General features: G+C 70.5%; 52 protein-coding genes and 5 tRNA genes (2 of these 57 running past the window's edge). 33 read left to right on the plus strand and 24 right to left on the minus strand.

Features of this window, described 5'->3' with window-relative positions; all coding sequences use genetic code 11:
- The 3 genes from ACFZBU_RS34100 to ACFZBU_RS34110 form a co-directional block, all read left to right on the plus strand.
- Positions 1–232 carry the end of an elongation factor G-like protein EF-G2 gene (locus ACFZBU_RS34100; RefSeq protein ID WP_391587581.1) on the plus strand. Its footprint begins 1928 nt before the window's first position, so only the last 232 of its 2160 coding nucleotides appear in the window; its start codon lies beyond the left edge, outside the window; it ends in the stop codon at positions 230–232.
- A 153-nt stretch (positions 233–385) separates the two neighbouring features.
- On the plus strand, positions 386–778 hold the full coding sequence (locus ACFZBU_RS34105) for a hypothetical protein (RefSeq protein ID WP_391587582.1): 393 nt from the start codon (positions 386–388) through the stop codon (positions 776–778).
- Positions 775–1686, plus strand: coding sequence for a hypothetical protein (locus ACFZBU_RS34110; protein WP_391587583.1), 912 nt, complete (start codon positions 775–777; stop codon positions 1684–1686). Before ACFZBU_RS34105 ends, ACFZBU_RS34110 begins: the two co-directional genes overlap by 4 nt.
- Here the strand turns inward: ACFZBU_RS34110 and ACFZBU_RS34115 are convergent.
- The 5 genes from ACFZBU_RS34115 to thrS form a co-directional block, all read right to left on the minus strand.
- Positions 1652–2920, minus strand: a complete 1269-nt coding sequence (locus tag ACFZBU_RS34115; RefSeq protein ID WP_391587584.1) for a hypothetical protein — start codon at positions 2918–2920, stop codon at positions 1652–1654. The genes ACFZBU_RS34110 and ACFZBU_RS34115 overlap by 35 nt on opposite strands.
- 175 nt (positions 2921–3095) lie before the next feature.
- Complete coding sequence (locus ACFZBU_RS34120) at positions 3096–4370, minus strand: glycosyltransferase 87 family protein (RefSeq protein ID WP_391587585.1); 1275 nt, start codon at positions 4368–4370, stop codon at positions 3096–3098.
- The gene (locus ACFZBU_RS34125) at positions 4367–4771 is read right to left on the minus strand and encodes a thiol-disulfide oxidoreductase DCC family protein (protein WP_391587586.1); all 405 of its coding nucleotides are present in this window, start codon (positions 4769–4771) and stop codon (positions 4367–4369) included. Before ACFZBU_RS34125 ends, ACFZBU_RS34120 begins: the two co-directional genes overlap by 4 nt.
- Before the next feature lie 121 nt (positions 4772–4892).
- Positions 4893–5453 (minus strand): HIT family protein, encoded by a 561-nt coding sequence (locus ACFZBU_RS34130; protein ID WP_391587587.1) that lies wholly within the window; start codon positions 5451–5453, stop codon positions 4893–4895.
- 79 nt (positions 5454–5532) lie between these two features.
- Positions 5533–7512, minus strand: a complete 1980-nt coding sequence (gene thrS / locus ACFZBU_RS34135) for a threonine--tRNA ligase (RefSeq protein ID WP_391587588.1) — start codon at positions 7510–7512, stop codon at positions 5533–5535.
- 318 nt (positions 7513–7830) lie between these two features.
- Between thrS and ACFZBU_RS34140 the strand changes: the two genes are divergently transcribed.
- The 4 genes from ACFZBU_RS34140 (at position 7831) to ACFZBU_RS34155 (ending at position 12757) form a co-directional block, all read left to right on the plus strand.
- A complete protein-coding gene (locus ACFZBU_RS34140; protein WP_391587589.1) occupies positions 7831–8241 on the plus strand; it encodes a hypothetical protein in 411 nt (136 codons plus the stop codon).
- Positions 8242–8303: 62 nt separating this feature from the next.
- The gene (locus ACFZBU_RS34145; protein ID WP_391587590.1) at positions 8304–9026 is read left to right on the plus strand and encodes a DUF3105 domain-containing protein; all 723 of its coding nucleotides are present in this window, start codon (positions 8304–8306) and stop codon (positions 9024–9026) included.
- Entirely contained in the window at positions 9023–9718 is a 696-nt protein-coding gene (locus ACFZBU_RS34150; RefSeq protein WP_391587591.1) for a DUF305 domain-containing protein, read from the plus strand. Before ACFZBU_RS34145 ends, ACFZBU_RS34150 begins: the two co-directional genes overlap by 4 nt.
- 957 nt (positions 9719–10675) lie before the next feature.
- Complete coding sequence (locus tag ACFZBU_RS34155) at positions 10676–12757, plus strand: PQQ-binding-like beta-propeller repeat protein (protein ID WP_391587592.1); 2082 nt, start codon at positions 10676–10678, stop codon at positions 12755–12757.
- A gap of 251 nt (positions 12758–13008) precedes the next feature.
- On the opposite strand, the gene ACFZBU_RS34160 is transcribed toward ACFZBU_RS34155, so the two are convergent.
- The 7 genes from ACFZBU_RS34160 to ACFZBU_RS34190 form a co-directional block, all read right to left on the minus strand.
- Positions 13009–13644: a DedA family protein gene (locus ACFZBU_RS34160; protein WP_391587593.1), complete on the minus strand. Its 636-nt coding sequence runs from the start codon at positions 13642–13644 to the stop codon at positions 13009–13011.
- Positions 13645–14659: 1015 nt separating this feature from the next.
- Positions 14660–15688 carry a LacI family DNA-binding transcriptional regulator gene (locus ACFZBU_RS34165; RefSeq protein WP_391587594.1) on the minus strand — a complete coding sequence of 343 codons (1029 nt, stop codon included), beginning with the start codon at positions 15686–15688 and terminating at the stop codon, positions 14660–14662.
- Positions 15675–17207 (minus strand): glycoside hydrolase family 1 protein, encoded by a 1533-nt coding sequence (locus ACFZBU_RS34170; RefSeq protein WP_391587595.1) that lies wholly within the window; start codon positions 17205–17207, stop codon positions 15675–15677. The genes ACFZBU_RS34165 and ACFZBU_RS34170 overlap by 14 nt, the downstream gene beginning before the upstream one ends.
- Positions 17208–17391: 184 nt before the next feature.
- Positions 17392–18366, minus strand: coding sequence for a carbohydrate ABC transporter permease (locus ACFZBU_RS34175; RefSeq protein WP_391587596.1), 975 nt, complete (start codon positions 18364–18366; stop codon positions 17392–17394).
- Between the two features lies 1 nt (position 18367).
- Positions 18368–19297 carry a carbohydrate ABC transporter permease gene (locus ACFZBU_RS34180; protein WP_391587597.1) on the minus strand — a complete coding sequence of 310 codons (930 nt, stop codon included), beginning with the start codon at positions 19295–19297 and terminating at the stop codon, positions 18368–18370.
- Positions 19298–19886: 589 nt separating this feature from the next.
- Complete coding sequence (locus ACFZBU_RS34185; protein WP_391587598.1) at positions 19887–21191, minus strand: extracellular solute-binding protein; 1305 nt, start codon at positions 21189–21191, stop codon at positions 19887–19889.
- A 1184-nt stretch (positions 21192–22375) separates the two neighbouring features.
- The gene (locus ACFZBU_RS34190) at positions 22376–23014 is read right to left on the minus strand and encodes a DUF4145 domain-containing protein (protein ID WP_391587599.1); all 639 of its coding nucleotides are present in this window, start codon (positions 23012–23014) and stop codon (positions 22376–22378) included.
- Positions 23015–23455: 441 nt separating this feature from the next.
- Between ACFZBU_RS34190 and ACFZBU_RS34195 the strand changes: the two genes are divergently transcribed.
- Together ACFZBU_RS34195 and ACFZBU_RS34200 are read left to right on the plus strand one after the other, a co-directional pair.
- Entirely contained in the window at positions 23456–23998 is a 543-nt protein-coding gene (locus ACFZBU_RS34195) for a winged helix-turn-helix domain-containing protein (RefSeq protein ID WP_391587646.1), read from the plus strand.
- Positions 23998–24552: an HD domain-containing protein gene (locus tag ACFZBU_RS34200; RefSeq protein ID WP_391587600.1), complete on the plus strand. Its 555-nt coding sequence runs from the start codon at positions 23998–24000 to the stop codon at positions 24550–24552. Before ACFZBU_RS34195 ends, ACFZBU_RS34200 begins: the two co-directional genes overlap by 1 nt.
- Before the next feature lie 2 nt (positions 24553–24554).
- Here ACFZBU_RS34200 and ACFZBU_RS34205 read toward each other — a convergent pair whose 3' ends face one another.
- Positions 24555–25025 (minus strand): NUDIX hydrolase, encoded by a 471-nt coding sequence (locus tag ACFZBU_RS34205; RefSeq protein ID WP_391587601.1) that lies wholly within the window; start codon positions 25023–25025, stop codon positions 24555–24557.
- Positions 25025–25783, minus strand: coding sequence for an XRE family transcriptional regulator (locus ACFZBU_RS34210; protein ID WP_391587602.1), 759 nt, complete (start codon positions 25781–25783; stop codon positions 25025–25027). Before ACFZBU_RS34210 ends, ACFZBU_RS34205 begins: the two co-directional genes overlap by 1 nt.
- Positions 25784–26472: 689 nt before the next feature.
- On the opposite strand from ACFZBU_RS34210, the gene ACFZBU_RS34215 reads away from it, so the two are divergent.
- The 4 genes from ACFZBU_RS34215 to ACFZBU_RS34230 are packed head-to-tail and all read left to right on the plus strand — an operon-like array spanning position 26473 to position 28323.
- A complete protein-coding gene (locus tag ACFZBU_RS34215; RefSeq protein WP_391587603.1) occupies positions 26473–26793 on the plus strand; it encodes a hypothetical protein in 321 nt (106 codons plus the stop codon).
- Entirely contained in the window at positions 26790–27185 is a 396-nt protein-coding gene (locus ACFZBU_RS34220; protein WP_391587604.1) for a hypothetical protein, read from the plus strand. The genes ACFZBU_RS34215 and ACFZBU_RS34220 overlap by 4 nt, the downstream gene beginning before the upstream one ends.
- Positions 27182–28024: a hypothetical protein gene (locus ACFZBU_RS34225; RefSeq protein WP_391587605.1), complete on the plus strand. Its 843-nt coding sequence runs from the start codon at positions 27182–27184 to the stop codon at positions 28022–28024. The genes ACFZBU_RS34220 and ACFZBU_RS34225 overlap by 4 nt, the downstream gene beginning before the upstream one ends.
- Positions 28021–28323, plus strand: a complete 303-nt coding sequence (locus ACFZBU_RS34230; RefSeq protein WP_391587606.1) for a hypothetical protein — start codon at positions 28021–28023, stop codon at positions 28321–28323. Before ACFZBU_RS34225 ends, ACFZBU_RS34230 begins: the two co-directional genes overlap by 4 nt.
- A gap of 24 nt (positions 28324–28347) precedes the next feature.
- Here the strand turns inward: ACFZBU_RS34230 and ACFZBU_RS34235 are convergent, their stop codons facing one another.
- On the minus strand, positions 28348–28719 hold the full coding sequence (locus tag ACFZBU_RS34235) for a hypothetical protein (protein WP_391587607.1): 372 nt from the start codon (positions 28717–28719) through the stop codon (positions 28348–28350).
- A 688-nt stretch (positions 28720–29407) separates the two neighbouring features.
- Between ACFZBU_RS34235 and ACFZBU_RS34240 the strand changes: the two genes are divergently transcribed.
- The 12 genes from ACFZBU_RS34240 (at position 29408) to xerC (ending at position 41540) form a co-directional block, all read left to right on the plus strand.
- Positions 29408–30418, plus strand: a complete 1011-nt coding sequence (locus ACFZBU_RS34240; RefSeq protein WP_391587608.1) for a hypothetical protein — start codon at positions 29408–29410, stop codon at positions 30416–30418.
- 100 nt (positions 30419–30518) lie between these two features.
- The gene (locus ACFZBU_RS34245; protein ID WP_391587609.1) at positions 30519–32696 is read left to right on the plus strand and encodes a hypothetical protein; all 2178 of its coding nucleotides are present in this window, start codon (positions 30519–30521) and stop codon (positions 32694–32696) included.
- A gap of 327 nt (positions 32697–33023) precedes the next feature.
- Entirely contained in the window at positions 33024–33263 is a 240-nt protein-coding gene (locus ACFZBU_RS34250) for a hypothetical protein (RefSeq protein ID WP_391587610.1), read from the plus strand.
- Positions 33264–33375: 112 nt separating this feature from the next.
- Positions 33376–33714: a hypothetical protein gene (locus ACFZBU_RS34255; protein ID WP_391587611.1), complete on the plus strand. Its 339-nt coding sequence runs from the start codon at positions 33376–33378 to the stop codon at positions 33712–33714.
- A 94-nt stretch (positions 33715–33808) separates the two neighbouring features.
- Positions 33809–34276 (plus strand): single-stranded DNA-binding protein, encoded by a 468-nt coding sequence (gene ssb / locus ACFZBU_RS34260; RefSeq protein WP_391587612.1) that lies wholly within the window; start codon positions 33809–33811, stop codon positions 34274–34276.
- A gap of 14 nt (positions 34277–34290) precedes the next feature.
- Positions 34291–35115 carry a hypothetical protein gene (locus ACFZBU_RS34265; RefSeq protein WP_391587613.1) on the plus strand — a complete coding sequence of 275 codons (825 nt, stop codon included), beginning with the start codon at positions 34291–34293 and terminating at the stop codon, positions 35113–35115.
- Between the two features lie 100 nt (positions 35116–35215).
- Positions 35216–35779 (plus strand): hypothetical protein, encoded by a 564-nt coding sequence (locus ACFZBU_RS34270; protein ID WP_391587614.1) that lies wholly within the window; start codon positions 35216–35218, stop codon positions 35777–35779.
- A complete protein-coding gene (locus tag ACFZBU_RS34275; protein WP_391587615.1) occupies positions 35776–37380 on the plus strand; it encodes a DNA cytosine methyltransferase in 1605 nt (534 codons plus the stop codon). The genes ACFZBU_RS34270 and ACFZBU_RS34275 overlap by 4 nt, the downstream gene beginning before the upstream one ends.
- Complete coding sequence (locus ACFZBU_RS34280; RefSeq protein WP_391587616.1) at positions 37377–38669, plus strand: bifunctional DNA primase/polymerase; 1293 nt, start codon at positions 37377–37379, stop codon at positions 38667–38669. Before ACFZBU_RS34275 ends, ACFZBU_RS34280 begins: the two co-directional genes overlap by 4 nt.
- On the plus strand, positions 38666–39829 hold the full coding sequence (locus ACFZBU_RS34285) for a DUF3631 domain-containing protein (protein ID WP_391587617.1): 1164 nt from the start codon (positions 38666–38668) through the stop codon (positions 39827–39829). Before ACFZBU_RS34280 ends, ACFZBU_RS34285 begins: the two co-directional genes overlap by 4 nt.
- 290 nt (positions 39830–40119) lie before the next feature.
- Positions 40120–40314 (plus strand): helix-turn-helix domain-containing protein, encoded by a 195-nt coding sequence (locus tag ACFZBU_RS34290; RefSeq protein WP_391587618.1) that lies wholly within the window; start codon positions 40120–40122, stop codon positions 40312–40314.
- Positions 40311–41540: a tyrosine recombinase XerC gene (gene xerC / locus ACFZBU_RS34295; protein ID WP_391587619.1), complete on the plus strand. Its 1230-nt coding sequence runs from the start codon at positions 40311–40313 to the stop codon at positions 41538–41540. Before ACFZBU_RS34290 ends, xerC begins: the two co-directional genes overlap by 4 nt.
- A 100-nt stretch (positions 41541–41640) precedes the next feature.
- Here xerC and ACFZBU_RS34300 read toward each other — a convergent pair.
- Positions 41641–41712: transfer RNA gene (locus ACFZBU_RS34300), tRNA-Val, on the minus strand.
- A gap of 536 nt (positions 41713–42248) precedes the next feature.
- On the minus strand, positions 42249–42704 hold the full coding sequence (locus tag ACFZBU_RS34305) for a TIGR02611 family protein (RefSeq protein WP_391587620.1): 456 nt from the start codon (positions 42702–42704) through the stop codon (positions 42249–42251).
- Positions 42705–43058: 354 nt separating this feature from the next.
- Between ACFZBU_RS34305 and ACFZBU_RS34310 the strand changes: the two genes are divergently transcribed.
- Positions 43059–43472: an SsgA family sporulation/cell division regulator gene (locus tag ACFZBU_RS34310; protein ID WP_026218464.1), complete on the plus strand. Its 414-nt coding sequence runs from the start codon at positions 43059–43061 to the stop codon at positions 43470–43472.
- Positions 43473–43838: 366 nt separating this feature from the next.
- Here ACFZBU_RS34310 and ACFZBU_RS34315 read toward each other — a convergent pair whose 3' ends face one another.
- From ACFZBU_RS34315 to ACFZBU_RS34330, 4 genes are all read right to left on the minus strand, one after another.
- On the minus strand, positions 43839–44393 hold the full coding sequence (locus ACFZBU_RS34315) for a hypothetical protein (RefSeq protein WP_391587621.1): 555 nt from the start codon (positions 44391–44393) through the stop codon (positions 43839–43841).
- Positions 44394–44769: 376 nt separating this feature from the next.
- The gene (locus ACFZBU_RS34320) at positions 44770–45498 is read right to left on the minus strand and encodes a GNAT family N-acetyltransferase (RefSeq protein WP_391587622.1); all 729 of its coding nucleotides are present in this window, start codon (positions 45496–45498) and stop codon (positions 44770–44772) included.
- Between the two features lie 400 nt (positions 45499–45898).
- On the minus strand, positions 45899–46723 hold the full coding sequence (locus ACFZBU_RS34325; protein ID WP_391587623.1) for an aminotransferase class IV: 825 nt from the start codon (positions 46721–46723) through the stop codon (positions 45899–45901).
- Positions 46720–47832 carry a chorismate-binding protein gene (locus ACFZBU_RS34330; protein ID WP_391587624.1) on the minus strand — a complete coding sequence of 371 codons (1113 nt, stop codon included), beginning with the start codon at positions 47830–47832 and terminating at the stop codon, positions 46720–46722. Before ACFZBU_RS34330 ends, ACFZBU_RS34325 begins: the two co-directional genes overlap by 4 nt.
- Positions 47833–48149: 317 nt before the next feature.
- On the opposite strand from ACFZBU_RS34330, the gene ACFZBU_RS34335 reads away from it, so the two are divergent.
- From ACFZBU_RS34335 to ACFZBU_RS34355, 5 genes are all read left to right on the plus strand, one after another.
- Positions 48150–50183: a DUF4328 domain-containing protein gene (locus tag ACFZBU_RS34335; protein WP_391587625.1), complete on the plus strand. Its 2034-nt coding sequence runs from the start codon at positions 48150–48152 to the stop codon at positions 50181–50183.
- 255 nt (positions 50184–50438) lie between these two features.
- A tRNA-Gly gene (locus ACFZBU_RS34340) sits at positions 50439–50511 on the plus strand.
- Between the two features lie 49 nt (positions 50512–50560).
- Positions 50561–50634: transfer RNA gene (locus ACFZBU_RS34345), tRNA-Cys, on the plus strand.
- A 37-nt stretch (positions 50635–50671) separates the two neighbouring features.
- Positions 50672–50743 (plus strand) — tRNA-Val (locus tag ACFZBU_RS34350).
- 62 nt (positions 50744–50805) lie between these two features.
- Positions 50806–50877 (plus strand) — tRNA-Val (locus ACFZBU_RS34355).
- 144 nt (positions 50878–51021) lie between these two features.
- Here the strand turns inward: ACFZBU_RS34355 and ACFZBU_RS34360 are convergent.
- Positions 51022–52074: a helix-turn-helix transcriptional regulator gene (locus ACFZBU_RS34360; RefSeq protein WP_391587626.1), complete on the minus strand. Its 1053-nt coding sequence runs from the start codon at positions 52072–52074 to the stop codon at positions 51022–51024.
- A gap of 104 nt (positions 52075–52178) precedes the next feature.
- Between ACFZBU_RS34360 and ACFZBU_RS34365 the strand changes: the two genes are divergently transcribed.
- Positions 52179–53723, plus strand: a complete 1545-nt coding sequence (locus ACFZBU_RS34365) for an MFS transporter (protein ID WP_391587627.1) — start codon at positions 52179–52181, stop codon at positions 53721–53723.
- A 367-nt stretch (positions 53724–54090) separates the two neighbouring features.
- On the opposite strand, the gene ACFZBU_RS34370 is transcribed toward ACFZBU_RS34365, so the two are convergent.
- Both ACFZBU_RS34370 and ACFZBU_RS34375 read right to left on the minus strand, forming a co-directional pair.
- Positions 54091–56001, minus strand: coding sequence for an MDR family MFS transporter (locus ACFZBU_RS34370; protein ID WP_391587628.1), 1911 nt, complete (start codon positions 55999–56001; stop codon positions 54091–54093).
- Complete coding sequence (locus ACFZBU_RS34375) at positions 55998–56543, minus strand: MarR family winged helix-turn-helix transcriptional regulator (RefSeq protein WP_391587629.1); 546 nt, start codon at positions 56541–56543, stop codon at positions 55998–56000. Before ACFZBU_RS34375 ends, ACFZBU_RS34370 begins: the two co-directional genes overlap by 4 nt.
- Positions 56544–56876: 333 nt before the next feature.
- Here ACFZBU_RS34375 and ACFZBU_RS34380 point away from each other — a divergent pair, with 333 nt between their 5' ends.
- Positions 56877–57428, plus strand: partial view of a CaiB/BaiF CoA transferase family protein gene (locus ACFZBU_RS34380; protein ID WP_391587630.1) — the start only. It continues 705 nt past the right edge of the window; only the first 552 of its 1257 coding nucleotides appear in the window; its start codon is at positions 56877–56879; its stop codon lies beyond the right edge, outside the window.

Raw genomic sequence — 57428 nt, forward strand, 5'->3', positions numbered from 1 at the left:
CGGCGTACTCAGCGACCTGAGTTCGCGCCGGGGCCGAGTGGTGGGCACCGAACCGACCGGCTCCGGCCGCACCCTGATCCGCGCCGAGGTCCCGGAGATCGAGATCAGCCGCTACGCGATCGACCTCCGCTCGATCAGCCACGGCACCGGCCAATTCGCCCGCGCCTACTGCCGCCACGACCCGATGCCGCCACAACTCGCGGCGAAGGTCACCTCGCAGCCCGACGACTAGCACGTCGAACGTCGATCCGCCATCCGCCGCACACCCGAGGTGCCGGGTGCCCGGCGGATGGCGTTCAATATGCGGGTGAACAATCGGGGGTCCCAAGGCTCGACACGACGTCCGCGCACATCCCGCGGTTTCCGCCTGGGCTGGCGCGCGGTGGTGACCGTACTGATTTTCGGCGCCTTGTTGCGCGGCGCGATCTGGGGCACCGACATGGCGTTCCCCTTCGGCCCGCTCACCCAGTACGCGTTCCGCACCGATCCCAACGGCGTGATCGAGTCGAACTACGTCGACGCCGACACCACGGACGGCAGGCGCATCCACATCCCGATGGCGCACTCGGGCATGAGCCGCGCCCAGTTGGAGGGCCAGCTCTGGAAGTTCCTCCAGGATCCGAGCCTGCTCCAGCAATTGGCCAAGAACCAACGCGAGCGCTACCCGCACGACCCGCACTATCTGCGGCTCTATCTGATGCGCGACACCGTCGTGCTGCGCGACGCCGCCGAGGAACGCCGCTTCACCGAGACGCTGACCCAGTGGGAGGTCAAGTGAGCACCGCAGCGCAGGGCGCCGCGGGCTGGGTCCGGGCCGCCCGACGCTGGTGGTACCCGTCGGTCCCGGTCCTGCGGATCGCCTGGATCCGGCTGTTCGTCTACCTCTTCGTGCTGTACGACATCACCGCGCTGACCAAGGGCACGATGGGCAACGCACACCTGCCCGCGTCGCTGTACCAGCCGGTCTGGCTGGCGGACACGCTGCACCTGCCGGTGCCCACCCCGGCCCTGGCCGAGACGCTGCGGATGGTGATGTTCATCGGCGCGCCGATCGCCGCGCTCGGCATCCTGCCCCGGCTGTCCGGCACCGTGATGGCGGTGGCGTTCACGTGGTGGGAATTCGTCTACATGTCCTACGGGAAGATCGACCACGACCACTTCGCCATCACCGTCACCCTGTGGTTGCTTCCCACCGCCGGGCGGGCCCGATTCCGGGATCGGCACAGCGACGAGAGAGCCGGCTGGGTGATCCGGTGCATGCAGATGTCGGTGGTGCTGAGCTACTTCTTCGCGGCCTGGGCCAAGATCCGCGAGTCCGGCTTCCGCTGGGTGACCGGCGCCACCTTCTATTGGGCGATCGAGCGACGCGGGACCGGGTTCGCCCGGCCCCTCCAGGACCATCCGGTACTGCTCCAGCTCGGCCAGTGGGTGATGATGATCGCCGAATTGCTCGCGCCGGTGATGCTGGTGCTGCGCCGCTGGTGGCTGTTCTTCGCGGTGTGTTTCTGGCTGGGCTTCCACCTGTTGACGTACCTGAGCATCGAGATCCACTTCCTGCCGACGGTGATCTGCTTCACCGCGTTCGTGCCGTGGGAGAGGGTCGACGCGAGGCTGCGGGCCGGCCTTCGGCGGGTGCGGCCCAAACGATCGCTCACACCGCCGGAGCCGGCAGTGCTCGTTCCGTAGCCACCAGAGCGAGCAGCACCGCGGCGCCGGTCCACGCCAGCGGCGCCACCGAAGCCGGCGTGCCGTCCGCGGCCACCTTCTCCGGGAGCGAGCCGTAAGCGGTGCGGTGCGCAGCGAGCCAGTCCAACCGACGAGCGGCCGCCGCCGGATGTCCCGACGCGGCGTCGTACAGCGCGAAGGACGCGGTCTCCGGCGTCCACGCGGTGGACGGGTCGCCGGCCCAGTCCAGACCGGGCAGGACACCGCCGTTGGGCAGGGTCAGCCGGTCGGCGGTGCGCCGCACGGCCGAGTCGACCTTGGCGTCGGGACCCGCGAACGGCGGCCCCAGCCAGGTCACCGCGCTGTCCTCACCCCCCGAGGAGCTCGGCGTGCGCTGATAGCCGTACGCACCGAACCAGGTGCGGATCCCGGTGTCGAGCCGGGACGCGGCGGCGGACCACCGGGTCGCCGCCGGGTCGCCCATCCGGCGGGCCAGGTCGGCGGACGCGCGCAGGCCGGCCAGCAGCGGCGCGGCCGTACCCAGGGTGATCTGATCGGTGCGCGTCTCCCAGTAGTCCGGGCCCGCCGGCGGCAGCCCGGACCGTTGCAGGCTTCCCGCGACATGATCGGCGGCGGCCCGCACCGCCGGCCACAGCTCGGCCAGGCCCGCGCGGGTCGCGGGGGCGTTCGGGTCCTGTGCCACGTACCAGAACCACACCGCCCACGGCATCCAGCCGCTGCCGTCCTGCTGCGCCCGGCGCCGGTCGGGGACGATCCCCTCAACCGTGTAGCGCGCCTCCCACGTCCCGTCCGCGCGCTGCAGGCCGGCCAGGTGCCGAAGGACGAGCAGGGCATCGTCGGGGTGTCCCGTCGCGGTGTACGCCGCGGCCACCCAACTTCCGTCCCGGGGCCAGACGTTGGACCAGAAGCTGTGCCAGGACGCGGTCACCGCGCCGTCCGGTCGGGTGAGCAGCCGCAGATCGCGCAGGGCCCGCTCGGCCATGTCCCGGCGAGCGGCGGTGTCGCCCGGCACGTGCCCGGCGTCCAGCCACGCGCGCTCCGCGGCGGTGGGCGGTCGCGCGGGGGCGTCGGTGGGCACGATCTGCAGCGCGCCGGGATCGCCGGCCACGCCACCCATCAGGAGCGGGCCGGTGGGACGCGGACCCTTGGTGGCACTGGTGAGCGTCGACACGAGCAGCGTGCACAGCAGGAGTATCGCGGTGGATATGCCGATCCGGCGGGCCCTGCCGTGCATCCGGTACCGCCTCGCCACGAAGGTCCGCGGAGCGCTCGAGGCCCCGCGGGAACATAGGACAAGTCTACGAACGCCGGTTTGGATGGCCACCGCTGGGCGGTGCGCTCGCAGTCCGGAGGGGATACGGCCGAGACGGGCGGACCGTCCAGCCGTGGGCCGCGCAGGGCGTCCGCGCCTACGGGACCAAACCCTGGGAGCCGGATCGATCCGCCGATCGGCGAGCGGCACCGAACCGGGCGAACGAGTGAAATCCGGAACCACTCCGCTCGGCGATCACACAGGAGATCAGACAACCGATCAGCACGCACACGCCCGCGATCACATAGGCGTTGCCCGCGAGCAATTGCCACCCCCGCAGGTGCAGCTCGCGATCGTTGCCGAAGGGCACCGTCCACACGAGACCGGCGGGCAACACGCCGGCCACCCGGGGCCGGTCCATCGGATACGCCGCCGCGAGGGCGCACAGGGCGGCGAGCGCCACCACCTCCGGCCACGCCCGGGTCCGCCGAACCCGATCCACCAGCAGGATCACCAGGGGCAGCGCCCACACCCAGTGGTGCGTCCAGGAGATCGGCGACACCAGCAGCGCGGTCAACGCGCACAACCCCATGCCGGTGAGCTCCGCGCCGCGCCGCGCGGCACGCACGGCGAGCGTCATCCCGAGCGCCGCCACCACCGTCGCGAGCGCTGGCCACAGCACGCCCGGCGCCGGGTCGGCGCCGAACTGTCGAGCCACCGCACCGTGCAACGACTGGTTGCCGGGGAACTGGGCCAGCCCGATCCGAGCATCGTCGAAGAACAGCCCGCCCCAGTAGTCCACGCACTCACGCGGCAACACCACGAACGCCACCGCGATCGTGCCGACGAACGTCCCCAGCGCGGTCACCGCCTCGCGCACCCGTCCGGTCAGCAGCAGGTACGGGATGAAGATCACCGGCGTCAGCTTGAGCCCGGCCGCGATCCCCACGCCGACCCCGACCAGCCGGGCCCCACGCGGGCGGGACAGGTCCCACAGGACCAGCACCAGCAGCAGCAGGTTGATCTGCCCGAAGCGCAGGTTCTCCTGCACCGGCTCGGTCCACAACAGCGCCGCGGCGGTCAGCGCGGTGGCCCGCACCCGATCGCCGCGCAGTCCGGCCACCCCCCAGGCGAGCCATGTCGCCACCGCGACCAGGACCAGGTTCGCCGCCACGCCCAGCGCCTTGACCGCCACCCACGGCAGCCATGCCAGCGGCGTGAACACCAGGCCGGCCCACGGCGTGTAGGTGAACGGGAGCCGCCCGGGCCGGACCGTGTACAACTCGCCGTGTCCGGCGAGCACGTCCGCTCCGCCCGCGCGATACACCGCCAGGTCGCCGAGCCACCACGCGTCGCCCGATCCGAACAGGCCGAGCGCGAGGTACGCGGCGACCGACGCCGCGGCCACCGCGAGGGCGAACCCGCGACTCACCCGTGCAGGGTGACGGTATCCGGCCGCAGGTGCGCCGGCATGGCACACGCCGGAGTCCCGCCGGGCATGCGGTCGCGGTTGTCCGCGACCAGGCGGTACACGCCGTGCGCGGCGATGCTGACCGGCTGCACCCGCAGGGCGGCGCCGGCCAGGGCCCACGGGCCGCCGGCGTTCATCAGCAGCTTGGCCACCGCGTGGTGGCCGCCGTACACGGTGCCGACGGGGGTCACCCACAACACCTCGTGCTCGGCGCGGTGCTGCTCGACGCCGAGTTCCTCGAGTTCGGCGAACTGCCAGGCCACCACGTCGGCATCGAACGGGATGTGCTTCCGGGCGAACTCCACCGACCGGGTACAAAAACCGCAGTCGCCGTCGTACACGAGAACCGGTCGTGCGCTCAAAGCTCTTCTCCTTGACAACAGCCGCTTGGATCCTGCCATCGGACCGCCTCCGCCCACCGGCTCCGAGCGCGCCCGCCCCGCCCGCGGCGCGCCCGCACCCTTGGGGCGCCGACCGATCCGGTCAGTCGACCGGCCACGCGGAGGCCAACATCTCGCGGGTGTCCGCGAGCAGTTGCGGGAGCACCTTGGTGTGCCCGACCACGGGCATGAAGTTGGTGTCGCCGCCCCAGCGCGGCACCAGGTGCTGGTGCAGGTGCGCGGCGATCCCCGCCCCGGCGACGTGGCCCTGGTTCATCCCGATGTTGAACCCCTGCGCACCGGACACCTTGCGCAGAGTGGCCATCGCGAGCTTGGTGAACCGGGCGAGCTCGATCGTCTCCGCGTCGTCCAGGTCGGTGTAGTCCGCGACGTGCCGATAGGGCACCACCATCAGGTGGCCGCCGTTGTACGGGTACAGATTCAGCACCGCGTAGACCTGCTCGCCCCGCGCGACGACGAGCCCGTCGACATCGCTCAGCGACGGAATCCGGCAGAACGGGCACCCGTCGTCGGGAGTCGGCCCCGACGGCTTGTTCTCACCCTTGATGTACGCCATCCGATGGGGAGTCCACAGCCGGGCAAAGGCATCCGGCCCCCCAACCCCGTCCTGCATCTCGGGCTCGCTCGTCATGCCAGGAAGCATATGCCGTGGGCCGGGACGGGCCGCGACCCGGTGACCGCACGCTGTCGCGCGATCCCGGGCCGCGGCCGATGACACCGTGTCAGATCTGGATGCGGTCCTGGACGGCCTTGACGATCTCGGCCACTGCGGCGTCGACCGGCACGCCGTTGTTCTGCTCGCCGCTGCGGTAGCGGAAGCTCACCGCGCCGGCCTGTACGTCCTCGTCGCCCGCCAGGAGCATGTACGGGATCTTGAACTTGTTGGCGTTGCGGATCTTCTTCTGCATCCGGTCCGCCGAGTCGTCGATCTCGACCCGGATGCCGTGTGCCTTGAGCTTGGCCGCGACCTCTTCGAGGTAGGGGACGTGCTCCTCGGTGATCGGGATGCCGACCACCTGGACCGGCGCGAGCCACGGCGGCATCTTGCCGGCGTAGTGCTCCAGCAGGACCGCGAAGAAGCGCTCGATCGAGCCGAACAGCGCGCGGTGGATCATCACCGGCTGCTGCCGGGTGCCGTCCGACGCGGTGTATTCGAGGTCGAAGCGCTCCGGCAGGTTGAAGTCGACCTGGATGGTCGACATCTGCCAGGTGCGCCCGATCGCGTCCTTGGCCTGGACCGAGATCTTGGGGCCGTAGAACGCGGCGCCGCCCGGGTCGTCGACGAGTTCGAGGCCCTGCTTCTGCGCGGCCTGGCGCAGTGTCTCGGTGGCCTCGGTCCAGTTCTCCTCGCTGCCGATCGACTTCTCCGGGTTCCTGGTGGACAGCTCCAGGTAGAAGTCGTCGAGCCCGTAGTCGCGCAGCAGGTTCAGCACGAAGGTCAGCAGCGAGTCCAGCTCGCCCGCCATCTGGTCGCGCGTGCAGTAGATGTGCGCGTCGTCCTGGGTGAAGCCGCGGGCGCGGGTCAGCCCGTGCACCACACCCGACTTCTCGTAGCGGTAGACCGTGCCGAACTCGAACAGGCGCAGCGGGAACTCCCGGTACGAGCGCCCCCGGGCCCGGTAGATCAGGTTGTGCATCGGGCAGTTCATCGGCTTGAGGTAGTAGCTCTGGCCCTCGTCCAGCTCCATCGGCGGGTACATGCCGTCGGCGTACCAGTCCAGGTGGCCGGACACCTCGAAGAGCTTGCCCTTGGTGGCGTGCGGTGTGTACACGAACTCGTAGCCGGCCTCCTCGTGCCGACGGCGCGAGTAGTCCTCCATCGTGCGGCGGATGATGCCGCCCTTGGGGTGGAAGACGGCCAGGCCCGAGCCGATCTCCTCGGGGATGGAGAACAGGTCCAGCTCGGCGCCGAGCTTGCGGTGGTCGCGCTTCTCGGCCTCCTCCAGGAAGGTCGTGTACGCCTTGAGCTCGTCCTTGCTCGGCCACGCAGTGCCGTAGATCCGCTGGAGCTGCTTGTTCTTCTCGCTGCCGCGCCAATACGCGGCGGCCGAGCGCATCAGCTTGAACGCGGGGATGTTGCGGGTGGTGGGCAGGTGCGGGCCTCGGCAGAGGTCCTTCCAGCACAGCTCGCCGGTCTTGGCGTTCAGGTTGTCGTAGATGGTCAGCTCGCCGGCGCCGACCTCCGCGGAAGCGCCCTCGGCGGCCTCGGCGGCGGAGCCCTTGAGCCCGATCAGCTCCAGCTTGTACGGCTCGTCGGCCAGCTCGGCGCGCGCGTCCTCGTCGGTGGTGACCCGGCGGGCGAAGCGCTGACCCTGCTTGATGATCTCCTGCATCTTCTTCTCGATGCGCTTGAGATCGTCGGGGTGGAACGGCGTCTCGACGTCGAAGTCGTAGTAGAAGCCGTCCTTGATCGGCGGGCCGATGCCGAGCTTGGCCTCGGGGAACAGCTCCTGCACCGCCTGGGCCATCACGTGCGCGGCGGAGTGGCGCAGGATGTCCAGGCCGTCCGGGGAGCCGATCCCCACCGGCTCGATCTCGTCGCCGTCGACCAGGACGTACGCCAGGTCCACGAGCCGGCCGGCCACGCGCGCGGCGACCACCGAGCGGTCGCCCTCGAAGAGCTCGGCAGCCGTAGTGCCCGTGGTCACCACCCGCTCGTCCCGGTCCGGGTCGCGGCTGATGGTCACTCGGGCTTCGGACACCGTTCGTCTCCTGACATGTGGTTGGCGGGTGCTGCGCGGCCGGACTCGGCTCGCTCGCACACCGATGCTCTCGCTCGCACACCGATGCTATCGAGCCGGGAGCGTGAACCTTGCCTCGGTTTCCCCGGCCCGGGCGGGCGCCGGCCCGCGGTGGGCACGCCCGGGCGCGGGCGCCGGTGGGATGCCTGCGCGGAAGCCGGCGAAGACACCTGCGAAGACGCCCGAACACTCGCATCCACCGTCACGTCCCCGTCACGACAACGAAAGATCGAGCCCCGACTTCCCACAGGGTCACTCGTTCGGGTGAGAATAGGGCCCGTGACGCAACGGATGGCCTCGCTGGCAGTCCCGCTGCGGCCGGTGATCCGGCTGTTGGCCGGGGCTGTACTGGCGTGCGCCGCGCTGCTCGGCAGCGCGTTCCCGATCCACGCCGAGTCGGTGCCCTCGACCGCGACGATCCCGACGGTGTGCCCCTTCCATCACACCGCGCACCAGGACCGGGACGACGGCGGGCCGGACGACAAGGGCGACGGTTCGGGGCGGTGCGGCGATCGCTCGCACGCGTGTGTGCCGGCCACCGTTCCGCCGCTGCCGCCGGTAGTCGCACCCGCGCCCAGCTCGATGCTCCCGCCATGGCTGGCCGAACCGGACGCCATCGGTATCGCGCTCGCGCCCGCGCCCGCCAAGGACGCCTCCGACCTGACGGTGCTCTGCGTCAGTCGTACGTGATCCGCGCGGCACACCCTCGCACGGTCCACAGACGAAATCCGGAATCGGAATAAGGCGGAGCCATGGGGCAACAGTCCCCCAACACCTCGAAGAAGCAGAGCAAGGCGCAGCGAACGGCCAGGATGGCGGCAACGCGTGAGCGGGTGGCCGCTCAGCGCGAGCAGGAGCGCAAGGCCGCCAAACGCCGCTCGGCGATCATCTTCGCCGCCTCGGGCATCGCGGTCCTCGCCCTGGTGGCCGGACTGACCGCCGTGGTGATGTCGTCCAACGACGACGGCGACAAGAAGAGCAGCGCGAACAACGTCATCGCCGACGTCAAGCCCGACCCCAACACCAAGAGCGACATAGCCGGGGTGGCCGCGTACACCGCGTCGCAGGGGCACATCTCCAAGCCCAAGGACGTCACCTACAAGCAGACCCCGCCGGTGGGCGGCGAGCACGACCCGGTCTGGCAGAACTGCGGGATCTACGACTCGCCGATCCCCAACCGCAACGGCGTGCACTCGCTGGAACACGGCACGGTGTGGATCACCTACCAGTCGAATCTGCCCGCGGACCAGCTGGAGATCCTGAAGTCCAAGGTCAAGGGCAAGACGTACATGATGCTGAGCCCCTACGACGGGCTGGACAAGCCGGTCGTCGCCTCGGCGTGGGGTCTGCAGCTGAAGCTGGACAACGCGAGCGACCCGCGCCTGGACCAGTTCATCAAGGTGTACAAGGAAGGCAAGCAGACCCCGGAGCCCGGTTCGCCGTGCACGGGCGGGGTCGGGAAGCCGACCTCGTGAGGCCCCGCGCACGCGTCGCGCTGATCGTGGCGACCGGGCTGCTCGCGGTACCCGCGCTGGCGGCCTGTTCGTCCGACGACTCGACGAAACCGGCCGCCGCCGCCGCGCCCACCCGTGCGCTGGGGCCGGCGCCGGCCGCGGTGCCGAACCCGCCGGCCGACGATTCCGTCGACGCCGGGTTCGCACGCGACATGCGTACGCACCACGCGCAGGCCGTACAGATGGCGATGATGGTCCGCGACCTGACCCAGGACGACGCGACCCGCAAGCTCGCGTACGACATCGCGCTGACCCAGCAGGAGCAGATCGGCCGGATGGCGTCCTGGCTCCAACTGTGGGGCCTCACCCTCGGCTCGACCCGGCCGGTCATGCAGTGGATGACGCCGGGTTCGATGCCGGGCCACTCCGGTCACGGCACGCCGGCGGCCGGGGCGGACACCCAGCTGATGCCGGGCATGGCCACGCAGGCGCAGTTGGACAAGCTGGCGACGTTGCACGGCAAGGACGCCGAGGTGATGTTCCTCCAGCTGATGATCACGCACCACGAGGCGGGTGTGGCCATGGCCCGCGAGGGCGTGGCGCGCGCCCAGGTCCAGCAGGTCCGGGATCTGGCGAACACGATGGTGGTGGGCCAGAGTTCGGAGATCGACCTGATGCGGTCGATGCTGACGGAGCGTGGGGCGGCGGCGTAGCACCTGCGCGCTGCCGGTGGTGTGGTGTTCGCGGCTCGGGACGGGTGGACGGGTCGCGGCGGGGTGCTGGCTCGTGCTCGGGCGCGGTGCTCGCAGTTGGGCGCGGTGCTCGCGGTCGGGCGCGGTGCTCGCAGCTGGGTGCGGTGCTCGCGGTCGGGGGGTGCCGGGCTCGCAGCTGTGGGTGCAGTGATCGCGGTCGGGTGCGGTGCTCGCTATTGAGAGCAGCGCTCGCGGATGGGTTCGCCGTTCGCTGTTCGGTGCACCGCTCTTTTCGCGGTGCACCGTTCGCAGCGGAACGCACGGCTTGGCACGGCTCGCTACAGTGCGCGCCGCTCGCGGCGACGGCGAAGTCCAGCGCTCTCGATGGAGGACACCGCTCGCCATGGAGAGCAGTGCTCTGAATAGAGGGCGCCGCTCGAAACGGAGAGCAATGCTCGCAATAGAGAGCAGTGCTTCCGACTGGGGGCACCGCTCGCCGTTCGAGGCATTGCTCGCTGCTCGGTGCACCGCTCCTTGTGCGGTGCACCGCTCGCAGCAGGACGCACGGCTCGCTATGTGGTGCGCCGCTCGCAGCGGAGAGCGCTGCTCTCGGTGGCGTACACCGCTCCATGCGGTGATACGCCACGCAGCGGGGAGGACGGCTCGCTGATGGGTCCTGACGAATACCGACGCCCACGCCCTCTACCTGGTCGCGACGACTCGGCAACGCCCCGGCTCGGATCGCGCGGGACGCATACGCCTCGTCGACCGGCAACCGGCAACCGGCACCACATTCGGTGGGGCTCTGAGCAGGTCAATTGTTCGGGGCGCACATGGCCGGACCGTGGCCTGGGGGGATGCGGGCGTGCCACCGGCCCGGCCGGCATCAGGCGACCTTGGTGCCCACCGGGGCCGTACCATTCCCGAGCGAAGAGTCCGGGTCGGCCTTGGGCGTGGCAACGGGGGTTGCGTGTGCGGGTGTTGGCGGGTCGGTACGAGCTGGTCCGGTTCGTCGGGCGTGGCGGCATGGGCGAGGTCTGGGAAGGGCGGGACCGGCTGATCGAGCGGCGGGTCGCGGTCAAGCTGCTCCCGCATGCGAACGCCGATGCCTCCGGTGCCGCGCTGTTCTTCCGCGAGGCGCGTACGGCGGGGGCGCTGCACCACCCGGGTGTGGTCACCGTGTACGACCTCGGCCAGGACGAGGGGGACGGTTCGCTGTTCCTGGTGATGGAGTTCGTCGAGGGCCGCGACCTGGCCGCGGTGCTCGACAAGGAGGGGCCTCCTGCGGTGCGCACCGCTGTGGGATGGGCGGCGCAGGCCGCCGCGGCGCTGGCCCGGGCGCACACCGCAGGGATCGTCCACCGGGACCTGAAGCCGGCGAACCTGATGCTCACCGTCGAGGACCGGGTCAAGATCCTGGACTTCGGGATAGCCCGGTTCGTGGAGTCCACGAACCGAACCAGCAAGGTGATGGGCACCCTCGCCTACATGCCGCCCGAGCGCTTCGACGAGCAGCCCGGGGATGCCCGCTCGGACCTGTACTCGCTCGGCTGCGTCCTGCACGAACTCCTCACCGGCAACGTGCCGTTCAACGCCACCGGCCCGGTCTCGATGATGAACGCCCACCTGCGGAAGACGCCCACGAGACCCGGCGAACACCGCCACGGCGTACCCGCCGAACTCGACGACCTTGTCCTCGCGTTGCTCGCCAAGGACCCCCGGGACCGACCCGACACCGCCGACGAGGTACACCGACGTCTGCGCGCCGCCGTCGACCTCGCCCCGGACGCCGAAACCCGGCGCATGGTCCGGGAAGCGAATCCGATCGGCGACGCGCCGACCATCGGCCTCGATCGAAAGCCCGCCGCAAGCGGCACACCGCGAAGTGGTGCCGGCGGCGGCCCATCCGAAGCCCCGACCCCCACGCGCCGCCGCCTACTGTGGCTTGTCGGCGGCGGCGCAGTCACCGCTCTGGGCATCAGCGGCGTTCTCGAACTGCTCGACTCGCCCGACGACCGGCGAGAACCGCAGCGCACCGCCGGCGACCAGGTCCCGTCGTCCCCGCCCGCAGTGGCCCGCACCGACACCACGGTGCGCTGGTCCTACTCCACCGGGGCCGAGGTCGACTCCTCGCCGGCGGTCGTGGACGGGGTGGTGTACATCGGCAGCCACGACAAGAACGTGTACGCGCTCGACGCCGCCACCGGCACCAAGAAGTGGGCCTACACCACCGGTCACGTGGTCGGCTCCTCGCCGGCGGTGGTGAACGGAGTGGTGTACGTCGGCAGCCGCGACAAGAACGTCTACGCGCTCGACGCCGCCACGGGAACCAAGAAGTGGGACTACGCCACAGGCGCCGAGGTCGACTCGTCGCCGGTGGTGGTCGACGGGGTGGTGTACGTCGGCTGCCGGAACAAGAACGTGTACGCGCTGGACGCAACCACGGGTGCCAAGAAGTGGGCCGCTGCCACCGGGGCCGAGATCAGTTCGGTTCCGGCGGTGGCGGACGGGGTGGTGTACGTCGGCAGCGTCGACAAGAACGTGTACGCGCTCGATGCCGCCACCGGCACCAGGAAGTGGGGCCACGCGACAGGCGCCGAGGTCTTCTCGTCGCCTGTGGTGGCGGGCGGGGTGGTGTACGTCGGCAGCGCCGACAAGAACGTGTACGCCCTCGACGCCGCCACCGGCACCAGGAAATGGGTCTACACCACCGGCGAAAAGGTCGTTTCCTCGCCGGTCGTCGTGAGCGGGGTGGTGTACGTCGGCAGCGCCGACAAGAACGTATACGCCCTCGACGCCGCCACCGGCGCCAAGAAGTGGGCTTACACCACCGGAGGCATGGTCTGGCAGTCGCCGGCGGTTGTGGGCGGGGTCGTCTATGTCCCCAGCAATGACAAGAACGTGTACGCGCTCGACGCCGGCACCGGTGCCAAGAAATGGGCCTGCTCCATCGGGGCCTCCACCAGCTCGAACCCGGTGATAGCGGGCGGGATGGTGTATATCGGCAGCGGTGACAAGAATGTGTACGCGCTCGACGCAGTTCCCGGCACCGGCCCGTAAGTGCGCCGCTCGCTGCGGAGAGCGCCGCTCTCGGTGCAGTGCACCGCTCGCGTTTGGGCGCACCGCTCGTTGTCCGGTGCACCGCTCGTTGCCCGGTGCACCGTTCGCCGGGCGGCGCACCGCTCGTTGTGGGGCACATCGTTTGCGGCGGGGCGCGCAGCTCGTCGCGGCCGGCGGATAGGCGAGTGGGGCGCGGGATCGATGGTGATCCCGCGCCCCACTGTGCTCGATGGCGAAGTGCCGCCGCGGCGTTAGACCTCGACGGTCGCCGTCGTCGCCGTCGCATCGCCGGCATGGCGTCGGCGGCGGACCTCGCGAACGACACGTGCCGGCACTCCCACGATCAACGGCACCGAGGCGCCCAGCGCCATCCCGCCGAGGACCACCAGCAGCGGACTGTCCTCGACGATGCGTCCCGCCAGCGTGCCGACCGTCATCGCGTACGACACCGAGATGGTCGCCCCGACCAGCGTCGCCGCGCGGAACTGCGGGCGGGGATAGCCCAGTCGGCCGGCAAGCATGTTCACCGCGGTTCGGCCGCCGGGCAGGAAACGGGCCGCGATCAGTGCGGACATCCCGCCTTTGGCCAGCGCGCCCCGGGCCAGGTCCATCGCCTTCTGTCGGCGCGGCCCGAGCACGGCGTCGCCCCCGCGACGCAGCCGTGCGCGGCCCACCGCGTAGGCGCACTGGTCCCCGATGAAGGCACCGACCCCGGCGGTCAGTAGAACCAGGACGATGTACCGAAGGTCACCGTCGGCGACCGCTGCCGCGGCCATCACGAGTTCGTCGCCCGGCACGATCGGCAGTACGGCGTCGATGGAAACGATCAGCGGCATCGCCAGCCACAACCACGGAGAGAACAACAGGCCGGTTCCGGCGCCGGTCACTGGTGTACCCCCGCGCACGCGCAGCGGATCGGTAGACAGGTATCGGTCACCGGGAGATCATCGCGCGATCCCCCATCCGGCGGAACATCGGGTCCTGGTCACCGCCGCTCACCTGACGTGATACGGCCTGAAAAACACCCATCTCAGAGGCCTGATCCGCGGAAAAGTGACCTCATCATCGTGTCGACTTCCCGATTCGGAGATCACACTTTCGGCGCACTCCCGCAGGAGTGGCCACTCCCCCAATCCACCAACAACACCCCCCGGCTACCACCCTCGCCCGACCCTCACACACCAACACGGCGGAGACGCACCTCGGGTGCAGCCGGCCCGTCAGGCGCTTGGGAGCGGGCGGCGCGCCGGGCGTGTGGGAGCAGGCGGGGCGTCAGGCGCTCGGCAGTGGTCGGGGCATCCGGCGCCCGGGGAATTCGCGCCCGCCAACGCAGGAGGCGATCAGGCCCGCCGACGCTCAAGGACGTCGAGCGGACCGGTGTTCGAGGGACGCCCGGCCGGTCGGCACTTGGCGCCGAACCAGCCCGGCCAACGCTTCAGGCCGCCCAAGCCTGGCAACGCCTCGCCTCGGTCATACCCTTCAGCCCCGGCAGGCGATTGACGCCACCCCAAGCCCGCCAAGGCCCCGCCCCGGCCGGCCCCTTCAGCCCCGGCCGGCGCTTGAGGCCGGATCAGTCCGGCCGGCGCGAGAGGCCGCCCAAGCCTGGCAATGCCTCACCCCAGCCAATCCCCCCACCTCGGACGGCACTCGAGGTCAAACCAGCCTTGCCGACGCGTGAGGTCAAACCAGCCCAGCCGGCGCGTGAGGCCACCCAAGGCCCACCGAGACCCAGCAAATGGCGCTTGAGGCCACCCAAAACCCACCGAGACCCACCGGAGACCCACCAAATCCCGCCCCAGCCAAACCCTCAGCCCGACCGGCGGCGCCTGAAGCCACCCTCAGCCCACCAAAGCCCAAGCCCGGCCAACCCCGCCGGCCCGACCGAAGCCCCGTGTGTGCGGGTCACGACGACGACCGCTCGATCAGCGTCGTCGGCAACACCACGGAGTCGCCGACGGCCCCGCCCCCGATCCGCTCCAGCAGCAGACGCGTCATCAACCGCCCCTGCCTCGCCACGTGTTGCCGCACAGTGGTGAGCGCCGGCGCAGCCCAGCCCGCGACGTCCGCATCGTCGAACCCGACCACCGCCACGTCCTCGGGAATGCGCCTGCCCTCCTCCGCCAGCACGGCCATCGCCCCGACCGCCATCAGATCGGACGCCGCGAACACCGCGTCCACCCCCGGCTCCTCCGCCAACAGTCGCCGCATCGCCGCGGCCCCGCCGGCCCGGCTGAAGTCGCCGTGCGCAACGAGCGCCGGCCCCGGTACCGCGTCCAGGTAGCCGCGCAGCCGGTCCACGCCCGCGCACATGTCCTGCGGTCCGGCGATGGTGGCGATCCGCTCCCGACCGCGGCCGCTCAGGTGCTCGACCGCGGCGCGCGCACCGCCCACGTTGTCCGCGTCGACGTAGACGAAGTCGGCGTCCGGACCGAGCGGCCGACCGCCGACCACCACCGGGATGCCCGCGTCGTGCAGCCGACCCGCCAACGAGTCGTCCCCGTGCAGCGACACCAACAGCGCCCCGTCCACATGGCCGCCGCGCAGGTACCGCTCCAACCGATCCTGCTGCGCCGGGGTACGCACCATCATCAGCACCAACTGATGGTCGGTGTCCGCCAGTTCGGTGCCCACCGAGCGCACGATCGCGGACAGGTACGGGTCGCCGAACAGCCGGGTCTCCGGCTCCTGGACGACCAGCGCCACCGAATCGGTGCGCCGGGTGACCAGAGTTCGGGCCGCGCGGTTGGGCACGTATCCGGTCCGCACGATCGCCGCCTCGACCACCTCGCGTACCCGAGGGCTGACCTTCGGTGAGCTGTTGATCACCCGGGAGACGGTGGCCCGGGACACCCCGGCCACCGCCGCCACCGTCTCCAGGGTCGGCGGTTCGGCCGTCGGTGCGGCCTCGCCCCGGCCGTCAGTGCTGGTCAATGCTCCCCATCCCGTCCCGCGCCGACTCGGCCCGGAGGTCCCGATTGCCGGCGATCACCGACGCATACCACCGTGCGCTGTACTTGGGCGTACGTCCACCGGTCGCGAAATCCACGTGCACGATGCCGAAGCGCTTCGCGTAGCCGTACGCCCACTCGAAATTGTCCAACAGAGACCACACGAAGTAGCCCCGCACATCCACGCCGTCCGCGATCGCCCGGCGTACTTCCGCGATATGCGCGGCGATGTAGTCCGCCCGTTCGACATCCTCGATCGCGCCGGCCGCGTCCACGCGGTCCTCGTACGCCGCGCCGTTCTCGGTGATCATCAGCGGCAGGTCCGGGGCCTCCTCCCGGATCCGCGCCAGCACGTCGTACAGGCCGCCCGGGTCGATCCCCCAGCCCATCGCGGTACGCGCGCCGGGCACCTGGGTGAACCGCACGTCCGCACAGGCCGGCCAGGGCGAGTACGCGCTCGCACCGTGGCCGTCGTCACGATGCCCGGCCGCCTCGGCACCCGCGTCACCGCCTTCGGCGCCACCGCCGCCGCCATTGCCATCGCCCTCGCCGCCGACCAGCAGGGGGGTGTAGTAGTTCACCCCGAGCATGTCGATCGGTCGGGCGATCTCGGCGAGGTCGCCGTCCCGGACGAACGCCCAGTCGGTCACCGAGGCGGTGTCCGCCAGCACATCGGCCGGGTACGCCCCACGCAGCAGCGGATCGAGGAAGATCCGGTTGGCCAGGCCGTCCACCCGACGCACCGCGTCCAGATCCGCCGGCCGGTCCGAAGTGGGGCGTACGGCGGCCGTGTTGAGCGTGATCCCGATCCGGTGTCCGGCCGGCAGCTCGGCCCGCAACGCCCGCACGCCGAGCCCGTGTGCGAGCAGCAGATGGTGATGCGCACGCAGGGACAGCTCCGGATCGGTCAGTCCCGGCGCGTGTACGCCCGAACCGTGTCCCAGGAACGCGGAACACCACGGCTCGTTGAGCGTGGTCCAGTCGCGAACCCGGTCGCCGAGCCGCGCCGCGACGATCCGCGCGTACTCGGCGAATCGCGACGCGGTGTCGCGCGCACCCCAGCCGCCCGCGTCCTGGAGCGCCTGCGGCAGGTCCCAGTGATAGAGCGTCAGATACGGATCCACTCCGTGTGCGAGCAGTTCGTCCACGAGCCGGTCGTAGAAGTCGAGTCCGGCCGGGTTGCCCGGACCGCTGCCGCTGGGCTGGACCCGCGCCCACGCGACGGAGAACCGGTAGGCGCCCAGGCCGAGTTCGCACATCAGCCCGACATCTTCCCGATAGCGGTGGTAGTGGTCGGTGGCCACGTCGCCGGTGTCCCCGGCGTGCACCCGTCCGGGAGTACGACTGAAGGTGTCCCAGATCGACGGCGCGCGACCACCCTCGGCCACGGCCCCCTCGATCTGGTACGCGGCGGTGGCCGCGCCCCAGACGAATCCGGGCGGGAAGCCGCCGACGGGAAGGCTCGTCGGTGCTGTGCGGGTGGACAGGGTGTGGTTGGTCATGATGGTGCTTCCCTTTCTCCGGTTGGCTTGACGCTGCTCGGCGCCCATCGGCACCCATCGACGCCCATCGGCGCCGGACCGGCTCGGCGTCCTCGGACCGATCGGCCAGGACCGATCAGCGCCGGGTAGGGATACGTCGGGTACGGATACGTCGGCCCCTGCGGCTCGATCGGCCCTCCAGCGATCACCCCTTGACCGCGCCCTGCATGATGCCGCCGACGATCTGCCTGCCGAGCAGGCCGAAGACGACCAATACCGGCAGCGTGCCGAGCAGCGTCCCGGCGAGGATGATCGACTGGTCGTGGACGTATCCCCCGCCGAGCGAGTTGATCGCGACCTGCACGGTGGGGTTGCTCGACGACAGCGCGATGATCGGCCAGAAGAAGTCGTTCCACGTGGTCATGAAGGTGAGCAGGCCCAGTACCGCCATCGCCGGGCGCGCGATCGGAATGACGATCGACCAGAAGATCCGCGCGTACGACGCGCCGTCCACCCGGCCGGCCTCGATCAGTTCGTCCGGCAGCGCCTCCATCAGGTACTGCCGCATGAAGAACACGCCGAACGCGGTGACCAACGTGGGCAGGATGACGGCCTGGAGCTGGTTCACCCATTCCAGCTTCGCCATGATCATGAACAGCGGAATCAGGCCCAGTTGCGGCGGGATCATCATCGTCGCCACGGTGATTCCGAGCAGGATGCCCCGGCCTCGGAAGCGCAGCTTGGCGAACGCGAACCCGGCCAGTGTCGAACACAACACGGTCCCCGCCGCGACCGTGACCGACACGATGGTCGAGTTGATCAGCGCCTGCACGATGTCGGCCTCGTCGAGCGCCTTGTCGAAGTTTCCGAGCAGGTTGCCGCCGGGCGTGAACGGCGGTGGCACGTGGTTGATTTCGGCGTTGCTGCGGGTGGCGGCGACGATCGACCAGTAGAACGGGAAGACCGAGAGCAGCGTCGCGAAGCCCAGGATCAGGTAGACCAGGGGCCCGCCGTGCAGTTGACGCGTGCGCTTGGACCGACCGAGCCGACCGGGCCGACCGGACCGACCCGGGCGGCGGAACCAGCCGGTTCCTCCGGCCGGTTCGGGCGACGGACCCTCCGACGGTGAGCCGGCCGGGCGGGCGGTCCGGCGAAGTACGGCGACGGGCGTGCGTGCCATGTCAGCGGCCCTCTCGGGTCTCGTGGCGCGAACGGCTCGCGGAGACAAGCGCGTTGATGCCGATGACGACAAGGATGATCAGGAACGTCGTCCACGCGATCGCGGAGGCCTTCCCGAGCGCGTAGTTGCTCCAGCCGGTCTCGTACATGTAGAGCCCGATGGTCTGGTACTGATGCGAAGCCCCGCCTCGGACGCCGATCGGTCCGCCCTGGAGCAGCAACGGCTCGGCGAAGATCTGCATCGCGCCGATCGTCGAGACCACGACGGTGAACACGATCGTGGGCCGCAGTCCCGGAAGGGTGACGTGCCGGAACTGATGCCAGGACTTCGCCCCGTCCAACGCCGCGGCCTCGTAGCGATCGTGCGGAATGGCCTGCATCGCGGCGAGGTAGATGAGCGCGTTGTAGCCCACCCAACGCCAGGTGACGATGGTCGAGACGGCTATCTGGGAGGTCCAAGTGCCGTTGTACCAGTCGACGTTGTCGACGCCGAACAGCCCGAGGAACCAGTTGATCATCCCGTAGTCGCGCCCGAACAGGCCACCGAACACGAGCGTCGCGGCGGCGACGGAAGTCGCGTACGGCATCAGGATCGCGACCCGGAAGAAGGTCCGCCCGCGCAGCCGACGATTGAGCAGATGCGCCAGGCCGAGGGCCATGCACAGCTGCGGGACCGTGGATATCAGCCCGATGGTGAAGGTGTTGCGCAGCGCCTTCCAGAAGAACTTGTCCTGCCAGAGGTTGGTGTAGTTCTCCAACCCGAGCCAGGTCATGTCGTCCGGATTCTGCAATCGCACGTGGTGCAGGGATATGTATCCGGTGTACAGGAGCGGGAACAGGCCGAAGGCGATGAAGAGGACGAAGAACGGCGCGACGAAGGCGTAGGGAGAAGCGGTGTTCGCCCGGCGCCGCCAGAGTTGACGGGGAGTCATGACGGGTCGATGTGCCTTGGTTTCGGGGCTCGACGGGAGCTGATGTCGGGATTCGGTCCGGGGACCGTCGGGGGATTGGGCTGCATGGGCAGGGGGTGGTGCCGCCATCGGAATCACTCCGGGCCGGGAGGGGTGGGCGGACGGTGGGACGGGTGGCCCGACCGGGGAAGGAACGGCCGGGCCACGGAGGGGCGGTGCCGAATCGGACCGGGCGCGGCCGCCGGGCGGCGGCCGTCCGTCGCGTACTGCGCGCGTGGCGCGGTCGGAGGTCGCGGGGCGCGCGGTCGCGCGGTCGCGGGGCGGGGGGCTCGGGTCTCGCGTGGGTCTCGGGGTGCGGGGCGCGAGGCGGAGGTTGCGGGGACGCCGTGCGGGTGTCGCGGCGCGGACGTGGCACCGGTTACGAGTGGTGGGTCGCGCGTCGCAGGTCACCGGCTCGGCGCCTGAGGCTCGTAACCGATGCCCCGCGACCGGCCGCCCGCAGACCGCCGGCCGCAGGTCGCAGGTCGCAGGTCGCGGATCAGCGGCGTATCGCGGATCCCGGCCCGCGCATCAGGTACCGCGCACCGCGGCCCCCGCCTTACCAACGCCCTCAGCCGGCGAGCGCGTTCTTGACCGCGTCGCGCGCCTGCTTCCACGCGTCGTCGGGCTTGACCCCCTGCGCTTCCACGGAGGTCAGTGCCGTGCTGATGTTCTCCTTGATGTCGTTGTGCCGAACTCCCGTGATCTGTACCGGCATCCGCTCGGCCGCCGCACTGAAGATCCGACCGATCGGCGCACCGTTGAAGTAGGCATCCGTGGTCGCCTTGATGCTTTCGATCGCGCCGGTCTTGGACGGGAAGTTGCCCTGCTTCTGGAACATCTTGGCCTGCTGCTCGGGCGCGGTGAGCCAGGCGACCAACTCCGCCGCCTCCTTGTGGTGCTTGCCGCCCTTGGGGATCGCGAGGTACGAACCACCCCAGTTGCCGGTACCACCCGGCCCCGGCGCGACATCCCACTTGCCCTTGCCCGCATCACCGGCCTGGGTCTTGATGAACCCGATCATCCACGCCGGGCACGAAATCGACGCGAAGCCGTCGGCAGCGAACGCCTGGTTCCAGTCGCTCTGGAATTGCTGCAGGGCCGCGGACATCTTCCCGTCGGCGGCCTGTGTGGCCAGATCCCAGGCGTGCTTCACCGTGGGGTTGGTGTCATAGATCGGCTTGCCGGCCTCGTCGTAGTACGAGACCGCCTGTTGCCCGATGATCGCGTTGTACAGACCGGTCACGCTGTCCAGGTAGTGCGTCTTCTTCGGTGCGTTCGCCTGGAACTGCCTTCCGACTTCGACGTATCCCTCCCACGTGGACCAGCGCCGGGCCAACTCCTCGCGGTCGGTGGGCAGTCCGGCCGCCTGGAACAGGTCGGTGCGGTAGCAGATGGCCATCGGCCCGGTGTCGGTGCCGGCACCCAACACCTTCCCGTCGCCGGTGGTCGCGGCCTTGCTCTTCCACGGCAGGTACTCGGCGTTGCCGCCGGAAAGGCCCAGCGAATTCAGGTCCATCCACTTGTCGGCCTGGTTCTTCACGACGTCGGCTATTCGCCCGACCTCGATACCCTGGATGTCGTCGATCCCACCCCCTCCGGCGAGCCGGGTCTGCACCGTACGCCAGTAGTCCTCCTCGCGTTCGGTGTCGTGCTGAACGATCTTGATGTTCGGGTGGGTCTGCTGATACTCGGCGTACAACCCGGCCTCCTCGAAGCCGAAGGTGCCGAACAGCCCCATATTCAGGGTGACTTTGCCGTCGCCCGAGCCGGAATCCCCATCACCCCCGCACCCGGCGAGCACTGACCCGACCAACAGCGCGGTACACAGGGCCGACAACGCCCTGACTCGACCACGAACGTAGCGCGTGCGCATGGGAAGACCTCCTGATGCCTTGCATCCGGGACGGGGAGAGCGGACTGCTTCGTGCGGAAGTACCGAAGTGCGGCAGTGCGATCAACGATTCGCGGCAACACGGAACACACCACCGAGAGCGCCGAGTCTTGAACAATGAGAGCGCTCTCACAACGTGCTCAGGAGCTTGTCTCGCTCAAGAACCCATGTCAATACTTCGACACCTGAACGTGACACCCCCACACCTTCACCCCACCCCTAAGACTCCTAAACCCCCATCCACACCCCCACCACCCCACCCCAAGCAACACTCGAAGCCGCCATGCACGCCCACCCGCTTCTGCTCCGAAGATCACCAATTGCCTCGAAGGTCCTCGTGACAAGTGCATCGGCCCGTTATCAGCGCCCACTTGTTGCCGCCCCGCTCGTGCCCGTCCCCAACGACCTCCGCGGCCACCGGCGCCCGCATTGGCAAGCAGCTCGCCGCCCTCCTGACCCGAGGGCTTGGACCCGGACGACGTCGACACCGGTCTCACCGCGAGGACCCGCCAGGGGTCGCCCCTCCCCTGCGCCTGCCTCTACGGCAATGGCCTACCCGGGCACCCACAACAATCGGCTCAAGCCCCACGCATCCGCCCGAGCACGGGCGCGGCGCCGGCGGAAGAAACCCGTCGCCGAGTACCTCGCGCACTCGCAGCACGAGAGCATTGCCCGGTTGTGGATGCCCGCTGCTGCATAAAACGGCTGCAAATACGACAGAGCCCCGGATCATTTTCATGATCCGGGGCTCTGACCTGTGTGGGCGATACTGGGATCGAACCAGTGACCTCTTCGGTGTGAACTACCCGCATTGAGGTCGCTGAGGGCTACAGCGCAGGTCAGACGTCATTTGGAGTCTCTGACGGTGGGGCAGCGCCGCTGCGGCTGCTGTACTTTGCTGCGGTACTGCAACGCGTGGTTCGCGCAATCAGAGTTGAGTCCGTCGCAACGCATAAACGACGCGCGTATCTGCGGCCCCGAACCCCATCGCGCATCGTCCGGCACCTTAGGCTTTCGCTCTGCAATCCCTGGCCCCAGGTAATCCGGGGCGCGGCGGAGCGCCTCAGGACCTTCTGAGCGTCCCGGAACAGGCCCCAGAGGGACGTGAATGTTCGGTGACAGACGCCGCCGTTGTCACAAAGAACAACCGGCGCTACCGCGATCGTTCACGCTTCGGATCCAGTCGATGCAGACTGTTCGCGCCTCGACTTGAACGCGGCGAACTGGGCGGTGAGTTCGTACATATAGTCAACCAGAGCTTCAGCGAAGGCCAGCGCGTCGCGTGCATCTTCCCGGGTCATTCGATGGCCGGTGTAGTGGGCCCCTTCGTTGCCAAGCACTCGAAGTGCGTTAGCCCATTCCACCAACTGACCGTCAATCTTCTTCGCCTCTTGCAATTCCTTCAGCGACTTATAGAGGGGCTGCCGCTTGTCGCTGATGCCCTGCTCGGCGCACACTCCTTCGAGAGTTCGCCGGACCATGACCACCACAGCGGTGAATGCCTTGGCTTCGAAGCACCTCTGAGCCTCTGTCAGTTCCTGCCGCAACCCGTCTGGAACGAGCCGACTAAGAGTCTTCCGCTCACTGGGCCAAAGGCGGTAGGGCTCGTCCCAACCGTCGCCAATGTCCTCCTGAACTACCAAGACAGCTGAACCACACGATGTGCATCTGACCAACGTCGTGAGGGACGGGGGACCGTGTGCGTCATTTCGATCCAGTACGGCACCGCACACATCGGTGAAGACTGTCTTGTCGCATGTGGCGCAGAAGGTGACGATCGGATCGGCACGGTCATCAAAGGTCATGGGTCAGGACGGTAGCCCTTGCCCTGCGAACCAGCGAGCCGTTTGCGCCTACTGCTGATCCAGTTCTGCGTTCCAGGAGACGTGTGGGGAGGCGCCCACCGACCTGAACCCGTACGCTGCCCGTCGCACCCATCATCGGCGATCGACTGCTCGGCCGCAGGGACCTCAGGCGATCCGGAGGTGGCGGCAAGGCACGTGATCACCTGTCCAGATCCGGCAGAACCGTCCGGAGAGGTGCGAGAGGTCCAGCTACGTCGGCGGCCATGGTCACGCAGTTGATCACGCAGGGAGGGTCGTCGGTTTCCCGACGATGCCTTGCGCTCGAAGGAGAGCGGCGCTAGGGCACTTGCACACTCCAGTGCCCAATCTTGTGCACACCGTTAGGCACCGGGGCCAAATATATGCTTGATATTGGGCACCAGGGGTCGAGCGTTGGGCATCGTGGCCATGCATCGCACGTCGAACCAAACGATGGGAGAGCCGGTGAGCGGCGCTAGTCCGCGCGGTACGTACCTCACCATTGCCGATGCACTGCGGCATGAGCTAGACGCTCCGTCCACAGCCCAAACGCTACTGTCCGAGTCCGGCGTCCAGGCGCGCTTTGGTGTCTCGCGAACCACCGCCCGGCGGGCTCTCGCTGCCCTCGCCGACGAAGGACTGATTCAGCCCCGCAAGGGCATCGGCTGGCAGCCGCGGGAAGCGGCGAGCGCAGGTCCGGAGCCACTCCACGAACGCATCCTCGCCGATCTCACCGATGCGGTTCGGCGCGGGGTGATCGCGGTTGGTGATCCGATTCGGAGTGAAACCGAGTTGGCCAGGGCCTTCGGAGTCTCGCGTGGCAAGGTGCGGCAAGCCTTGGCCTACCTGGAAGGCAGGGGCATCGTGGCCGCAGTACCGGGCAAGGCTCGCCGTCTTTCCGCCATTCCCGGCCCCGTGCGCGAGGCGGATAGCGGCGACCCCGACCGCTCTCGTAGCCTCGAATGATGGAGCTGACGGATTGGGCGTACGAGCTTGCCGGGAACGTCCTAGCGGACGTCTTGCCCCGGCGTTGGGAGCACTCCAAGGGGGTGGCGGCCTGCGCCCAGAAGTTGGGCCCCATGCTCGGTGCTGACGCTGAACTGCTCTACGCGGCTGCTGTCCTCCACGACATCGGCTATGCCCCGGACCTGTCTCAGACGGGGTTCCATCCGTTGGACGGTGCACGCTTCCTTCGTGATCGTGTGGGGGCCGACGAGCGCGTGACGAACCTGGTTGCTCACCACTCCTGCGCGCTACTCGAAGCCGAGGAGCGGGGCCTGCGCGCCGAGTTGGCTGGTGAGTTCCCGACCGAGCGTGACGACCTGGTCGACGCCCTCATCTACTGCGACATGACGACAACGCCCGACGGTGCCGTGACCAGTCCTCCGGATCGCGTTGCCGAGATCGTCGGACGGTACGGACCGGAGAGTCTCATCGGCCGCTTCATCCGTCGGGCTGAGCCGGAGATCTACGCTGCCGCGGCTCGGGTCGATCGGCGCCTCTTGGAGTACCGGCCGTAGCGCTATCCGATGTACGGCTTCGAGCTGCGCGTGAGTCCATGTGTGATGCGCAGACGGATCGACTGATGAATGTTGAGGGTGTCCAACTCGCGCGGGTCTACCCAGCGAACTGCCTTCGATTCGCTGCTCGTCCGCAGTTCGCCGCCGATCGGGCGGGCTCGGAAGCACAGGGAGAACTGCTGGCGCACCTCACCATCGTCGTACGCCATGACGTGGTGCGGATCGGTGTACGTACCCACCAGGTCGAGCACTTCGACGTCGATCCCGGTTTCCTCCTGAACCTCTCGAACGACGGTCTGAGCGATGGACTCGCCGACATCATGGCCGCCGCCGGGGATGGCCCAGAGGTCGTTGTCGGTGCGATGGATCATCAGGAGGCGTCCGCGCTCGTCAACCACGATCGCCGTCACAGAAGGCACGACCGAGTTTGCCGCCGGCGCCTCGGGATCGTGGAAGTAGTCGATGCGGGGCATCAGGCGTCTCCGAAGTCGGTAGGGCTGGACAGCGGGCGGGCATCGGACCACACCCGATCGATGCTCTCGGCATACGTCGCGAACATCGTTCCTTGGGGCAAGCGTCGAATGTGCAGCACGGGAGCGAGGTAGGCACCGACTCCATGCACATGCGTGTTGACGAGAAGCTCGTCGTCCGCGCGGTAGATCGAGTTGTAGAGCACGGTGCCGTGCACGCGGAATTCGACTCCGGGCAGGTCGAACAGCTTCGAGTAGTTGACCAGCGCGTTTCGGATCTTGCTCGCCATGGCACCGTGAATGCCTTCATCGGCGCCCCTCTGCGCGACCGCCGTACTCTCCGGGTCGCCGAGCAGGAATCGCACTCTGGCGCCGGCTCGTGCCTTCTCTTGGACAGTCCGTAAGAACAACGGATCCTCCGAGAGCCAGAACCCGGCGTAGACCAAGACGTCCAGATTCTCGACTGCTCGGCCGTAGAGGTCGGTCCATGCGCTGTTGGGGACAACCGAACGATGCGGGTAGAGCGATACCAACTCGGCTTGGCCGACTTCCGTAGTCGCTTGCGGGCCTTGCTCGTCTGCCCACAGGTACGAAACGTCGCGACCGAGGACGGACGCCAGGGCATACCTGTTCCGTCGATGAGGTGGCCGGCCTGCCACCCACTTTTCGATCGTCTTGGGATCAACTCCCACTCGCGCGGCGATCGTTGAGAGATCCAAGTCGCTGCTGAGAATGGCCGCCCGCAGGCGCTCGTTCGACACGTCCAACCCCCTTGGCGTTCCGGAACGTTGTCGACAGTAGGCGCAGACGTCCCGAGGTGGCCATAGGCCGGGGTGATCACGTCCCGCGGGCATGCGACAACGTTGGGTCATCGGCAGAGACGCCGAAAGAAAATCCCGAACGGACTTGACGCGGCCTAGTCAGCCCGTCAATCTGAGATACATGTTCAACATGTATCGCATGTCGAACTAGCTCTCCAGAGATGGCATGGGCGGCCTCTATTTGGGCTGTCCACGAGCCACTTCGTCGACAACTCAACAGCGTGATCCACCGCAGCGAACCGACCGTGAGCAGCCCGGTCGAGGGCGAGTGGAGACCAGTCGGTCGAGACCGGGCCCGGTGTCACAACCGGGCCCCACCCCTCTGCGTGGGGGCAACGCCGCCGACTCTAAAGAACGACGCGACCAACCTTCTTGCCGCCAGGACCTCCGGGACGGATCTCCCCGGGCGAGCGGCTTCGCGTCCATCTGAGACCCGTGAACCACCAGTGACCTCGGTCCCCGACAGCCGCGCCGGTTCGGGTGGGTGTCGGGGTCCGTGGGTGCTCGTGGCACATCGAGTGTCCGACCCACCCGCCGACGGCGGGGCCTGTGTGCCGGAGCGACCACCTGACCTTGGCCGGTGGTGGCCGCTCCGTGGGACGCAACTCCTACCTGCGAGGAGTACGACCGTGAGAGACATTGTCGTTGGTCGCCACGCGGCCACGATCGCCGAGTTCGCCGAGTTGGCGCTGGGCATCGACTGGGCTCTGTTCGACGGAGAGCCCGGGGAGTCGGCGGAGGAGGAGGCGGCGCGGCTGGATGCGGCGCGGGACATCCTCTCGGACCTGTGGGCGACGGATCGTGAACTCGCCCGGCACGTGGAGCGGTTGCTGTCCGGGTTGTGGGCGGTGGATCCGGGGACGGCGGTGTGCGCCGAGATGCTGGCGCTGCGCACCGCTTCGGCTCCGGTAGGGGCCGTCGAGGTGCTGGAGGGGGCGTGGGCGGCATGAGCGTCCTGCACCCCGAAGCGGAAGCGGGCCGGGGGTCGATGCCCGGTCGTGAGCGGGAGTCGATGGCGCGGGCGGCGGAAGCGTTGCGGGCCCTGATGACGGACGGTCCCACGTTGCCGGGTGTCTACGTGTGGACCCTTCCGCAGAGCGCGTCGGTTGTCGCGCAGGACGGCGGGGAGGTCGTCGGGCAGGCGTCCGGCCCGAAGACGACCGACGACGAATGGCGGTCGGTGTTCGCGGATCTCGCCCGCCGCACCGGCGGCGCGCTGGTCGAGTCGCCGTTGTCCGGCTTGCCGATCGCGAACCGGTTGAGTGTGACGTTCCGGTGGCGTGGTGTCCGGGTCGTGCTGTGGCGCCACGTCGCACCCGTCGGGGACGGCGGTGCGCGATGACCGAGCCGCGCATCGTGAGTTTACGCCGGGCCGATCGCGGGTTGACGGTGGCGCTGTTGATCGTGGGCGGGTTGGCGTTGGTGTTCACGTGTGTGAACGTGACGCTGTTCGCGATCGAGCACGGGACCGCGTGGTACATCGCGTGGTTGCTGGACCCGATGGTGTCCCTGTCCCTGGGAGCGGTGCTCCTGGCGGACGGGTTCCTCGGGGACCGGCCGGGCGGGAGCGCCACCGCGCTGCGTCTGTTCGCGGGGTTGGCGACGTGGGCGATGAACGTGTGGGGGTCGGTCTGGCCCGACGGGTCGTTCGGTGTTCCCCGGTATCCGGACGCGGCCGGGATCGTTCTGCACTCCGTTCCTCCGGTGTTGCTGATCCTGCTGGCCGAGGCGGTGACGGTCTACCGCCGCCGCATCGCCGACCTGATCGGGAAGTTGGAGGAGGAGGCCGCCGACCTGCGTCGGGAGCACCCCGAATCCGCACGGAACACGACGGGAACGGCCGTTGCCGAGGCGTTCCCGCCCGATCCTCCCCCAGTTGCCCGGATCCCGGCGTGCGCACCCGACCCGGGACCTGCGCCAGTCGTGCCGGAGACGTTGCCGGACACGGTCTCGGAAACGGACGTGCACGCGGTGTTCGCGTTGCTGGACGAGTCCGGTGAGCGTGTCTCCTACCGGCGCGTGATGGGCGAACTTGGTGTCGGTTACCCGAAGGCGAAGGCCGTGCTGGACACGGCCCGCGCGCTGCGGGGAACGCGCTCCCCGGGCCCGGCGGACGCCGCGCGGCTGAGTCTGGTGCCTCCGGCGGGTGAGCCGGAATGGACGTCGGGCGGCGCGTCGTGAGGCCGCCGATCGTCGGCGCACACCTGTGGGACGCCGTCCTGCGACGTGAGAACGGCACCTGTGGGTGCGCCGGTGAGTGCGGCAAGTGCCACAAGGAGAGCGGCGGCCGGTGCGACCGGCACGACGCCCTGATCGTGGCGCCCCGTGATCTCGCGACGCCGCTCGCTGTCGCCGTCGTCCTGGCCCCGGCGGACGTGACGACCTGGTGTGCGCGCTGCCACGGGCCAGCGCGGTCCGCCGCGGTGAAGGCCGCCCGCGCCGCTCGGGCGGAGCGGTACGAGAGCGAGTCCCTGTTCTGAACTGGCCGGGGGCCGGCCCGCTTCCTACGGCCCGGCCGGCCCCCGCACTCCGAGAGGAGCACGAACCAGCATGACGGACACGACGACGAAGCCGAAGACGAAGAAGCCCCCGGCGCCGCGCGAGAGTTCGCCGGACAACGAGCCGGAAGCCTTCCCCACCCACCGGCCCACCGCCGCGGCGGCGCCGGTGGTGCCGATCGAGGTGACCGTCACGCAGGAGGGTGACGACGCCGCACCGGTTGCTCGGGCATCGGGGCGGCGGGTGTTGCCGGTGGCGACGTTGGCGGCCGAGGCGACCACGACCGGCGGCGCGGGTGTGTACGCGGCGACCGGTGTGGTCGGTGTGGTGGCCGCCGCCGGTGTGGTGGCGGCGGCCGGCCTGGCCGTCGGAGCCACCCGCGCCACTCGGGTTGCGCGCGGTGCACGCGGTCCTCGGGCCGGGCGGGTGCCGCGTGCGGGTCGGGTCGCCTCGCGGATGGGGATGCCCGGTGCCGCTCTGGGACGTTCGCCTCGTTCCGCGACCGGCGGGCGCCCCGGCGGTGCTACGTCCGGTGGCGGCGGGCGGCGCACGGGCGGCGCGGGCGCGGGTGCGTCCGGTGGTGGACGCGGGCAGTCTCGAGCCGGGCGCGGCGGTGGCGCGTCTGCCGGTGGCCGCACAGCGAAGAGTGCCGGGCGGGGTGGCAGCGGGCCGAGTGGGACGGGATTCCGTACGGGTCTGGGTGCGGCGAACGCCGCGCACCGCCTGGGCGGTTCCGGCCGGCCCGGCGGTCGCGGGAAAACAAACGCGGGCGGCGACCGGTCGAAGGGCCGTGGTGGTTCCGGCCTGTTCGCGGGTCGCGGCACCTCGGCCGGTGCCGGTGCCGGTGCGCGCGGCGCGGGTCGCTTGGCGGCCGGGCGCGCAGCTGCGGGCCGTGCCGCGACGCGTGGTGGTGCGGCCGGGCGGCGCGCTTTGTCGCAGGCCCGTGGCGCGGCGGGTCGGGTGATGTCCTCGCGTCCCGCGCAGGCGGCGCGTGCTCGCGCCGGTCGGGTGAAGGCGTCCGCAAAACGTACCGCGCCGCACTGGGTGCGCACGGTGGGCGCCGGAATGGCAGCGGTCGGTGCGGGCGCGCTCGCGGCGATCCCGGGCCTGGCCGTCGCCGCCGGTGGTGCCCTGCTGGGTGGCTTGGGCCGTGTGTTCCGGGTCGGCCCGGGGGCGCGGTTGGGCCTTGCGGGCCTGAAGTGGGGTCCGCGTGCGGGGACGTGGGTGTGGCGGCGGCTGATCAAGCGCGCCCGCCGCCTGCGTGATCGGGCGCGGGGTGAGGGCGTGAGCACGGATTTCAAGGAGCCGACCGACGTCGGTTCCACCAGTGCGGCGCCGGTGTTGGCCGGCGCCCAGGGATCCTCTCGGGGTGAGGCTGTGACGAAGAGTGTGTTCGCGGCGCGGGCGGAGCAGGTGCGGGACACCTACTCGCGCTATGCGCCGCCGACGATGTTGAGCGTGGCCGCCGAATACCGGGGTCTCCCGGACGGGTTGCGGTCGGCGGCGGTGGCGCTGGGCGACCTCGCCTGCGCCACGGCCGAGCGGTTCCCGGCGCACGCGCAGGTCGGTGCGGCGGTCGCGGAGACCTACCTGCACACGATGCTCGCGGCGGAGGCGGCCGAGGAGGTGGACATCGCGTTCCGCGACCTGCACCGGGAGGACTTGGCGCGGCACGAGACGCCGCGCAACGGCGAGCGGATGTGGAACATCGGCGAGCACCGCGCGGACGGTGCGCTCGCGTTCCGGCAGTCGCACTTCGCCGCGTCGTGCGAGGACATCCGCACGGTGTACGCGCGGTGGGCGCCCGAGAACATGATGCAGGTGCTCGCCGAGTACGAGGGTCTGCCCGAGGGCCTGGAGAGCCTCGCCCACGCGATCGGCCACCTGGCCACGCAGTCCGGCGAGGCGTACCCGGTCCACCAGGACGTGACCGAGGCGGTCGCGAGCATCGGGAACTTCCTCAAGCGGGCGATCAGCGCCGCGCAGGAGATCGTGCCGATCGCCCGACGCCTGCACGCGCTGGACATCTCGCACCACGAGGCGCCCCGCCCCGGCGAGGACATGTGGGACGTCTGACCCCACCCGCTCGAACGATCCACGGCCCGTCACCGCGCTCGCGGTGGCGGGTCGTTGTCGAACCCCACTCGCACCACACGATCCGAGAGGACTGTCCTCGATGAGCGGGAACACGAGCACCAACACCACCAACACGTGGGACTGGTCGTGGAAGACCACCCCCGCAATGGGCGCCGCACTGGTGGCGGGCGGCGCCTACAGCGTCGCCGCCATGGGGGCGGCCACGGGCCTTCCCCCCGTCCACGCCGGGGCCGTCGCCGCGGTCGGCGCCCTCGCCCAGGCGACGGTGGACCTGCGGCGGGACCGGCCCGCCGGTCACATCCTCGCCCGCGCTGCGGCGTGGTTGGCTGCGGGTGGCTGGACCGCCACCACCATCGCGCACGGCACCCCGTTCGCCTGGACGCCGTTCGGCGCCTGGGCGGCCGGCGCCACCGCCGGACTCGTCCTCGCCACCGGGCTCGCCCGGGGCGAGCAGACCGCCCGTGCCGGGCGGGCCGCCGCGCTCCTCCAGCGCTGGGCGGACGGGCAGGCCGCCGAGTGGCACCAGCGGTTGACGGCGTTGTTCCGGCTGGAGGGCCACAGCGTGAGCGGCGTGAAGCCGTGGCCGGAGGACGTCGGGTACACGGTGCGGGTCGAACTGCCGCCGGGTGTGGAGTCGTTGCCGGGGAACGCGGCGCGGGTGATCGCGGGCGCGTTGCGGCTTCCGCGCGGCGGCGGGGTGGAGATCCTGGACGGCGAGGAGCACGGCACGGTGATGATCCGGGTCACCCTCGTGGACGTCCTCGCCACCACGATCGCCTTCCCCGACGGGGAGTTGTCGGTGACGACGATCAACAACCCGATCGAGATCGGCCGTCACCCCGACGGCACGCCGGTGCTGCTGCCGATGGTGGACACCTGCACGGTGATGATCGGCCAGACCGACAGCGGCAAGACCAACGCCGCGAACGTCGTCAACGGCAAGGTCTTGCAGGCCAACGACGTGTTGGTGTGGCACATCGACACCACCGGCGCGGGCCTGTCCCTGCCGTGGCTGCGCGCCTGGGCCCTGGACGGCACCGCGAAACGCCCGGTCCTGGACTGGGTGGCGCCCACGGAGGAGGAGGCGCACATCATGCTCGACGTCGCGATCGAGGGGATGGCGGCGCGCAAGACGGGCTACCAGGACCTGATGCTGTCGGTGGACGACGACAAGATCCCCGTCTCCCCGGACGTCCCCGAGATCCTCATCGTCGCCGACGAGATCGCCCAACTCCCGCAGTCGATCCTGGAGAAGCTCAACGCCGTCATCAACGTCGGCAGGGCGACACGGTTCCGGGAGATGAGCATCGGGCTGCGGGCGACCGCCGACGTGAGCACCCCGGCGATGAAGAAGCAGTCCCAGAACCGCATCGGCATGCGCGTCTCCGACCCCGAGGAACTCGGCCACCTCTTCCCGTACGGGCAGGGCCGGTTGGACCCGCGCGCCGCCCGCCACCAGGGCAGCGGCCACGTCTCCTACCCCGGCGCCGACGGCATCACGATGCCCGCCCGCCCGTTCAAGGCCGAACGGCTCAAGCCCTCGCGCATCGGGTCGTTGTCGGTCCAGTTCGCCGACCGCAGGCCCACCATGGACGCGCTGACCGTGGACACGCCCTCGGGTCGGTACTACGCCTCGCGCTGGGGCCGCACCCTCCCGGTGCTGTTCAAGGGCAAGGCGTTGGCCGCGACGACCCGGCCGTGGACGGACGTGCCGCTCATGCGCCCGCCGATCTCCGACCGAGGCATCCCGATGACCGGCGCCAACCCCACCAAGCCCACCGCGGCACCGGGCAGCACCACCCCCGGGAAAGCAACCGTCCAGACCGGGCCGGTCGACGGGGCCGGGATGAGCGAGTTGCTCGAACAGGCCCGGCAGAGGCTGCGTAATCCCGAGCGCGCTACGGCACACCCGGGCGGGGACGACGCGTTCGCGGCGGTGCTCGCGCAGACCGGGCCCACCCAGTGGGGAGACCGGCCCGCTCAAGCACGAGAGAACACGACCGGCGACGCGGTGCCGGAACTGCTCACCCGTGCCCACCGCGCGGTGGAGGACGCCGGGGGGCGGATGCACACCGCCGACCTCGCCGACGCGCTCGGCATGGACGCCCAGAGTCTCGGCAACGAACTCGGCGCCCTCATGAGGGCTGTCGGCGTCAGCCGACGCGGCACCGGGATGTTCCGCATCGACGGCGGCACGCCCCGTCCCGGGTTCCACGCGGAGACCCTCGCCGAAGCCATCCGCAACTACCGGACGTGACAACAGGCCCCGTAGAGGCCCATACGGGATGTTCCGGCCCGACCGTATGAGCCCCTACGGGGCGTAGAGGCCCTCTGTATGGCCTCTGGCCTGCCCGTATGGCCGTAGGGGGCACTACGGGCGCGCTCCCCCCAACCCCCCTCTTAAGAGGGGGTGTGCGACCCCACGCGCTCTGCAGCGCACCGAACCGGCGGACGTAGAGGCCACTACGGACACACACGCACCGTCACGGAACCGGCATCGACAACAACCCGCCGCAGGTCGCGTGGCGGCTCGCCGCGTGCTTGGAGCGCGGCCACCGACCCCCTCACCGAAGGAGGAACCGCAATGACCGCCGCCGATGTTCTCCTGCTGCTCGCCCTCGCGATCGGCTACGCGATCGTGTGCCGCATCGCCCCGTGGGGCTACTGCCGCCGATGCGCGGGCACCGGGGCCGACCTCCACCACCACCCGCCCAACACTCCGCCGTGCGCGGCGCGCCGCTGCCGCCGATGCCGAGGAACGGGCCTGCGCCCGCGCCTGGGAGCCCGCCTCCTGGGCACCGCCCGGCGCCCGGACGACCGATGACCCTGTCCGCCGCCGTGCCCGCACGGTCCCGCCGCTCACCCACCCGAGGTTGAGCGGCCGGGCCGTGGGCGCACGACCCGCCCACCAGGAACCGCCCTCGGGAGGCACCGACATGCGCACCACGACCCACACCCGCACCATCCGCAGGATCGCCACCGTCATCGGCACGGCCGCCATCCTCGCGCTCGCCCCCACCACCGCGTTCGCCGCGGCCACCGGAACCCCGGCGCGGTCCGGTGCGGGCGGCACCGTCGTCAGCATCGGCAGCGGCGTCATCCTCGCGTTCGTCGTCGGCGCGTGGGCCCACCGCCGCCGCACCCTCGGTCTGGCCCTGGTGGCGTTCGTCGCCGGGGTGATGCTCGCCGGATCCTCCATCTCGCTCACCGCCGCGCAGGCCGGAGACCAGGTCGTCACCGCCGGAGTCCAGGCCGTCAGCAGCATCTTCGTCTGACCCCGGCCGTGCCCCATGACCCCGGACCGCGCGTCCGGGGCCGTGGAGGACGGCCGAACGGCCGATCCGCACCCACCACCTCGGGAGACCCGCCGTGAGCAACGCGACCCCCATCACCGTCGTCGGGAACATCACCCGCGACCCCGAAATCCGGTTCACCCAGACCGGCGTGCCGGTGGCCCGTCTATCCATCGCCGCCACCCCGCGCAAGTTCGACAAGGCCACCAACAAGTGGATCGACGGCGAGACCACGTTCTGGGCGTGCACCGCCTGGCGATCCCTGGCCGAGCACGCCGCCGAGTCCCTGCGCAAGGGCGACCGCGTCATCGCGTCCGGCACCGTCACCACCCAGCGCTGGACCGACAAGGACACCAAGGAAGCCCGCGAACGCATGGTCCTCGACCTCGACGACGTCGGCCCCTCGCTGCTGTGGACCGACGCCACCGTCACCCGCACCGGCGCCCGCCGCGCCGCCCCGGCGAACGGCGACACCTGGGGCGACTTCGACGCCGCGGGCGCCACTAGCCCGCAGACCCCGACCGACGACAACCCGCCGTTCTGACCCGGCCGCTCCCCATGACCCCGGACCGCGCGTCCGGGGTGGTGGAGGACGGCCGACCGGCCGCCCGATCGGGCACCATCCACCGCTCGGAGGACTTCGTGACCGTGATCACCGATTTCCGCAGCATGCTGCGGGACGTGGCCCCGCACATGGGCACCGACGACACCCTGCCCGCATGGTTCGGCATCCGGGTGGAAGCCGACGACCGCCACGTCCACCTGATCGCCACCGACCGCTACACCCTCGCCGTCGCCCGCCGCGCCGCACCGCGCATCGGCACCTGGACCGCGCGACTGACCCCCACCGACGTCAAGGCCCTCGACGCGCTGTGCCGCATCTCCCGCACCCACAACGTGGAGCTCGCCCACGACGGCACCCGCCCCACCGTCCGCGTGGACACCCACACCCTCATCCTCGACAACCCCGACACCGACCACGACGCGTTCCCGAACTGGAAGCCCCTCGTACGCAAGGCACTGGCCGCGGCGTCGGCCCCGACGCGCGAGGTCGCCGTCAACGCCCGCTACCTCGCACGTTGGGGCCGGGCACTGAGCCGGTCGGAGTCGAGCGAACCGGCCCTGATCACGACAGCGGAACCCGGCGGGCCGCTCGTGGTCGCCCGGGGCCTGGACTTCATCGGCCTTCAGATGCCCGTCAAGGTCAACGTGCCGGACACGGACCGCTCGCCCATGGACAAGATCCGAGACGCCTGGACGTGGACCCTCGACGGCACCGCCCCGCCCACCGGCGACTGCCACGCCTGCCCGGGAACGCACCTGAGCGAGGTGGAGCCCGACGTGTGGGTCTGCACCGCATTCCACTCCGTACTCGCGGCCTGACCGCCGAACTCGACCCGGGGCGACCGCCGGACTTGGCGGAAAGACGGTCGCCCCGGATCCCAACCCGCTCCCATCACGGAACCCGGAAGGGACCACCAGCATGACAAACCACCGGCGCAAGCGGACCATCCGCATCGTGTCCTTCGGCTACGGACACGGCCCGGCGCCCGAGGCGGAGATCACGCTCGACCTGCGCCGCCGCTTCCGCAACCCGCACCACGACCCGACGATGAAGCACCGCACCGGTCTGGACGACGACGTGTACGCACACGTCCTGAACACCCCCGGCGTGCGCAACCTGGCAGCGGCCACCGCGCTCGCCGCACACGACCTGTCCCACGCCGTGCCCGAGCCGATCACGATCGCCTGCGGGTGCGTGGGCGGCCGGCACCGCAGCGTGGGCATCGCCCGCCACATCGCGAGGATCCTCGCTGGCGGCTGCGCGCGGATCGAGATCGAACACCGCGACGTCCGCCGCCCCCTCCTGGACTCCACCACCCACGACCGCGGCGACGCGCGGCCCCGGTGCCCCGACTGCAAGGGCACCGGGCGGGTCGAATACCGCGCCCGGGACGGCGAGTTCGTGAACATGCCGTGCCGCGCCTGCGACCCGGCGTCCCGCACGCCCACCCCGGCGGAGAACGCGGGCGGTGGGCGGTCGTGACACTGACCATGACGGACCTGTTCTGCGGCGCCGGGGGCAGCTCCACCGGTGCCGTCCAGGTGCCCGGGGTGTCGGTGCGGATGGCCGCTAACCACTGGACTCTGGCCGTGGAGACGCACAACACCAACCACCCCACCACCGACCACGACTGCGCCGACATCTCGCAGGTGGACCCGCGCCGCTACCCCACCACCGACATCCTGTGGGCATCGCCCGAGTGCACGAACCACTCCATCGCCAAGGGCAACCGCCGCAAGCCCGCACAGGTCTCACTGTTCGAGGACGAAGCCCCGTTGCCGGACGAGGCGGCCACGCGGTCGCGGGCGACGATGTGGGACGTCGTGCGCTTCGCCGAGCACCACCGCTACCGCGCGATCGTGGTCGAGAACGTGGTCGACGTGCGGGACTGGGAGCTTTTCGGCGCGTGGCGCACCGCACTCCAAGCCCTCGGGTACTGCGTGCACCAGGTGTTCATGAACTCGATGTTCGCCGCCGCGCTGGGGCCGGCCGCCCCACAGTCTCGCGACCGCTGGTACGCCGTCGCCCACCACAAGCCGAGCCCATGCCCGGACCTGGACCGGTGGACCCGACCGACCGTGCATTGCCCCTCGTGTGACCGACCCGTGCGGGCGGTGCAGGCGTGGAAGCGCCACGATCGCCCCGGCGGCCGGTACCGCGCACAGTACGTATGGCGCTGCCCGGCCGCACGCTGCCACATCGAGGTCCACCCGGCGGTGCGGCCGGCCGCCGACGCGATCGACTGGACCGTGCCCGGCCAACGCATCGGCGACCGCCCACGCCCGCTCGCCGACAAGACGCTCGCCCGCATCCGGGCGGGACTGGCCAAGTACGCCCGCCCAATCACCCTCGAAGCATCCGGCAACACCTTCGAGCGCAGGCCCGGAGTCCGCACGCGCCCGGTGGACGAGCCACTCACAACGCAGACCACGAGCACCACCAAGGCACTGGCGTACGAGCCCTTCGTCGCCGAACTCCGGGGCGGCGGAAGCGACCACCGGCCGGTGAGCTCACCGCTCGCCACGGTGTGCGCGTCCGGGAACCACCACGGATTGGTCACCGCGGCCGGGCACGCCATCGTCATGCGCAACAACACCCCACGTGGCGACGCCGCCCAGATGTGCACCCCCGCCACCGAACCCCTGCGCACCCTCACCACCGCCGGACACCAGTCACTGGTCACATGGCCGCCCCTGCTGGTGCCCTCGGGTGGGACGTGGAACGAGGACGCGCAATCGGTGGACGAGCCGATGCGCACCCGCACCACCCGAGAAACCGACGCCCTGCTCGTGCCCTACTACGGCAACGGCAACGCCCGCCCCGTCGCCGAACCCGCGTCGACCGTCACCACCCACGAACGCCACGCCCTGATCGTCGGGGACGTCGACATCCAGGACTGCCTGTTCCGCATGCTCGCCGTCCCCGAGATCCAGGCCGCCATGGCCTTCCCCACCGAGTACGTACTCCTCGGCACCAAACGCGAACGCGTCCGCATGGCCGGCAACGCCGTCACCCCGCCCGCCGCGCGCGACCTCATCGCCGCCGTCGCCCACGCACTCACAGGAGAGGAGAAGGCGGCGTGAGCCCGGAACGGCCGTTGCGGGTGCTGGTAACCGGTTCCCGATCGTGGGACGACCCGGCGCCCGTGCGCACCGCCCTCGGTGCCCTCCTCGAACAAGCCCGCGCCGGGCTGGTCGTAGTGCACGGCGCGTGCCCGCGCGGTGCCGACGCGCACGCCGCCGCCTGGGCCCGCGACCACCGCGAACGGGGCGTCATCGAGGAGCCCCACCCGGCCGATTGGCGCACGCTGGCGCGCCGGGCCGGGATCGTCCGCAATCTCGCGATGGTCGCACTGGGCGCAGACCGCTGTCTCGCGTTCGTCCGCGACGCCTCGCCCGGCGCCACCCACTGCGCGAACGCCGCCGAACAGGCCGGCATCCCCACCACCCGACACATCTTCGAACGCGCGTCCTCGCCCACCCGGAGGGACACCACGATGACCCGACGCAACCCCCTCAAGACCGCCGCCCTCGCGGCGGCCGAACGTGGATGGCACGTCTTCCCGTTGGCCCGGGGCGCCAAGCGGCCGGCCATCGCGCGTTGGGAGGAGCGCGCGACCACCGACCCCGACCGTATCGCCCGCTGCTGGGACCACGCCCCCTACAACATCGGCCTGGCCACCGGCCCGTCCGGACTGGTCGTCGTCGACCTCGACATGCCCAAGCACGACCACGACGACCCGCCCCCGGCGTGGAACGAGCGAGGGGTGACCGACGGCGCGGACGTGCTCGCGCTCCTGGCCGCCGATGCCGGACAGCCCTACCCCGACGACACGTTCACCGTGGCCACCCCCACCGGCGGACGACACCTCTACCACCGGGCGCCGGACGGCGCCCGGTTGCGCAACACCGCGGGCAAGCTCGGCTGGAAGGTCGACACCCGCGCCCACGGCGGCTACGTCGTCGCCCCCGGAAGCGCCGTGGACGACAGGCTCTACCGCGTCGTCACCGACCGCGAACCCGCCGAACTCCCCAGCTGGCTGCTCACCACGCTCCGGCCCGAACCCGCGCCGCGCCGGATCCCGGCGATGCCGCACACGCCGGTCGGCGCGAGCGCCTACGCGAGCAAGGCCCTGCACAACGAGGTCGCCCTGGTGGCCGACGCGCAGGAGGGCACGCGCAACGCCGCTCTGGTACGGGCGGCGCGGGCCCTGGGGCGCTTCGTCGCATCCGGCGACCTGGACCGCCAGACCGTGGAGCACGACCTCACGGCCGCGGCGTCGTGCGCCGGGCTCACCGAGAACGAGAGCCGTCCCGCGATCACCAGCGCACTGAACTGGTCGATCGCCCACAACAGCGGGAAGGCCGCATGACCAGCCCCTTCAACACCGGCCCCACGCCCACCGACGCGCCCGAGGACGGGGCGCTCCTGTTGGACGAAGTCGAGGCGTTCCACCGCCGGTTCAACGTGTTCCCCTCCGAAGCGGCCTACGCGGCCGTAACGCTGTGGGACGCCCACGCGCACCTGCTGGACTGCTTCGACTCCACCCCGCGCATGGCGTTCCTGTCGCCGGAGCCGGGCAGCGGTAAGAGCCGGGCCCTGGAGATCGTGGAGACACTGGTGCCCAATCCGATGGTCGCGGTCAACGCGTCGGCGCCCGCGCTCTTTCGCGCGGTATCCGCCGGGGAGAGCTCGCCCACCATCCTGTTCGACGAGATCGACACCATCTTCGGCGCCAAAGCCGGGGACAACGAGGAGCTTCGGGGCTGGATCAACGCCGGACACCGACGCTCCGGTGTCACCTACCGGTGCGTCGGCGACGGATCGAGCCAGACCGTCGTGGCGTTCCCCTCGTACTGCGGCGTCGCCGTCGCCGGGCTCGGCTCCCTCCCGGACACGATCCTGACCCGCTCGATCATCATCCGCATGCGCCGCCGTGCGCCGAACGAACACGTCGAGCCCTTCCGGGCCCGCCTGCACACCCCCGAGGGCAACGCCCTGCGCGATCGCCTTGCCAAGTGGGCGAACAGCGCCCGCGACCGCATCGCCGGGGCCTGGCCCGAACTGCCCAAGGGGGTGACCGACCGCCCGGCGGACGTGTGGGAACCCCTGCTCGCCATCGCCGACGCCGTCGGCGGCCACTGGCCCCTCCGCGCCCGCGACGCCTGCGCCGAACTGGTGGAGGCGTCCCAGGCCACCGACAAGGGCTCCCTCGGGATCCGGCTGTTGACCGACCTGCGCGACGTGGTGTTCAACGGCGCCGACCGCGTCCCCACCGTCGCGATCATCGCCGAACTCGTCGCCATGGACGACGCCCCCTGGGGCGACGTCAACGGCCGCTCCCTCGAATCCCGTTCGCTCGCCAAATGGCTGCGCGAGTACGTCACCGCCGACAACACGCCCATCGTCGCGCGCAACATCCGAACCGCCTCCGGAACCGTCGTCAAGGGCTACTACGCCACCGACCTCCACGACGCGTGGACGCGTTACTGCCCCCCACCCCCCGGAAAGTCCGCTACATCCGCTACATGATCTGCAAAACCCCGTCTGACCTGCGGAAACGATGTAGCGGATAACCCCAAATTATCCGCTACATCTCCGCTACACATCCGCTACACCCCACGGCCCAACCGGGCGGGTGTAGCGGATGTTGCCGCTACATCGCGCGCGTCCGCTACAGAAAACAGGGCTCTGACCTGCGCTGTAGCGGATGTAGCGGATGTAGCGGACTTCCAGGGGTGGGGCGGGAGACCTCGCAGGCTCCCGCCCCCGCCCCTCTCCCGTTCTCTCGTCTCGGAGGAACCGTGTCTTCCGTTCGAACCGTGATCGAACCCAAGTGGTACAGCGTTGACGAAGTCGCCCTCATGCTCGGCTTCGGCAAGTCCAAGACCAAGAACCTGATCGCCACCGGTCGCCTGAAGTCCGTGAAGGACGGCCGCAATCGGAAGATCATCGCGCGGTGGGTGGACGAGTACGTGGAGTCCCGCATCGCGGAAGTCGAAGGTGCCGACAGGTGACTGCGAAGCGACACAACGGCGAGGGCTCCATCTACCCCTACCGGAACGGCTACGCGGCCTATGTCTGGGTCACCAAGCCCGACGGCACCCGCGACCGCAAGTACGCCTACGGCAAGACGCGCGAGGCAACGCACGAGAAGTGGCTCGCGCTGCACGCCGCTGCCAAGGCCGGCCCTGTCGCGACGAAATCCCCGACCTTGGGCCAGTACCTGGAGTACTGGCTCAAGGAGGTCGTAAAGCCGCACCTGCGGCCCACGGCAGCCGCGACCTACGAGTCCCATGTCCGCAACCACATCGCCCCGCACTTGGGCACTAAAGCCCGCCACAAGCTCACCGTGCGGGACGTCCAGACCTGGGTGAATCGCCTCGCCGAGCTATGCCAATGCTGCGAGCAGGGCAAGGACGCCGCCCGCCCGCCGGAGAAGCAAAGGTGCTGCGCGCTCGGCAAGACCAACTGCTGCGACCAAACCCTGTCCCCTCGCTCCATCCGAGACATCCGGGACGTGCTGCGGTCGGCTCTCGGCAACGCGGTACGCGAGGAGGTCTTGTCCAAGAACGTGGCCGCGTTCGCCCGGGTAAGCGGCGCCAAGCGGAGCAAGCGCAAGGCCAAACCGTGGACGGCTGAAGAGGCGAAGCGGTTTCTGGTGTCGGCCCGTGACGACAACGACCCGCTGTTCGCCGCCTACGTCCTCATCCTCGTGTTGGGCATGCGCAAGGGCGAGGTGCTGGGCCTGACGTGGGACGTGGTCGACCTGGACGCCCGAGAGCTGGACGTTCAACGTCAGCTTCAGCGTGTCGGGCGACAACTTCTCCACACCGACACGGCCAAGACCGAGGCGTCCGAGGTGCCGCTCCCACTCCCGGACATCTGCGCGGCGGCTCTGCGCATGCGGCGCAAGCAGCAGGACGAAGACCAGGCCACCGCGGGCGAGGTGTGGGAGGACCGGAACTTCGTCTTCTCCACGCGCCACGGCACGCCGTACGAGCCGAGGAACTTCAACCGGAGCTTCGACGCCCGGTGCGAGAAGGCGAAGGTTCGACGCATCACGGTGCACAACACGCGGGACACATGCGGCACCCTGCTGGTGGCGCTCGACGTCCACCCGCGCGTGGTGATGCGGATCCTTCGCCACACGAAGATCGCGGTCACGATGGAGATCTACGCCCAGGCCCCGGACAAGCAGACGCGCGAGGCTCTGCGAAGTCTGGGCGAGTGGCTCGACTGACCTTTAACGAGGACTTTCCGGGCCACCCGTTGCGGTACTTTGCTGCTGGCAGCACGACAAAGCCCCGGATCATTTTCATGATCCGGGGCTCTGACCTGTGTGGGCGATACTGGGATCGAACCAGTGACCTCTTCGGTGTGAACGAAGCGCTCTCCCGCTGAGCTAATCGCCCGGGCGCAGGGAGAACATTACCGCATGCATGGGGGCGGTTGCGCCCACCCCTTCTCGGGGGTTGGGTCGCGGCTCCCGATGAGGCATCTGGGGCAAGAGGCTCGCGCGATCGAAGATCGAGGCGGGCTGGGTCCCCGGGTGGAGGCGGAGGCGGAGGGAAGCGCCGGGTGGGGGCAGAGGCGCATTGCGAGGTGTTCCGGCGAGGGCCGCCGTCGTTGTGCCCGCCCCCGCAGAGGCTCGTCGTCCCGTGATGTCTCCCGTAGAACTCCTTCGCCGGGGCACCCAGCCCGGAGCCCAGGGTTCGGAGCTGAGAGCTCCGGGCGGGGAAGTCCGGGCCCGGGGCCCAGAGCCCGGTTCTGGGCCGGGAGCCGGGGCCTGATCCCGGAGGCCAGGGCCGGACCCCGGAGGCCAAGGCCGGACCCCGGAGGCCAAGGCCGGACCCCGGAGGCCAAGGCCGGGCCCCGGTTCCCGGGGCCAAAAGCGCGCGCCCGGATCGCCCGCTCGAGCTCCGCTTCCCGGTCAGAAGGGACTTCCCGGTCAGAAGGGAAGGGCCATGCCGTATTTCCAGAGGTAGGACGCCACCGCTGCGCCGATCAGAATGAGGCCGATGGCGAGCATGATCATGTTGCGGCGGCGGGTCTTGGGGTCGAGGGCGCGGTTGGCGGCCTTGGTGACCTTGTCCTTGGTCCACAGGAGGGTGCGCTGGGCCCAGACGAATTCGGTGCCGAGGACGGCCAGGCCGAGGAAGATGACCGCCCAGCCGGGGCCGGGCAGCGGGAGCATGATGATGCCGCCGACGATGATCGCGAAGCCGATCACGGCGACGCCGATCTGCCAGGTCATGTGCAAGGGCTTGGAGCGCTTGATGAAGGCGGGTGCGCGGGAGCCGAATGGTTTCGCCTGCTTGTCGGCCAGGCCGCTCGGGGCGTCCTGGTCGGCGCTGGTGGGCTCTCGTGTGGCGTGCGCGCTGTTGTCCGCGACCCCCGTGTCCATCCTTGGTCTTCCTCTCTCGTCGTACCGGCCGTCGTTCACCGGGCACCTCCGTCTGGCCTGCGGCCGGAGCCGACCATGGCTCGGCCTGGCTTGACAACGCTACAAGGGGGCAGAGGTTCGATGCAGGCCCGACGGTACGGTGCGGACTCGCCCCGGGCATGACGGGTATGAACTGAACGCCTGTTCCCTTCCGGAAATCATGCGGGCGAACGTTACACCTCCGCATCGCTCTTAAGGAGTACCCAGACGCCCGTATATCGGGCAGAGACGTTTACAAGAGGTCCGCAGGTGGGATGTTGCGAACGCCGACGTGCGAATCCCCGAGCGCACACTGAGCGAAAGGCCATGGCGCTTATGAACACCACGGTCAGCTGTGAGCTGCACCTGCGCCTCGTCGTCTCGAGCGAGTCTTCATTGCCAGTCCCTGCGGGGCTGCGATACGACTCGTCGGACCCGTACGCCGTGCATGCGACCTTCCACACGGGTGCCGATGAGACGGTCGACTGGGTCTTCGCCCGCGACCTTCTCGCGGATGGGCTGCGTCAGCCGTCCGGCACCGGCGACGTTCGTGTGTGGCCCTCCCGGAGCCACGGACAGAGCATCGTCTGCATCGCCCTCAGCTCGCCCGAGGGTGAAGCCCTGCTCGAAGCGCCCGCGCGGGCGCTGGAGTCGTTCCTGAAGCGTACGAACGCTGCCGTTGCCCCCGGCAACGAGCATCGCTTCTTCGACCTCGACCGGGAACTGTCGCAGATTCTCGCCGAGAACTGAGCTCCCGGAACCGCGGGCACGCCCCTGTCCGCAGCGCCGGGTACGTACGTCAGCGCTCCGCCGCACCCACCGTCCACACGGTGGGAGCGGCGGAGCGTTTTAGCGTTGGGCGCCGCGGCCGCCGGGACGAGGAGCCGCGACCGCCGAGCGGGTGAATCGCGCACGCCGCGCGATCGGTCGATCCGAATACGTACACGATCCGCACATGGTGCAAAGAAAGCGCACAGTCGAACACATTTTCCGGCATGGGAATGCGTGCACATTCACCATCTCGTGGCGTGTCCTGTTGTGCACAGCGTGTGTTTAACCCGCCTCTCGGTAACCGCCGACAACCGGCGGTAATCCGCAAATCGGGATTCCCCGACTTCAGATCCCGCGCTTGCGCAGCAGTTCCTCGATCTCCGCGAACTCGTCGTCCACCGCACCGCGCGCGGCGCGCCGGGAACGCGGCGCCGCGGCCGGCTTCGGCTGCCGACTGCTCGGCTGGGCTGCGCCCGCGTTGCCGCCCGCGCCGGTGTCCGCACCGGTTCCGCCCAGGAGTGCGGCCAGATCCGCGGAGGACGAGGAAAACGAAGAGGGCGACGAAGCGGAAGAAGCCGACGTACCGGTCGGCTCCGGGTTCTTGCGGCCGATCATCCGGGTGATCATCAGCAGCATCACGGCGAACGCGAGGATCGCGACGCCGCCCCACGCCTTGATCCCGAAGGCGAGATCGGTCGCCCAGTCGGCGGCCGCGCTGCCGACCCGGCGGCCCAGCGTGGCCAGGCCGGTCAGGTACAGCCCGATCGGGAACAGCGCCGCGGCGGTCCACCGCGTCGCGTTCAGGAAACGTCGTTGGCGTGCCTTCTGTACCGCGATGACCAGGCCGAGACCCGTCAGCGCCATGCACAGGGCGCCGGTCACCACATCTGCGCCGGACATGCGCTCGGCCTCCTCCTCGTGCGAAGCATTCGAAACGTGCGAAGCGTCGGTGCCGTTCGATGCGTCGGTGTCATCCGCGGCCTCGGTGTCATCCGAAGCCTCGATGCCGTTCGATGCGTCGGCGTCGTCCGAAGCCTCGATGTCATCCGACGCATCGGCGTCGTTCGAAGCGTCGGTGACGTTCGAAGCGTCGGTGACGTTCGAAGCGTCGGTGTCGGTTCTTGTGTCGGTCTTGTCGGACCTGGTGCTTCCTCCATCGTCGTCTCCTCCGCCTCCGGACGCCACGATCGGAGGTCGGTTCGGTACTCGGGGAGGACACCGACCGATCCATCTCCTCCCCGTGGAGTACACCCAGCATCAGGGATGTGCCCGACCCTCACAGGATGGGTTTCCCCCAATAACGCGTGCGCGGCGCGAATCCCGCCCCCGTGCAGACCTTCGCGTGGGTGTCGTCGGGGAGTTCGATCGCCACCTCGTGCAGGCCCTGGGTCGCCGTCACGTGGCCGGCCGCGCGGAGCAGGGTCGCCGCGTCCGCCGGGGTCGGCGCGGTCAGCGCGAGGATGACGCCGTGCGCGACCCACACCACCGCGCCCTCGCCCAGCGTGTACGGCGCGGGCGCCGTGGGGTGGTCCAACCGGGCCTGTGCCCGGGCCTGCGCCACGGGGGCCGCCCAGCCCGCCGCGCGCAGGTCCGCCGCGCACCGGTGCAGCTCCGCCGCGCACCACGCGTCGCGTTCGTCGGGGTCCATCATCCGTACGCCGGGCGGGAGTCCGGTGGCGCGCACGGGGGCCGCGAGGCGGCGGCTGTCGGGGGCGTACCCCAGTGCCTGGACGAGGCCGGTCGCCGCCCGGTTGCCCTCGGGGACGGCCGCCGCCATCCGGGTGCAGCGCCGGCCGCGCATGATCTCCTCGGCGGCGAGCATCGCGACGCATGCGTGGCCGCGGCGGCGGCGGGACGGCAGCACCTGGATGTGCAGGATCCATCCGGTGCCGGCGCCCCACGGGCCCAGCGGGGTCAGGTGCACGCCGCCCACGGATCGGCCGTTGGCGCAGATCGAGTACACGCCGTCACGGCCGGGTCCGGCCGGTCGCAGAGTGGTGGTCATCGGGTGGCCCCCGCCTTCCCGGGCGCAGCGCCCCGTTACCGGCAGTGCTGCCCGCGCGCGGCCCCGGCCAACCTGGTCGGAGCCACGCACACGATCACACCCGCTTCCCGAACCGTCCGTGCCCCTTGGACACGTCGGAGCGGGAGCCGCCCTCGCAACCACACCCGCTTCCCGAACGGGCCCGCGATCGCGGACGCCTCGGGGCCACGGGTGCGATCACGCCGACTTCCCGAGTGGGCCGCGATCCCTCGAAGCGTCGGAGCCACGGACGATACGCCCGGCTTCCCGAGCAGGCGCGCGATGTCCGACGCCTCGGAAGCCACGCGCACGCTCACCGCTCACCGCTCAGCGGATGTGGTCCCCCCGTTCTCGGTGTGCCGGCGCCGCGTGGGTGGTGGGGTCATGGGTCGATGTCGGCGGCGGAGCGGGCCGTGAAGATTTCCATGGCCTTGCGGGTGAGTGGGCCGGGTGCGGTCGGGGTGTGCTCGTCGATGCGGTGCACGGCCTGGATGTCGCGCAGCGACGAGGTCAGGAACATCTCCTCGGCGTCGGCGAGCGCGGCCAGGGGTACGTCCATCTCCTCGGCGCCGACCCACTCCAGCACCAGCGCGCGGGTGACACCGGCCAGGCAGCCGGCCGTCAGCGGCGGGGTGACGATGCGGCCGTCGAGTACGGCGAACACGTTCGAGCCGGTGCCCTCGCACAGGTTGCCGGCCGTGTTCGCGAACAGCGCCTCGCTCGCGCCGCGTTCGGCGGCGTAGCCGAGCATCACCACGTTGTCGGCGTAGCTCGTGGTCTTGAGGCCGGTGGTCGGCGCGTGCTCGTTGCGGGTCCACGGGACGGTGACCACGGCCGTGCTCTTGCCCCGGGCCTTGGCCGCGCCGAGGGCCACCACCAGCGTCGGCGGGGCATCGCCGCGCTCGGAGCCCAGCGGCGAGCGTCCGCCCGTGTAGGTGATCCGCAGTCGGCCGACGCCGGGCAGCGGGTTGGCCGCCAGCACCTCGGAGCACGCGCGGCGGATCAGGTCGAGGTCGGGCGCCGGCAGCCCGAGACCGCGCGCGGAACGGGCCAGCCGATCCAGGTGTCGGGTCGTCGCGAAGGCCCGCCCGCCGGTCGCCTTCATCGTCTCGAAGACGCCGTCGCCGACGGTCAGACCGTGGTCGTCCACCCGGACCACGGCCTGCTCGTCGTCGACGAGGCGATCGTTCAGCCAAATTCTGCTCATGCGCCCTCCGAGGCGTCCATTGCGTCGTCCGCTGCGTTGTCCGCTGTGCTCGGGACATCCGCGTGGTGCGCATCCTGCCCGGCACGCTCGTGCTCGGGTCCCGGCAGGTAGTCCCGCCCCGCCACCGCGAGCAGGTTGTGTGCCTTGAGTTCGGTCTCGTCCCACTCGCGCTGCGGGTCGGAGTCGTACGTGATGCCCGCGCCGGTACCGAAGCACAGGCGGCCGTCCCGGACGAAGAAGCTGCGTATGCCCACCGCGAGCGAGCCCTCGCGGCGGTCCGCGTCGACCCAGCCGATCGCGCCGCAGTACGGGCCGCGCGGGACCGGTTCGAGCTCGTCGATGATCCGCAGCGCGCTGCTCTTGGGCGCGCCGCTGACCGAGCCGGGCGGGAAGGTCGCGGCGAACAGTTCGGGCCAGCCCACGCCCGGTGCCAGGGTGCCCGCGACGGTGGAGACGAGGTGGACCAGGCCCGGGTGCTTCTCGACCACGCACAGGTCGGGCACGGTGACCGAGCCGATCGCGCTCGCCCGGCCGAGGTCGTTGCGGACCAGGTCCACGATCATCACGTTCTCGGCGTGGTCCTTGGGCAGCAGGTCGGCCTCGGTGCGGCCGGTGCCCTTGATCGGGCCGGACCAGACCCGGTCGCCGGCGCGGTGCAGGTAGAGCTCGGGTGACGCGCACGCGACGTGCACGTCGTGTGCGGGCAATCGGATCACTCCCGCGTACGGGGCCGGGTTGCCGCGCGCGAGGCGGCCGGCCAGGCCGAGGATGTCGGCGCCCTCGGGCAACGGGGCGCTGAGCAGGCGACACAGGTTGACCTGGTACACGTCGCCGGCGGCTATGTGTTCGCGGATCCGACGCACCCCGGCGCGGTACGCGTCGGGGCCGAGCGAGTCGGTCCACGCGTGTGCGGGCGGTCCGCTCCACGGCGCCGCCGGCAGCGGGGCCGGGCGCACCTCGTCGAAGCGTGCGCACAGCAGGTCGCCCTCGAAGTCGGCGACGACGGCCCAGAACCCGTGCGAGTCCAGGGCGGCCGGGTCACGGGTGACATCACGCAGGCCGGTGGCCAAGCGCCCGCCGAGGTGGGCGAGAGGAGGTGGCTGACTCACTGGTTCGTTCCGGGGTCGCGACCGCGGCACCTGTGGCGGATCGGCGCGCGGATCAGATCGTCCATTGTAGTAAGGGCGCCACGACGTCTCGAACGGCCCGGCACCGGCGGCTTCGAAGGCCCCGTACCCGGCCACCCGACGCGCCCGGAACCGCCGCCGGTCGATTCCGCGTTCCCCAGTGCCCGTCGGGCACGGCATGATGCGGCACGGTGGGTAGGGACCCGGCAGCCCCGAGTCCGGTGACCGCACCTCCCCCGGTCGGTTCGTCCCGGCCCCCGAAGCCTCCACAGCACCACGCGATCGAAGGACGTTCATCCGTGCACTGTTCCGCCTGCGACACCTGGTCTACGCGGGCCGACCGCTGTTCGTACTGCGGCGCCGTCCCGGCCGCCGCGCCGCAGCAGCCCGGCACCGGGTCGACCCCCGTGCTCGCCGGGCCCGCCGCGGCTCCCGCCACTCCCGCGGCGCCCGCGCCGCCGGATCCGTACGCCGCGCCGGCACCCGCGGTCGCCCCGGCCGGTGCGTACACGGGTGCCTATCCGCACGCGCCGGGACAGTTCGCCCCGCAGACCCCGTACGGCATGCCGAGCCCGTATCCGGCGTCGCCGTACCCAGGTTGGCTGCCGCAGCCGTTCCGCGCACTGCGCGGACTCGCCGTGACCCTGTACGTCCTGCTGCCGCTGTCCGCGGTGTTCGCGGCGCTGTGCGCGGCGGCGTTCTTCCACCGTGCGGACGTCCTGCGGCAGATCTCCGACGCCGGCGAGCTCGGCATGACCGACGCGCTGCGCACCAAGGCCGAGGACTCGGACTCGCTCGTGGCGGCGGCGACCACGTTCCTGGTCCTGTCGATGATCGCAACGGCCGTGCTGTTCATCATCTGGATGTACCGGGCTCGCGCCAACGTGGACCTGTTCGGCCCCTCGAAGCAGCACCTGTCCACCGGGTGGGCGATCGGCGGCTGGCTGGTGCCGGTGGTCAGCCTGTGGTTCCCGAAGCTGATCCTGCACGACGTGTGGCGCGCGAGCGACCCGCGGACCGCCGAGCGCGGCGGGCGTACGCCGGGCCGGTTGCCGCTGCTGTGGGCCTGGTGGGTGCTGCTGGTGGCGTCGGGTGTGCTGTTCTTCGCGAGCCGGCTGTCCTACCCGCTCGACGAGGACATCGAGCTGTCCGACGCCGACCGGTTGCGGACCATCGACTTCCTGTCCGGGATCGCGGATGTCGTGCTGATCCTGGCGGCGGTCGCGGCGATCCTCGTGGTCCGCAGGATCACCACGTTCCAGCACGAGCGCGAGGCGCTGGCGTTCGCGTCGGGCCTGGTCCCCGGGGGCGTCCCCGGCGCGATGCCCGGGATGACAGGGATGCCGGTCGGCTTCGGTGGTGCGCCCACGCCGTGGGCGGCCTATCCGGCACAGGCGCCGACCGCGCAGTACTTCGCGCCGCCGGTGCCGCAGGCTCCGGGTACGCCGGGGGCTCCGCCGGTACCGCAGGCGCCGACGTCGACGGCGGTCGGCTCGGGGGCTGTGGCCGGCGAGGGGGCTGTGCCTCCGGTCGCTTCCGGGGTTCCGGCTGCGGTTGCGGCTGAGGCCGTTGCACCGGTCGAGGCTGCGACTGCGGTGGCCCCCGACCCGGCTCCGGCCTCCTCCGCTCCGGCCGCCCCGGCCCCGGCCGCGCACGAGGCGCCGGCTGCTGCCGACGCGACGACGGTGCTGCCGGTCGATGGGGCGCCTGCCGCGCGGCCCAAGCAGGTGCCGCCGCCGCGGCCCACCGCCGCGCCGACCGCCGGCGTCGTCCAGCCGGTTTCGACGCCCGCCGCGGCCGAATCGCAGGAACCGGTGTCCCTGGGCAAGCCGACCAAGGCCGCGGAGCCCGCTGCGGAAACCATCGTCGAGCCGGTAGCCGAGTCCGCTTCCGAGACCGCCGTCCAGCCGGTGGCCGAGCCCGCCGCCGAACCCGCTTCCGAGACCGCCGTCCAGCCGGTGGCCGAGCCCGCCGCCCAACCCGCTTCGGAAACCGCCGTCCAGCCGGTGTCCGAGCCCGCTTCCGAGACCCTCGTCGAGCCGGTAGCCCAAACCGTCGTCCAACCGGTGGCCGAGCCCGCCGCCGAGACCGTCGTCGAGCCGGTGGCTCAGACCGTCGTCCAGCCTGTAACCGAGCCCGCCGCAGAGCCCGAAGGTGAGCACGAAGCGCTCGGCGAGGGCAAGGACGAAGGCGGGAACGAGGTCCGAACTCCGGCTGAACCAGAGGCGGAGCCCACCTCGGTCCCCGCCCCGGCCCCGGTCCCCGCCGCAGAGGCGACCGCTACCACGGCGCCGGTTGTCGAACCCGCGCCCTCCGCGGAGCGTCGCAGCTGAGTCGAGGGCGGCGCGTCCGGCCCCGAGGATGACTCGAAGGCCCGGTCGAGGGCTTGCCGAGACCCCTCGGTGAGATCCGCCGAGCCGCGTCGAAGGCCGGTTCGAACCCTGGTGGTTCGAGCCGGCCTCGGTCGTTTTCGCAGGTTGCGCGGGTCGCGCGGTGGGGTCCGCGGGGAATCGGTTTTTGTGATGGCCCTCGGATCCGCTAAAGTTCTCAACGTCGCCGGGACGCGGAAACGCGGCTCGGGTCGACAGGCGGACGTGGCTCAGTTGGTAGAGCATCACCTTGCCAAGGTGAGGGTCGCGAGTTCGAATCTCGTCGTCCGCTCGGAAGAAGTAGAGGAATGTGGTGGGCAACCACTATGGTTCCTTCACTTGGTGGAGTGGCCGAGAGGCGAGGCAACGGCCTGCAAAGCCGTCTACACGGGTTCAAATCCCGTCTCCACCTCCAAGAGACCCCAAGGCTCCGTGCCGAGGGTGAACTTCCCGCGCGATTAGCTCAGCGGGAGAGCGCTTCCCTGACACGGAAGAGGTCACTGGTTCAATCCCAGTATCGCGCACGCCGCACAACCGAACACGCAGTACGGCAGTACGTGCACCACGCAGGACACGCACGGCGCCCGCGCGATTAGCTCAGCGGGAGAGCGCTTCCCTGACACGGAAGAGGTCACTGGTTCAATCCCAGTATCGCGCACCGGAAGTATCGAAGGGCCGGAGGATCATCGCGATCCACCGGCCCTTCGGCGTTCCACGCCCACCATTGCCGTCCCGCCCCGCTCATCCGCCCACAGCCCACCGTTCCGCATGTGCTGGGCTCCACCGTCCCGCGTGTGCTCGCTCACATGCCCGCGTGTACGTGCGGCGCGCTGGGCACGAAGTCCGGGGCGGCGAGTCGGGTCAGGCGCTCGCGGGTTTCCTCGTCCTGCGGCACGAAGACGTTCAGCCGCTGGCCGGGCGAGGCGACCAGGTCGGTCGGGATGCCGCGCACATGCAGGACACCGACGTCCAGGTGGCGGAAGAACTTGACCCGGGTGCGGGTGAGCGAAATCGGGTGGGCGGCCCAGGCCTTGGCGAACTCGGGGCTGGCCTCGACCAGTTCGTCGATGAACGCGGTCCAGACCGGATCGCCGATGTTGCGGGCGTAGGTGCCGCGCAGCACGCCGACCACACCCTGGCACTCCTGGAACCACTCGTGGAACGGGTTGCAACACTCGGGTCGGGTGAACAGCTCCCAGATCATGTTCCGCCGGCCTCGGGGGCAGGCCACCATCGCCGGAAAGACCCTGGCGTACAGCTCGTTGTAGGCCAACACGTCGTAACGCTCGTTCATCACGACGGCGGGCAGCGTGGCGAAGTCGTCGAGCAGGACCCGGGTGTCCGCGTCCACCGCGTTCTCGGCCCGGAGCGTCGCCGTGCTCGGTACGCAGGCCAACCGCTTGACGTGCTCCAATTCGACGGCGTCCAGGCGCAGCGTACGGGCGATGCCGGCGATGACCTGCGCGCTGACGTTGATCGGGCGGCCCTGTTCGAGCCAGGTGTACCAGGTGACGCCCACTCCGGAGAGTTGGGCGACCTCTTCGCGGCGCAGGCCGGGGGTGCGCCGGCGGCGGCCGGCGGGGATGCCGACCTGGTCCGGGGTGATCCGCTCCCGGCGGCTGCGCAGGAAGGCCCCGAGTTCGGCGCGCGAGGCGGCGCGGGCGGGGCGCACGTACTGCGGCGTGGCCCGCTCGGAGTCGGGCCGATCGGCCCGGGCGGCGCTGCCCGGCTCGGCGGTGATCGCGATTCGGTCGCCTCGGTCGGAAAGGCCGTCGGATGCACCGTGGGAAACGGCGTCGGGGCCGTTGTGCGGGACTGTGTCGGGAACGGCGTCGGTGCGCGGGCTGCCGGTCATCGGTCCATCCTGTGCCCGGGTGATCTCGATTGCCAGGTGCCTGGTTATACCCGGATAACCAGGCTACTGGTCCGGGTACCGGGCGGCGGACCAGAGTCGTCCTCATGAACGATACGGATCTGATGTCGGGCAGCGACGCCCGACGCGAGGGGGACGTGGAGCGGGTGACCTCCGCTCTCGGGGACGCCGGCGCGAAGTCGGGGCAGGGGCAGGCGGGAGACCGGCGCAGAGACCGGCGCGGGGCCGCGGGCACGGTGTTGCTGGTGGTGCTGGTGGCCGGCCAGTTCATGGCGGTGCTGGACGCCTCGATCGTCAATGTCGCGGCGCCGGTGATGCGTTCGGACCTGCACGCGTCGGGGGCCGGGCTGCAGTGGATCATCGCGGGGTACACGATCGCCTACGCGATGTTGTTGATCACCGGTTCGCGGCTGGGCGCGATCTTCGGGTACGGGCGGGCCTACCTGGGTGGGCTCGGGCTGTTCACGCTCGCCTCGCTGGCGTGTGGACTGGCCGGGTCGACGGGTGAGTTGGTGGTGTTCCGGTGTCTTCAGGGCGCGGGTGCCGCGTTGTTGGTGCCGCAGGTGTTGACGCTGATCCAGCGCCGGTTCGAGGGACGGCGGCGGACCGCGGCGATGGGCCTGTACCAGACGGCGATCGCCGGTGGTGCGGTCGTCGGGCAGATCCTGGGCGGAGTGCTCGTGAGCGCGGATCTGTTCGGTACCGGGTGGCGGCCGGTGTTCCTGGTCAATGTGCCGCTCGGGGTGCTGCTGCTGGTGGTCGGGTGGCGGGCGCTGGGCGGGGACGGGCCGGATCCGGGTGCGCGCCCGGGTTGGGGTCGGCTGGATGTGCCGGGCGTGCTGGTGCTGGCGCCGGCGATGCTCGCGCTGGTGGTGCCGCTGGTGATGGGGCACGAGCAGGGTTGGCCGGTGTGGGGTTGGGTGGTGCTGGCGGCGGGGGTCGCCGGGATGGGCGTGTTCGCGCTGGTCGAGCGGGCGGTGGCGGCGCGCGGCGGGTCGCCGTTGGTGCCGGGAGCGGTGTTGCGCTCGCCCGGGTTGATGTCCGGCGGGATCGCGTTGCTGATCGCGGTGGGCAGCTACAACGGGTTCCTGTTCACCCTGGCGTTGCACCTGCAGTCCGGGCTCGGCGACAGTCCGTTGCGGGCCGGGCTGACCTATGTGCCGTGCGCGATCGGGTTCGCGGTCTCCGGGTTGTGGTGGGGGCGGCTGCCGGAGCGGATTCGGGCGCACGTGGGGTATCTGGGCTTCGCGCTGGTGTCCGTGTCGTACGTCGGCATGGCGGCCTCGGTGCACGGCGGCCGGGAGGGCGGCGTGGCGCTGGCGGTCGGGTTGGCCGCGATGGGCCTGGGCCAGGGCGCGGTGATCGGGCCGCTGATGGCGAGCGCGCTGGGTCGGGTACGGGCCGAGCACGCGGGTGACGCGAGTGGGGTGCTGGTCACGCTCATGCAGGTCGGCGCGGTGTTGGGGGTGGCCACCTACGGCACCACGTTCCTGTCGGCGACGGGTGTGGGCGCCCACGCCTCGGCGCATGCGGCCGTGGTGACGTTCGTGGCGCTGGCCGCGGTGAACGTGTGCGCGGCGGTGTGGGCGTGGCGGGTGGTCGTCGGGCAGCGGGCGGGCCGGGTCGCCTGAGCCGGTACGACCGGGCCTGCGGGCCGCGGGCGTCGGCCGTTGCGGCGCTGCGATCGGCCCGCGATTCGGGTGCTCGGCCCGCCATGCGGGTGCTCGGCCCGCTCGGGTGCTGGGTCGGCGGCACGATGCTCGGCCCCCGAGTCGGGTGCTCAACCCGTGATTGCGAGTGCTCGGCCGGCGGCACCGGCGTCCGGCCCCCGATTCGGGTGCTCACCCCGGCAGTACGGGTGCCCGGCCGGCCGGTGTGGGCGTACCCGTCCGGCCCGAACCCGTCCGGCCGTAACGGGACGGGCGTACCCCGCCGGCCGAACGGGGCATCCCCGTCCGGCCGGTGCGTACCGCGTGTGCGGCTCGGGGTCGGGTGTGGTCAGTCCCGTTCGGGCCAGCGGCGGCCGGCTGCGCGTCGGGCGTCCTGCTCCGGGGAGCGGGCCGAGCCGGCGCCCGGGGAGGGCGTTCGACCACCCGGTTCGGCGGCCGCGCCCGATCCCGGGCCGGCACGTGTACCCGAGCCCGCCCCGGCGGCGGCCGGTTCGTGCCGCACGTCGGCCTGAGCCGATCCGGGCCCGGCGGTCGCCGCCTGCGCTTCGGCCAGTTCGGCCGCGTCCGCGGCGGCCTGGGCCTGGAGGCCGGACATCGTACGCAGCGGCACCTCCTTGATGAAGAAGACCAGCACGAACGCCACCGCCATGACGCACGCGGCGATCAGGAAGACCAGCTGCATCGCCTCGGAGAAGCCCTCCTTGAAGGGCGCGGCCAGGCGCGGGTCGAGCTGCTGGATGAAGGAGGAGTCGCTCAGCACGCCGGAGCCCTGCGCGCCGCCCGGGTTCGGGTTCCGGGCCATCTCGATCACCGGCCCGTTGGCGGGGTCGGCGAGTACCGCGGGGTCGGCCAGCGCGGATTGGAACGCGGGGGTGCGGGCGTCCCGGGTGAACGCCTTGGCGATCTCCCCGGAGACGTTGCTGAACAGCACGGACAGGAACACCGCGGTGCCGGCGGTCGCGCCCATCTGCCGGAAGAAGGTCGCGGCCGAGGTGGCCACGCCCATGTCCCGGGGCGGGACGGCGTTTTGCACGACCAGGATCAGCGTCTGCATGCACTGGCCGAGGCCGATGCCGAGCAGGACCATGAACAGACTCGTGGTCACGAGCGAGGTCTCGGCGTCGACGTAGAGCGCGAACAGGCTCATTGCGACGGCGGCGATGCCGGTGCCCAGGATCGGGAAGATCTTGTACCGGCCGGTCTTGGAGGTGATCTGGCCGGAGATGATCGACGAGCCCATCATGCCGACCATGACCGGGATCATCAGCAGGCCGGCCTTGGTCGGGCTCGCGCCCTTGACGATCTGGAAGTACTGCGGGATCAGCATGAACCCGCCGAACATGGCCATCCCGAAGATCACGCCGATCAGCGACGCGAGGCTGAAGATCCGGTCCGAGAACAGGCGCATCGGGATCAGTGCGTCCTCGCCCATCCGGCGCTCGACCAGGATCCAGGTGAGCACGCCGATGCCGCCGATCAGGTAGCAGGCGGTCGAGGTGCCCGAGCCCCAGCCCCATTCGCGGCCCTGTTCGGCGACGATCAGCAGCGGTACCACGCCCAGGGCCAGGGTGACCGCGCCGAACCAGTCGATCCGGTGCGGGCGGCGGGTGTGCGGGATGTGCAGCACCTTGGCGACCACGAGCAGGGCCACCACGCCGACCGGCACGTTGACCAGGAACACCCAGCGCCAGCCCGCGATGCCGAGGATCTCGTCCTGGCCGGCGAAGAAGCCGCCGACGAGCGGGCCGAGCACGCTGGAGGTGCCGAACACGGCGAGGAAGTAGCCCTGGTAGCGAGCGCGTTCGCGGGGCGGGACGATGTCGCCGATGATCGCGAAGGCGAGCGACATCAGACCGCCCGCGCCCAGGCCCTGGAGGGCACGGAAGCCGGCGAGTTGGTACATCGACGTGGAGAACGTGCACGCGGCGGAGCCGACCACGAAGATCGTGATGGCGGCGAGGTAGAACGGGCGCCGGCCGTACAGGTCGGACAGCTTGCCGTACAGCGGCGTGGCGATGGTCGAGGTGATGAGGTACGCGGTGGTGGCCCACGCCTGTTGGCTGAGGCCGTGCAGGTCGTCGGAGATGGTACGGATCGCGGTCGAGACGATCGTCTGGTCGAGCGCCGCCAGGAACATGCCGGCCATCAGGCCGTACAGGATCGTCATGATCTGACGGTGACTCAGGCCGCTTTCGCTCGCGGCCTGGTCCGGTACTGCCTGCGGTTTGCTGTCGGTCATGCGGTACGGCCTTCCGGTGCACCGGGCGCGGTGTCGCGCGGGGGTGCCTGCTCGCGTTCGAGGTCGTCGTTGAAGCGGCCGAGGAGGTGGACGAGCGTGCGGCGTTCGTCGGCGGACCAGTCGCGGGTGACCCGATCGAGTTCGGCCTGGCGACGACTGCGGTAGATCTCGAACGCCTGGGCCCCGGCCTCGGTCGCCGCGAGCAGGGTGCCGCGGCCGTCGTTGGGGTCCGGGCGGCGCTCGACGAGGCCGCGCTGGACCAGCGACGCGATCTGCCGGCTGACCGTGGACACGTCCAGGTAGGTCATCGCGGCCAGGTCGGTGACCCGGCGGGGTCCCTCCATCGCGAGGTAGGCCAGGAGCAGCCGGTCTCCCCCGTCGGGCACCGGGCCGCTCTCGGCGCGACTGCGCGCCTTGGCGGCGGCCGAGAGCCGCATGAGACGCGCGAGTTCGCGTCCGAGTTCGTCGGGTGCGCGGCCGGCTGTCGGCTCGTCACACGGTGTCGTCGCGGTATCGATGACCGCCCCCTTGTCGCTCGCCACGCATTAACTGCATGGCTCAACCAACAATACCGCTTCCGTCGCCCACCGCCGCCCCCCACGGGCACTCCCGACCCGACCCCGCCGACGGGATCGGCGGCATCGGCGCGTGGGTGCGCCGGCGTGGGGCGTGACGAGGGGCACGGGGCTTGGCCCATGCTCATCTGACTGCCCGTCAGCTATGGTGACGAGGTGCCTGTCTCGCGACTATTGGGCACTCGTACGAGGTATCCCACGGGCATCTCGCCGGGTCCCGGGCATCACGGCTGCAGCAGGCTCGGCCGGCCGGTCGACCGCGCGGCACACGTACGACCGCACAACAGGGAGTGAGTGACCATGCGCGTGGGAGAGGTGGCAGGCGCCGACCTGCAACGCTTCGGAAAGCCGCTCGACGGGATCCGGGTCCTGGCCATCGAACAGATGCAGGCCCTCCCCTACGCCACGCAGATGCTCGCCCGACTGGGCGCGGAGGTCATCAAGATCGAGTCGCCCGGCGTCGGCGAGTCCGGGCGCGCCGCGCTGCCGATGATGACCGACCCGCTCGGCCGTCGCGTCGGCGTCACCTTCCTGCGCAACAACCTCGGCAAGCGCAGCGTCACCGTCGACCTCAAGCATCCCGAGGGCCGCGAGATCGTGCTGCGCCTGGCCGAGAAGGCGGACATCGTCTGCGAGAACTTCAAGCCCGGAACGGCCGACCGGCTCGGCCTGGGCTTCGCGGACATCGCCGCCGTCAACCCGCGCGCGATCTACCTGTCGGTGTCCGGCTTCGGCAACACCACCGAGTCGCCGTACGCGTCCTGGCCCGCGTACGCCCCGGTCGCCGAGGGCATGGCCGGTCTGTACGACTTCAAGCGCGCCCCGGACACCGCGCCCGTGGTGTCCCCGCTG

The organism is Embleya sp. NPDC008237 (assembly GCF_042956465.1).
Lineage (GTDB): Bacteria > Actinomycetota > Actinomycetes > Streptomycetales > Streptomycetaceae > Embleya.

Bases quoted from the DNA above. Each gene is read 5' to 3' on its own strand.
- ACFZBU_RS34115 (WP_391587584.1), bottom strand. From the start codon at position 2,920: ATGCACGGCAGGGCCCGCCGGATCGGCATATCCACCGCGATACTCCTG.
- ACFZBU_RS34130 (WP_391587587.1), bottom strand. From the start codon at position 5,453: ATGCTTCCTGGCATGACGAGCGAGCCCGAGATGCAGGACGGGGTTGGG.
- ACFZBU_RS34145 (WP_391587590.1), top strand. From the start codon at position 8,304: ATGGGGCAACAGTCCCCCAACACCTCGAAGAAGCAGAGCAAGGCGCAG.
- ACFZBU_RS34170 (WP_391587595.1), bottom strand. From the start codon at position 17,207: ATGACCAACCACACCCTGTCCACCCGCACAGCACCGACGAGCCTTCCC.
- ACFZBU_RS34175 (WP_391587596.1), bottom strand. From the start codon at position 18,366: ATGGCACGCACGCCCGTCGCCGTACTTCGCCGGACCGCCCGCCCGGCC.
- ACFZBU_RS34180 (WP_391587597.1), bottom strand. From the start codon at position 19,297: ATGACTCCCCGTCAACTCTGGCGGCGCCGGGCGAACACCGCTTCTCCC.
- ACFZBU_RS34185 (WP_391587598.1), bottom strand. From the start codon at position 21,191: ATGCGCACGCGCTACGTTCGTGGTCGAGTCAGGGCGTTGTCGGCCCTG.
- ACFZBU_RS34190 (WP_391587599.1), bottom strand. From the start codon at position 23,014: ATGACCTTTGATGACCGTGCCGATCCGATCGTCACCTTCTGCGCCACA.
- ACFZBU_RS34200 (WP_391587600.1), top strand. From the start codon at position 23,998: ATGGAGCTGACGGATTGGGCGTACGAGCTTGCCGGGAACGTCCTAGCG.
- ACFZBU_RS34205 (WP_391587601.1), bottom strand. From the start codon at position 25,025: ATGCCCCGCATCGACTACTTCCACGATCCCGAGGCGCCGGCGGCAAAC.
- ACFZBU_RS34220 (WP_391587604.1), top strand. From the start codon at position 26,790: ATGAGCGTCCTGCACCCCGAAGCGGAAGCGGGCCGGGGGTCGATGCCC.
- ACFZBU_RS34225 (WP_391587605.1), top strand. From the start codon at position 27,182: ATGACCGAGCCGCGCATCGTGAGTTTACGCCGGGCCGATCGCGGGTTG.
- ACFZBU_RS34240 (WP_391587608.1), top strand. From the start codon at position 29,408: ATGGCAGCGGTCGGTGCGGGCGCGCTCGCGGCGATCCCGGGCCTGGCC.
- ACFZBU_RS34245 (WP_391587609.1), top strand. From the start codon at position 30,519: ATGAGCGGGAACACGAGCACCAACACCACCAACACGTGGGACTGGTCG.
- ACFZBU_RS34250 (WP_391587610.1), top strand. From the start codon at position 33,024: ATGACCGCCGCCGATGTTCTCCTGCTGCTCGCCCTCGCGATCGGCTAC.
- ACFZBU_RS34255 (WP_391587611.1), top strand. From the start codon at position 33,376: ATGCGCACCACGACCCACACCCGCACCATCCGCAGGATCGCCACCGTC.
- ACFZBU_RS34265 (WP_391587613.1), top strand. From the start codon at position 34,291: ATGACCCCGGACCGCGCGTCCGGGGTGGTGGAGGACGGCCGACCGGCC.
- ACFZBU_RS34270 (WP_391587614.1), top strand. From the start codon at position 35,216: ATGACAAACCACCGGCGCAAGCGGACCATCCGCATCGTGTCCTTCGGC.
- ACFZBU_RS34285 (WP_391587617.1), top strand. From the start codon at position 38,666: ATGACCAGCCCCTTCAACACCGGCCCCACGCCCACCGACGCGCCCGAG.
- ACFZBU_RS34305 (WP_391587620.1), bottom strand. From the start codon at position 42,704: ATGGACACGGGGGTCGCGGACAACAGCGCGCACGCCACACGAGAGCCC.
- ACFZBU_RS34310 (WP_026218464.1), top strand. From the start codon at position 43,059: ATGAACACCACGGTCAGCTGTGAGCTGCACCTGCGCCTCGTCGTCTCG.
- ACFZBU_RS34315 (WP_391587621.1), bottom strand. From the start codon at position 44,393: ATGTCCGGCGCAGATGTGGTGACCGGCGCCCTGTGCATGGCGCTGACG.
- ACFZBU_RS34320 (WP_391587622.1), bottom strand. From the start codon at position 45,498: ATGACCACCACTCTGCGACCGGCCGGACCCGGCCGTGACGGCGTGTAC.
- ACFZBU_RS34325 (WP_391587623.1), bottom strand. From the start codon at position 46,723: ATGAGCAGAATTTGGCTGAACGATCGCCTCGTCGACGACGAGCAGGCC.
- ACFZBU_RS34360 (WP_391587626.1), bottom strand. From the start codon at position 52,074: ATGACCGGCAGCCCGCGCACCGACGCCGTTCCCGACACAGTCCCGCAC.
- ACFZBU_RS34365 (WP_391587627.1), top strand. From the start codon at position 52,179: ATGAACGATACGGATCTGATGTCGGGCAGCGACGCCCGACGCGAGGGG.
- ACFZBU_RS34370 (WP_391587628.1), bottom strand. From the start codon at position 56,001: ATGACCGACAGCAAACCGCAGGCAGTACCGGACCAGGCCGCGAGCGAA.